This window comes from Roseovarius sp. B-10 (assembly GCF_056859295.1).
Genome location: NZ_JBSXOE010000022.1, coordinates 1 through 56725, shown reverse-complemented (window position 1 = coordinate 56725; position 56725 = coordinate 1). Strand labels below are relative to the sequence as shown.

Genomic DNA, 56725 nt, shown 5'->3' with positions numbered 1-56725 from the left:
GGCGATCGTGTTCAGCTTTCTGGTCCCGATCTTCGGTCTTACAATCGGCGCGCTGTTCTTCGGGGAACGTCTGTCCGGCATTCAGTTTTCCGGTATTGCGCTGGTCGTTCTGGGGATCGTGTTCGTCAATCTCAAGGGCAGACCACAAGGGTAGTCGTACCGCGCCGAAGGGAAACTTGAAGCCAGAAGGATGCAGTGCGACATCCTGGCCATCCCGTCATCGCCGGAATCCACCTTGTCGCAGACGGACAGGAAACCCATGTCTTTCAGAGCGGCGGGACGGGCTACAACGCACTTGATCCATGTCAACGCCGGCCCGCATTGAAACTGCAAGATGCAACAGTCACACCATTGTTGCTTGAGAGCGTAAGATGCGCGGAAAGGGCAGGGACATCATGGCATCGCAAGACAGTCGCAAGCGGGAGGTGTCCGACACTTCGCCGGAACGCGCGCTGTTGGACGGGCGCGGCGCGTTCATGGGGTTCCTAGTCAAACGGCTCGGCAATCGTGCGGATGCAGAGGATGTGTTGCAGGAGTTCTGCATCCGGGTGCTGACGCGCAAGGATCAACTCCGCGACGTGGAACGGATGGATGCGTGGCTCTACACGATCCTGCGCTCCACCCTGAACGACCACTACCGCAAGGGAACCCGGCGCAGCCGTCTGGCGGCAGCGGCGGCGCGCGAACCCGAAGAATGGATCGCAGATGCGCCCTCCCAGATGGCGCGGCTATGCACCTGCCATAACGGGCTGATTTCCGAACTGCGCCCGGCGGAGTCCGAGCTGATCCGGCGCATAGATTTCGGCGAAGAGGATCGCGAAAACGTGGCGGCCGATCTCGGACTGACGCGCAACGCCCTCGGTGTCCGGCTTCACAGGGCGCGCAGCGCTTTGCGCGAGGCGCTAACGGCGCATTGCGGCTCATGCTGCCGGGAGGACCGCGACGATTGTTCCTGTCTGCCCAAAGGCTGCGAGAACGTCGAACACGAAACCGATTGCGAAGACGTGGGACAGGAACACTGAACGCCCTGTCGGCGGTTCTGTAACGATCTCCATCTTCCGGCGTCTTCTTCTGTGACCAAGCCCGAAGGCTCAACCACAGGAGTCGTCCAACCATGCCACGCAAGACGATGGATCGGAAATCAGGGGGAACCCGTCACCCATCATCCGACGACGATGAACTTCGCATCTTGTTCTCCCGGATAACCTGTGCCTGTGCCGAGACCGCAGAGCACGCGGACGCCCCGATGGCGCGCGCGTTGTTCAACCGGGTCGAAATGATGAAACAGCCTCCTCCACTCGCGGCGCGCGCATTGGGCATCGAGCCTGGCGATGCGTCCTATCTCCTGACCGGTCTGCGCGAGGATGTCGCGGAGGATCTGGTGCTTGTGATGCTCGCTGGACGGTCATCCACCACAAACCCTCAGTCAAAAGGAAAACGAACATGAACAAGAGCCTGCGCCTTGCGGTGGAGACGCCCGAACACGCCGCCGGACCTGTCTTGGATGCCGCGAAAACGGGCGGCCAGATGCCCTATGCCCAGGACGCCCTTGAACGCTGGATTCTGTTCCTCGATACCTTGCGCGAACGCGCCAACAACATGATCGCGCATGAACGGCAGGGCATGCCGCCGCTGCTGGATTTCGATTACGAGCTTTTGCTGGACGGGCGCAATTTCGACCGGTCGGCCAACTATGCGCTGCTCAGGATCACGCGGGTCGGCGACGATTGCTGGGACGATTGCGTGGACGATTCGAAGCCGCCCGTAATCATCATAGATCCGCGCGCAGGGCACGGGCCTGGCATCGGCGGGTTCAAGCGCGACAGCGAGGTCGGCATGGCGATGCACGAGGGCCATCCGGTCTATTTCGTGATCTTCTACCCCGAGCCCATGCCAGATCAGACGCTGTCGGATGTGCATTATGCCTTGCGCGACTTCGTCTCCGAGGTCGCTCGCCGTCACCCGGACACAGCCCCCGTGCTCTACGGCAATTGCCAGGCCGGTTGGGCAGCCACGCTGCTGGCGGCGGATTGCGACGGTCTGACCGGTCCGATTGTACTGAACGGCTCGCCGCTCAGCTACTGGTCGGGCGAGGCGGCAAGCAGCCCGATGCGGATGATGGGCGCACTGTCGGGCGGGGCATGGGCCGCCCATATGATCTCCGATCTAGGTGATGGCCGCTTCGATGGTGTTTGGCTGGCGCAGAACTTCGAGACGCTGCAGCCAGAGAAGGCGATCTGGGATAAGTACGCCAACCTCTTTTCCCATGCCGACACTGAACGCGAGCGGTTCCTTGAGTTCGAACGCTGGTGGAATGGCTACTATACGCTCAGCCGCGAGGAAATCCTTGGGATCACGCAGAACCTGTTCATCGGCAACAAGCTGGAGCAGGGCGAGATGCAGCTGGACGCGCATTGCACCATCGACCTCAAGCGGATCAGCAATCCGCTCATCATCTTTGCTTCGGAGGGTGACAACATCACGCCGCCCGAACAGGCAATGGGGTGGATCGCCAAGCTTTATCCCGACACCGATGCGCTGAAGGCGGCTGGGCAACGCATCGTCTACATGACGCACCCGCATGTCGGCCACCTTGGCATCTTTGTCTCGGGGTCCATCGCGAAGCTTCAGCATCGGGCGATCCTGGAAAGCCTGGACGAGGTCGAGGCGCTGGCGCCGGGGCTCTACGAGATGGTGATCGACAACCCCACGGGCGACCCGGACTGCAAGAGCGGCGATTTCAAGGTGCGGTTCGAGACGCGCGAGGTCGATGATCTCGGTATCGCCTCCGACGATGCGGCACTGGCGCAGGTTGCCCAGATGTCGCGGATCAACGAAACGGCCTATTCGGCTTTCGTCAGCCCGTGGCTTCGGGCCGCGACCACCCCGGGCAGCGCCGAGGCCCTGCGTGTCCTGCATCCCATGCGGTGGACCAGAACGATGTTTTCCGAACGGGCGAACCCGTGGATGTCGTTGGTCAAATTCACTGCCGACACACTGCGCGAGACGCGCGACCCCTTGCCGGAAAGCCACCCCGCGATTGTCACCGAACGCGCGCTTTCGGCGCGCACCGGCGAGGTTCTGGGCGCATGGCGCAAGGGGCGCGATGCGTGGATCACCCATGTCTTCGGCGCAATGTTCGGAAACCCTTTTGGCACCCTGAAATCCCCACAGGCGGACAATCTGACCGCCTCATCAAACAAGGAGTGAACGATCATGGAATGGCTGGTTGAAAACTGGTTCCTGGTTCTCGTGTTCAGCGGAATGGCTGCAACGCACCTTTTTGGGCACGCTCACGCAAGAATGCCCATGGCCACGCGGAAACCCATCGTAATCCTGAGGGCGAGACCCCGGAGGCATCTTTTGAATCAGGTAAGGGGACAAGAGCCGTCCCACGAGGCGTAGCTCACCCGCAGCGCCCTCGAATTATTCATTACCGCTTCTCACGGAAGGGAATGATACGTGCCTGACTTCGACGACTGCTGCGATCCTGCGGAACTGCTCGATCTGTCCGGCCGCAAGGGTCTGGTCGTCGGCATCGCCAATGATCGCAGCCTTGCCTGGCCCGCCGCCCTGCATTTCCGGCAGGCGGGGGCCGAGTTGGCCATCACCTATGTCGACGAACGCACCAAACCCTTTGTCGCGCCACTTGCCGCACGGCTGGAGGCACCGATCCTGCTGCCCTGCAATGTGAATACCCCGCACGAACTTGACGTTGTATTCGATGCCATTGCGGACCGCTGGGGAAAGCTAGACTTCATCCTTCATGCCGTGGGCAGCGTTCCGCCTGCCGACCTTCATGGTCGCCTGACCGATTGCTCGGCGGAAGGGTTCGCCCAAGCGATGAACGTCTCGGTCCATTCCCTTATCCGGATGGCGCATCTGGCCGAACCCTTGATGAGCGGTGGAGGCAGCCTGATCACGCTGAGTTATCTCGGCGGGGAACGCGTCGTGGAGAGTTACAATGTGATGGGGCCGGTCAAGGCCGCGCTCGAAGCCACGGTGCGCTATCTGGCGCATGAACTCGGGCCAACCAACATCCGCGTCAACGCAGTTTCGGCGGGGCCGGTGCTGACCCGCGCGGCGTCGGGATTGACCTGCTTTACGGGGCTTCTGGATGCGACCGCGCGTGCCGCCCCCCTGCGGCGCAATATCGAGGCCGACGAGGTGGGTCGAGCCGCTTTGCTTTTCGCCAGCGACTATACCAGCGCCATCACCGGCGAGGTGCTGCATGTCGATGCGGGCGTTCACGTCGAAAGCCCGGTCTTTTCAGCCGAGACTAACGCCAAACCGGAGGAGTCATGATGAGCCATACCAGCAACGAGACCAAACAATTGCCCTCGACCGAGCGCCGCGATTTCCTGTATTATGCAACCGCCTCTACCGGCGCGGTTGCCGCAGGGGCGGCGGTCTGGCCCTTGATCGACTCGATGAATCCTTCAGCCGACGTGACCGCCTCCGGTACCGTCAGAGTCGATCTTTCGGGCGTCGAACCGGGCCAACGTATTACCGTGAAGTGGCAGGGGCGCCCGGTATTCGTCTGGCGCAGGTCTCCAGCCGCGATCGAGGCTGCACGTGCCGTCGATCTCGACGACCTTCCCGATCCTGTTGATGAGGCGAGCGAGAATCCGAACGTAAGTAGCGAAGAGCCGGCACTGGATGAAAATCGCGCGGCGGGCGAGGATGATGAATGGCTGGTCGTCATCGGGGTCTGTACGCATCTGGGCTGTATTCCCCTGGGCCAGGATGGGTCGGCGGTGGGTGAGTTCGGCGGTTGGTTCTGCCCGTGCCACGGATCGCATTACGACACGTCCGGCCGAATCCGAAGAGGACCGGCACCACGCAACCTCGACATCCCGCCTTATGCTCTGGGTGACGATCTGCAACTTGTCATCGACACCTGACCGGCGAATCGTCCAGTAGTCCAAGAAGGAGACCATGACATGCAAGCCAAGGATATCATGACAACATCCGTGATCTCGGTCCCGCTGGAGGGACAAATCGAAGACGCGGTGCGCCTGATGCTGGACCACCACATTAGCGCGCTGCCCGTCGTTGACGCACAGGACGGCCTCAAGGGACTTGTCAGTGAGGGTGACTTGATGCGACGCGTGCGCGAGTCCGAGAGCCCGCGCCGGCCATGGTGGCTCGAAGTGCTGGGCGGATCGAGCGGTTCCGCCAGGGATTTCGTGAAACTCAAAAGCCGCCGCGTTGAGGATGTGATGACGCGGGATATCGTTTCGGTCGAGGAAGACACGACTGTCGCCGAGATCGCGCGTCTCTTGGAAAAGCACCGGATCAAGCGTGTGCCGGTGCTGCGATCCGGTCAAGTGGTCGGCATTGTCAGCCGGGCGAACCTGCTCCACGCCTTGTCGGCACTTAAGGACAGGGTGCTGCCGGAGCCTTCGGAAGATGACCGCGTGCTTCGTGCGAAGATTGAAGAGGCCCTGAAAGACGTGCCCGGTGCAGCGGTCAACCTGATCAACTACACGGTGGAAGACGGGAAGGTCGCGGTCTGGGGTGTCGCCGACAGCGATTTCCAGGAGAACGCAATTCGTGTCGCCGTCGAAAACGTGCCCGGTGTCGGGAAGGTGGATGTCAACATGGGCCGGCTGCCGGCTTGGTCCTACGGGATCTGACGCCAACGCGGACCTGATCCCGACCCGTCAATACGTCAAGCCCGCCCAAGAGTAAAAGCATGGATGCAACTGTGCCGATCCGTCCCGAAGCCAAGCAAGGAACGATTGAAATCGTCGGCGCCGGCCCGGCGGGGCTGGTCTGTGCAATCGTTTTGGCAAAGGCCAATCGTCGTGTCGTAGTGCGAGAATGGCACCAAGATGTTGGCCATCGGTTCCACGGCGACTTTCAGGGTCTGGAAAACTGGAGCGACGCGCAGAACGTTCTGGACGAACTGGCCGATGCCGGTGTTGCCGCCGATTTCGATCATCGCAGTGTAACCGAAGGCATCGTCTTCGACAGCCATGCCAAGGCGCACCGGGTGCATGGATCGAAACCCATGTTCTACCTGGTGCGGCGCGGCAATGCAGCGGGAACGCTCGACCGGGCCTTGCTGGATCAGGCGCGTACGGTCGGGGTAGAGGTGCGATTCAATGATCGCGTGAAAAGAACCGCGGGCAATATGATCCTGGCGGGCGGGCCGCGGCGGGCCAATATCATCACCGTGGGCTACGTCTTTGACACGACCATGGCCGATGGCGCGTGGCTGGCGTTCGGGGCGGAGATTGCCCCGAAGGGCTACGCCTATCTGCTCGTGCGTCAGGGGCGCGGCACGGTGGCCAGTTGCATGTTCTCGGGCTTTCGCGATCAGGCAAAATATCTTGCCGCGACGGTGGCATATTTCGAACGTCACGCCGGGTTGCAAATGCAAAGACCGAGAGGCTTCGGGGGTTTCGGGAATGTCCGATTGCCGCGCACCGCGATGCAGGGCGGAAACCCGGTGATCGACGAACACGCGGGTTTTCAGGACGCGCTGGCGGGATTTGGGCTCCGCTACGCGATGCGATCTGGGCGGCTGGCGGCACAAAGCGTGATCAGCGGTATCGATTACACGAAAGCCTGGCGTCAGGCGTTGCAACCCGACCTGCATGGTGGCGTGGTCAATCGATTCTTGCTCAACCAGACGGGGCCTCGCGGGATCGACTACCTGGTCGGAAAGCTGGGATCGACCGACACGGGCGACGCCTTGGGCCACGCCTACCGGCTGTCATTGCCTAAGCGCCTGCTGCTGCCGCTCGCCCGATTTCACTATCGCAACCCTTTGCAGGATCGCAGTTGCAGCCACAACAACTGCGATTATGTCTGGTGCCAGCACGGCGCGCATGAAGTAGCGGACACCTGACGGATGTGTGTCCTTGTGAATTCGCGTTGCAAGCATGGCGCCGGCGTCGTGACGCCGATGTTGCGACTGGACCGGTGGGGCGGTAAGCCGCGATCATGAGCAACTCGCGCGCACCTCGTGAAAACCCCCTGACGATGCCGCAGGCGCGGGCAGCGATCTGTGTGCCAAATCTGGGCGAAGGGTCCAGCTGTTTGCCGAGGGAGATGCTCTCTTCGATGCGATGATCGCGGCGATCGAGGGCGCGACCGAAGCGATATGGATGGAATCCTACATCTTTGTCGCCGACGAAGTCGGGGCGCGTTTTGTCGCCGCGCTCGCAGCCAAGGCGCGAACCGGGCTTGATGTCCGGTTGCATCTCGACGCTTTCGCTGCCGGCCATTGGGATTTCGACAAGTTTCGGCGGGAACTGGAACGAAGCGGCGTGCGGTTTCGCTGGTTTCGTCCCTTTGATCTCCGACACCCGCTGCGATATTTTCAACACAACCACCGCAAGCTTCTCGTCGTGGATGGCCGGGACGCGTTCCTGGGCGGTTTCAACATCCGCCAGTTGAACTCGCGTCGGCTTCACGGTTCGAGCCGCCAGCGCGATACCCATGTGCGCGTCCAGGGGTCGTTGGCGACGCTTGCCGCAAGTCACTTCGACCGGCTCTGGCGGGACGCCCGCCCGCTTCCCGCAAACGCCATCCCCGAAGAGGCCGGCGGGATCGAAGGACTGCTGGTGCCAAGCTACTCGCGCAAGTGTCAGAAGAGGCTTGCCTGTCTGCACGCGGGACTGATCGGAATGGCACAGACCCGCATCTATCTGACGTCGCCATATTTCAGTCCGGGCACCGTGGTCCACCTGGCGCTTCAGGATGCCGTGCATCGCGGCGTGGACGTCCGTCTGCTGGTGCCTCGCAGGAGCGATCCTTTGGTCGCTGGCTGGGCGACGCGGGCGGCATATGCGCAGCTTCTTTCGGCGGGCGTGAGGGTCTACGAGTATCTGCCCCGTCAACTGCATGCCAAGACTTCGGTCGTCGATGCCGGCTGGTCGATCGTCGGGTCGGCAAACTTCGACTACCGAAGCCTGTTCATCAATCAGGAGCTGGTCCTGTTCGCGCCTGACCGCGTCCTGGCAGGGCAGTTACAGGCGCAACATCTGCAAGATTTTCGGATGCCCGCGAAGTCACTCTTCGGACCTGGCATTCCCGCGGCTGGCACGCGCGTGGTTTCGAGTTGATCGGATGGGCCGCGCGACGGCTGCTGTAACCGGCAGAACCGGTCAGCCGACAGCCTGCCGGGTTGCGGTGGCTCTGTCGGCAATATCGACGCCTTCCTACGGTCGACCGATACAGTTGTTCCTTTACCAACGAAGCCCGACAGGTTGCCAATCCTTGTAATGTTTTTCTTCAAGCCGCGTCTTTAGATCGAAGCCAAACAAAAGGAGGTCCGGATGGACGACCGTTCAACTTCTCAGACACAATACACGACCAAGCAGAAACAGGGCGGATGTTGCGGTGGCAAGACCGACGCGCAGCCGAAAGCAAATGTCGAACCGCAGGTCGCGGAACCCGCAAAGGCGAAACCGGTCAAATCCGGCTGCTGCTGCGGCCAGAACTGATGCCACGCTTCGCAGGATGGGCGTCTTGCACCGGCCAGGCACTCATCCTGAAGCGGGGACGTCCGGCGCAGGCGTTCGCGCTCGGGCCTGATCATCGGCAAGAAAGGAACAAGCCATGATGCCGCTCATCTATTTCACCGCAGTCGCGGCGATCGTTTTCCTGGCTCTGCGCCTGACGTGCGGGGCCTGCGTCATGGGCGGGAATGACGGGGCAGGGCATGCGCATCTGCCCATCGTGTCGCTGGGTTGGGCGCTGAGCCTGTTTCTGGCTCTGACATACGTGGTTTGCGTAGTATTCGATCTGATCTTTCCCGGCTACGCGATGTACGAGGTCTGGTCTGGCCTGCTGCCCGGTTTTGTCTGGCTGACCCCAGCGGGCTTCATCATCGGTCTGGTCGAAAGCTTTCTTTACGGATGGTACGCCGCGTTGATCTTCGGGGGGCTGTTCAACGCCATCGCGGGCAGGCGGGCAGGGGCATGATCCCGACCGCACGTCCGAAACTGCGCTTTCTCGGTGCCGCCGTAACGGTGACAGGATCGCGCTACCTGATCGAGGCCATGGGAAGGCGCATCCTCGTCGATTGCGGTCTGTTCCAGGGCTTCAAGCAACTCCGTGCGCGCAATCGCAAGCCGTTCCCGGTTCGGGTCAACACCATCAATACTGTGTTGTTGACACATGCCCATCTGGACCATTCGGGATATCTGCCAGCACTGATCCGGGCGGGCTTTCGCGGGCGGGTCCTTTGCACCGAGGCAACAGCAGATCTTTGCGGACTTATCCTCCCCGACAGCGGGCATATTCAGGAAGAGGAGGCGCGCTATGCCGCCAGAAAGGGATATTCGAAGCACAAGAACCCAAAACCACTCTACACGCTCAAGGATGCAAAGGCTGCGCTGGATCGCTTTGATTCCCACCCCTTCGATCAGAGGATCGAGCTGGGCGACGGCATCGCGGCTAGTTTCATTCCGGCTGGGCATCTTCTTGGGGCGGCGCAGATCCGGCTAGAGATCGGCGGCAGGGTTGTTCATTTCAGCGGCGATCTGGGTCATGATCCCGATCCGCTGATGCGACCGCCAATATCATTCGGTGGGTCCGATGTGCTGGTCTGCGAATCCACCTACGGCAACCGGTCCCATCCCGACACCGACCCCGAGGCCGAACTGGCTCCGATCCTGAAACGCACCTTTGCCCGCGGCGGCACGGTACTGATCCCGTCCTTCGCGGTTGGACGGGCTCAGGGCCTGATGCTGCATATCGCGCGATTGATGGAGCGAGGCGACATCCCTCATGTTCCGGTGTTTCTCAACAGCCCGATGGCTGTGGATGCGACCGAGATTTATCACCGCCACCACGACGAACATCACGTCAGCCGCGAAGACTGCGTCTCGATGTTCGAGATCGCCAAGCGCGTGAACACGGTCGAACAATCGAAGGCGTTGAACACGCGCCGGGGCCCGATGATCATCGTCTCCGCCAGCGGAATGTTGACCGGCGGGCGTATCCTGCACCATCTGGCCAGCTTCGGCGGTGATCGGCGCAACACGATCCTGCTGTCGGGCTTCCAGGCCGGCGGAACGCGCGGCGCGTCGCTGGCCGGGGGGACGCGGAGTTTGCGCATGTTCGGGCGCGAGTTCCCGATCGAGGCCGAGGTGGTTCCGCTCCAGTCCTTTTCCGGGCACGCCGATGCCGACGAAATCCTGCGCTGGATGTCCGCCGGTCCCGCCCCGGCGATGACGTACCTGACCCATGGAGAGCCGGTCGCGGCGGACACCCTGCGATTTCGCGTCGAACATGAGCTTGGGCGACCCGTGCGCGTCCCGGAACACCTCGAGTCCGTTTATCTGGACCGGCCGCGATGACCGAAACCCTCACTCTTGTCCCTTCCGGCATCGACACCTACCGGCAACCGGTCGTCTACATGCATGAAGATTGCCATGTCTGCCGCTCCGAAGGGTTCGCCGCGCAGACCCGCGTACGGATCGACCTGAAGGACCGTTGGATCGTTGCCACCTTGAATGTGGTCGGCCACGGGGCATGGCTTGCCGTGGACCAGGCGGCATTGTCCGCTTCCGCCTGGGCGGCGCTTGGCGCGCAGGCCGGGGAAAAGGCCGTGTTCTCCCACCCTGAACCGCCCGCTTCGGCGTCCAGTATCCGGGCGAAGGCCTACGGCGAGAGGCTGGATCAGGCCGGGTTCGCGGCGATCATTGGCGACACGCTCGACGATCGGCTTTCGGATCTCGACCTTGCCGCCTTCATCACGGCCTGTGCGGGCGACAGGCTGGACGAGGCGGAGACCGTGGCGCTGACCCGAGCCATGCAGGATGCCGGGCAGACGCTCGACTGGGGAGACCGGGCCGTCCTCGACAAACATTGCGTCGGCGGATTGCCCGGCAACCGGACGACGCCGATCGTTGTCGCCATCGTCGCGGCGGCGGGGCATCTGATCCCCAAGACATCCAGCAGGGCGATCACCTCGCCGGCGGGGACGGCCGATACGATGGAGGTCATGGCTCCAGTTGCTCTTGACGGTGATGCGCTGCGCCGAGTGGTCGAAGCAGAAGGCGGCTGCCTCGTCTGGGGCGGCGGGCTCGCGCTCAGCCCCGCCGACGATCATTTCATCCGCATCGAACGCCCGCTCGATTTCGACTCCACCGGTCAACTTGTGGCGAGCGTGCTGTCTAAAAAGGCCGCGGCCGGTGCCACGCATGTCCTGATCGACATGCCGGTCGGACTCACGGCCAAGGTGCGGTCGGCCGGGGCCGCCGAAGCCCTCGGTGCCCGGCTGTCATCAGTAAGCGAGGCGTTGGGTCTGAAACTGGCGCTGCACATCAGCGACGGCGTGGCCCCTGTGGGACGCGGCATCGGTCCGGCGCTGGAAGCCATGGACGTGCTTGCGGTTCTGCGGCGCACACCGGAGGCTCCCGGCGACCTCGGCGCGCGAGCGCTGGATCTGGCCGGGCATCTTCTGGGCCTCGCGCCGGACGCCGTGGCGGGGCAGGGACGGGACCGTGCGCAGGCGCTTCTCGACAGTGGTGCGGCGGAAGCGAAGTTCATGGCAATTTGCGCGGCACAGGGCGGTTTCCGGGAGCCCGGGAGCGCGGCACAGCGCATCGACATACGCGCCCCGTACACGGGCGAATTGACTGCCGTGGACAACCGCCGGATCGCACGCATTGCAAAGCTGGCCGGTGCGCCGCGTCAGCAACGCGCCGGCATTCGATTGCTGGTGCGGATCGGTGATCGGGTGGAGAAGGGTCAGCCGCTCTATGAACTCCATGCCGAAACACCGGGTGAGCTGGCCTATGCCCTGGCCTATGCCGAGTCCCAAACCGGAGTGCTCACGCTATCCGAGGAAGTGACATGATCCTTGCTTCGTTTCCCGAGATGCGGCCGCTGGCCAAGGCCCTTGCCCCCACGCTAGAGGCGGAATTGCGCCCGCTTGACTGGCACCGTTTCCCCGATGGCGAGAGCCTGATTTCCCTCTCGGGCGATTTGGAGGGGGCAGACGTTGCGCTGCTGGCGACATTGCGCGATCCCGACCGCCTTGCCCTGCCATTGCGCTTCGCCGCGGCGACGGCCCGCGAGATGGGCGCGCGCCGCGTCGGATTGATCGCCCCCTATCTCGGCTACATGCGGCAGGACCGCCGTTTCGAAGCCGGGCAGGCGGTCAGCGCGCCACTGTTCGCACAATTCCTGGGGGAGAGTTTCGACTGGCTGGTGACCGTCGATCCGCATCTGCACCGTATCGCGCGGCTGGTGGATGTCTTCCCGATGCCTGCCATTCGCGCCGCGTCCGCCCCACTGATTGCGGACTGGATCGGGACGAACCTGCCAGACGCCGTTCTCCTTGGTCCCGATAGCGAGAGCCAGCAATGGGTGGCCGAAGTGGCCCGACTGGCCGGACGGTCCCATGAAGTGCTGCGCAAGGTGAGGTCCGGCGACCGCCGGGTCGACATCAGCGTGCCCGAAAGCGCAGCGTTGCGGATTGGAACACCGGTGATCCTCGACGACATCGCATCTTCCGGCGTCACGATGGCACGTGCCGTCGAAAGGTTGCTTGCGGCTGGAACCACCGCGCCTGTCTGCCTGGCTATCCACGCGGTCTTTGCGCACGGCGCCCAGGACGCCATTCTGTCGGCCGGTGCGGCAAGGATCATCACCACCGACACCATACCCCATCCAACGAATGCGATCGGAATTGCCAGTCTATTGGCCGAAGAGATCCTTTCGGTCGTGACAGGCCTTGACCTTCCAGTTACTGGAACAATTAGGTTGAACCCGAATCCCGCTGAGAGGACATCCGAATGAACGACCAAGCAAGCTGTACCGCACATGAAACCGAAACCAACTTCTACGTCTGCCCGATGCACCCAGAGGTGCGGCAGAACGGTCCGGGCGATTGCCCGAAATGCGGGATGCATCTCGTGCCCGAAGAGGAAGTTGCCGCGCCCGATCACCAGGCGCATGACCACCACGCAAGCGCTGCCCCGGCGGACGGCAGATACGATACCGTCCCCGACGGCTATGATGGGGCAGTCTACACTTGTCCGATGCATCCGACCGTGCGCCAGACCGAGCCGGGATCCTGCCCGATCTGCGGCATGGGGCTGGAACTCGAGTCGGCGGCGATGGCGGAGGACGGTCCGAATCCAGAGCTTGTCGATTTTACCCGACGTTTCTGGGGCGGCACGGTCCTGACCATCCCGCTTCTGATCCTCACCATGGGTCCCTATCTCGGCTTTCCGGGAGTGCGCGAGATCTTCGGCGAGCGGGCAACCCTCTGGATAGAGCTGGTTCTCGGAACCCCGGTGGTCCTTTGGTGCGGCTGGCCGTTCCTGGTTCGGGGCTGGAATTCGTTCCGGACAATGAACCTCAACATGTTCTCCCTGATCGGCATGGGCGTGATGGCGGCCTGGCTCTTCAGTGTCGTCGCCGTTCTGGCGCCAGGTATATTCCCCGACGGATTTCGCGACGCCGAAGGGCATGTCGGCGTCTATTTCGAGGCGGCGGCGGTGATCGTCACGCTGGTGCTGCTCGGCCAAGTGATGGAGCTACGTGCTCGCGAGGGGACCGGCAAGGCGATCCGCGCACTTCTGGACATGGCAGCCAAGACCGCGCGGGTCATTCGGGACGACGGGTCTGAGGAGGAAATCCCACTGGAGAACGTGCAGGTCGGCGACCGGCTGCGCGTGCGGCCCGGCGACAAGGTGCCGGTAGATGGCGTGGTTCTGGAAGGCCGCTCCTCGGTCGACGAAAGCATGATCTCCGGTGAACCCGTGCCGGTCGAGAAGACCGAGGGCGACCCGCTGACCGGAGCCACGATCAACGGCACCGGCAGCCTGGTGATGGAGGCGACGCGGGTCGGGGCCGACACGATGCTGGCGCAGATCGTCGAGATGGTCTCCAACGCGCAACGGTCGCGCGCACCGATTCAGAAGTATGCCGACAAGGTGGCGGGATATTTCGTTCCGGCCGTGATCGGTGTTGCAATTCTGTCCTTCATCGCGTGGGGGCTCTGGGGCCCGGCGCCTGCGCTGTCCTATGCACTCGTCTCCGCCGTCGCGGTTCTGATCATCGCCTGTCCTTGTGCCCTTGGGCTTGCAACACCGATGTCGATCATGACGGCGACGGGGCGGGGGGCCCAAGCCGGGGTACTTATCAAGAACGCCGAGGCGCTGGAGCGGTTCGAGAAGGTCGATACCCTGATTGTCGATAAGACTGGGACGCTGACCGAAGGCAAACCGCGGCTTGTCGCCGTCCTGCCAGAGCGCGGTCACGATGAGGCGGAGGTCCTGCGTCTCGCCGCATCGCTTGAGCGCGGATCGGAGCACCCTCTTGCCGAAGCGATCGTCAGGGGTGCCGAGGAGCGGAGTGTGAAGATGGCTAATGCCGACGACTTCGAGGCGGTCACCGGCAAGGGCGTCAAGGGGGTCGTCGACGGCAAAGCGGTCGCGCTCGGCAATCTGGCGATGATCGGCGAATTGGGGCTCGAGGCGGGCGACCTGACCGCCAAGGCCAATGCCCGCCGCGACGAGGGTGAGACGGTGATGTTCGTGGTGCTGGATGGCGACATTGCGGGTCTTGTCGCTGTCGCCGACCCAGTGAAGGAGACCACACCCGCCGCCATCGAGGATCTGCATGAACTGGGGTTCCACGTCATCATGGCGACGGGCGACAACGAACGCACCGCCAAAGCCATTGGCGCGCGTCTCGGCATTGACGAGATCCGGGCCGATGTGCTGCCCGAGGACAAGGCGCGGATCATCCAGGAGTTGCAGCAGGAGGGCCGCAAGGTAGCCATGGCGGGAGATGGCGTCAACGACGCCCCTGCACTAGCGCAGGCCGATGTTGGTATCGCCATGGGAACGGGCGCTGATGTGGCCATCGAAAGTGCCGGCATCACGCTGGTCAAGGGCAACCTAGACGGAATCGTGCGCGCGCGGCGGCTGGCGCGGGCCACCATGCGCAACATCCGCCAGAACCTGTTCTTCGCGCTGATCTACAACGCCTCCGGCGTGCCGGTCGCGGCGGGAGTTCTGTTCCCCTTCTTCGGCATCCTCATCAGCCCGATGTTTGCTGCCTTCGCCATGAGCGCCTCATCGATCTCGGTGGTGCTCAATTCACTGCGCCTTCGCGGTGCAAAGATATAGGAACGGACAGAAAAAATGACACATCAACCTGATCCTCCACATGCCAATCAAGATCAAGTGGAGCATGCCCCCCGCCCGCCCTCGTTCTGGCGATCACGAGCCGGCATCTATTTGATTGTCGCCCTCGTCGGAGGTGGCCTGCTCTTGGGCTACGAGCATCGTGTGCACCTTCTGGGAAGCGGATTGCTGATATGGCTACCGTTGCTGCTCTGCGTAGGGATGCACTTTTTCATGCACGGGGGTCACGGCGGACATGGCTCCGGAAGCGATGAGACATGACCGAACCCGGAACGGCATATGGCCTTTGGTTGCTGGCATTCATCAACTCCGCAGTCTTCATCATCTTCGCCTTCAGCTTCTTCAAGCCGCAGACTTCGCGAGACTGGCGGAGTTTCGGGGCGTTCAGCGCCTTCATCGTGGCGCTTTTCACCGAGATGTACGGGTTTCCGTTGACGATCTTCCTCTTGTCCGGCTGGCTGCAATCGACCTGGCCGGATATCGACTGGCTTGCCCACGATAGCGGACATCTGCCTGAAATGATGTTCGGCTGGCAGTCAAACCCACATTTCGGCCCCTTCCATATCCTGAGTTTCGCCCTGATCGGAGGCGGCTTCTGGCTGATATCCGTGGCGTGGCACCATCTCTGGTCGGCGCAAAGGCAGGGGCGGCTGGCCACGACCGGCCCCTATACCCGCATTCGTCATCCTCAATACGTGGGTTTCGTTCTCATCATGCTAGGCTTTCTCGTGCAGTGGCCGACCATTCTGACGCTAGCGATGTTCCCGGTGCTGGTCTGGATGTACGCCCGGCTTGCGCGTGCCGAAGAGGCGGAGGGCCGCGAACGATTCGGCGAAAGTTGGGACAGCTATGCAAGCCATGTTCCCGCTTTCATCCCGAGTTATTGGACTGAAATGAGTAAGGGTTCCCGGAGCAACTAATGCACCAAGGAGGACACTACCATGAAAGCACATGTATTTTCACTTGCCACAATTGCCATGCTTTCGGCAACACCGGCAGCGTTGGCCGGGTCACACGGTGATCAGATGAGCATGATGAGCCCCGGACTGATGATTCCGTCCATGAATTCGTCCGAGGGCCGAAAGCTTTTTGCATCGAAGGGATGTGTCGTCTGCCATTCGATCAACGGTGTCGGCGGAGTGGATGCGCCGATGCTGGATGCGGAGTTCATGGACATGCCGATGAACCCCTTCGAGTTCGCCGCCCGCATGTGGCGTGGCGCCCCTGCGATGATCGAAGCGCAGGAGGACGAACTGGGATATCAGATCGAGTTCACGGGTGAGGAGCTCGCCGCGATCATTGCCTTTGTCCACGACCCAGGCGAACAGGCAAAGTTCTCCGAGTCGGACATCCCGGACGAGCTCAAGGAGATGATGAAGCATATGGAGAAAGAGGGAGGCCACGACTAGGCGGAAGTGTAGCCATCAGGCATTCGCCCTCATCCCCGTAACGAAGATTCGGGAGCTTCGCCAAATGACCCGGTCGAAAATGCCCGGTTGGGCAGGGGATAGGATTGTCGGAAGCGAGTTCATTCATCGAAAGGAAACGGGAAAAATGCTCAGGATGGCTGTAAAGAGGTTTACAATTGCGGTGCTTATTGTTGGCGGACTCGCGACAGGTCTTGCGGCCCAGTCAGATGAAGGGCGAGACCGGCCAAGGGTCAACACACAGATGCACGGCGCCGACGCCGGAAACCCCGCACCTGATCCCGAAACAATCAGCGTGCCCGAAACCCTGAGCGCGCCAGGCTATTTCGGTCAGATTGCTTTCGAACGCTCCTGCGCGTCTTGCCACGGCACCAACGCTGCTGGCGGAACCGGCAAGGGCCCGCCACTGATCCATCCGATCTACGAACCCGGTCATCACGGCGATACGGCTTTCCTTCGTGCGGCTACAGCCGGGGTGCGCTCGCACCACTGGGATTTCGGTGACATGCCCCCCGTCGAGGGCATCACGGATGAAACCGTCGCCTTGATCGTCACCTATATCCGCGAGCTGCAGCGCGCCAATGGAATCGAGTGATGGCACGGCACGCTGATCGGACATCGGAAATCTCGGGGATGATCGTGCTGATCGGCGGCACGGGCGACGTCGGCGAGCGATTGGTGTCTTTGCTGCTGGATCACACGGCGGCCAGTGTTCTGGTGGCCTCGCGCCGCAGCGGGGCGCGGGACGATCAGGTTAAAACGCTTCGGCTGGACATCGCAGCCGCCGATGCTGCCGTAGGGATTCCACTTGGCGCGACAGTGGTCAATCTGACCGAGGCCACTCCGCCATCGGTCGCAGCCGACGTCGTTCGCGCAGGCGGAAGCTTCCTGGAAACTTCGGCCTCGCCAGATTATGTGCAGGCGGTCAGCCGGGAGGTCGCCACCACCGGCGGCCCGGGCACGGGCGTCGTCTGCGTCGGGGCCGCGCCGGGCCTCAGCACGTTGATGGCCGCTGATGCCGCGCGAACCGAAGGATGCGCGAGCATCGACATCGGTTTGGAACTCGGTATGGGGCGGCATTACGGCAGCGCCGCGATGAAATGGTCGATCGGTGCCCTAGGCGACCAATACCAGGTTTCCGGTGTCACAAGCTCAACGGTGCGCCCCGGATATCTGCGCCGCCGCTTTACCTTCGAGCGGGGCCGGAGGTCGCGAAAGGCGCTCGGGCTCGGCTTCGCGCAGCAGGGTATCGTGGGACAATCTGGGAGGCGCTCGCCTGTCCGCGTCCGTACCTTTCTGGCGCTCCATCCGCCTTTTGCGACGCATCTGACCGGCCTGCTCCTGCGCTTAGGCCTAGGGCCCACCTTGGCGCGGCACAAGCGTGGACTGACGCGCATCTTGATGCGGCTACCACCGCCAGGGCGCGTCGGCACCCGGATCGCGGTGGAAGCGCAGGGGCCAGACGGCGGCGTTTTGGCCGCCCGGCATCTCGCGGCCGGCGACCAGGCAGAGGTTACGGCCGCGATGATCCTGGCGGCGATCCGCGCTGTCAACGCAGGCGAGAAGCCACTGCGCGGCTCCACAACCATCGTCGACCATATGACGCTGACCGAGGCATTCGACGCCTTGCGCCGGTTCCTTCCCGACATGCCGATCGAGACGTGGTCCAGCGGAGCCGCGGGAGATCGGGCATGAAGCCAGTCGGGAACCTGCTCCGGCTTGTCCGGATTCTCACCACCCTGTCGCCGGACATCTGGGCGCTTCGGCGCTACGACCCTGATGGCTGCGACATGCGCCCACCAGACCGCTTTGCGCAGGACCTAATCACGCTCGGCCCGGTCTTCGTGAAGCTAGGACAGATTCTCAGCACCCGCCCCGACATCCTTCCCGAAAGCTACATCGCACGGCTGGCGGAATTACAGGAGCGCGCGCCCGAGATGGATTTCGCGACGATCAGGCGGGTTGTCGAGGAAGAGCTCGGCAAGCCACTCGAAATGGCCTTTGACAGCTTCGAACACATGCCCGTCGCTGCCGCGTCGCTTGCCCAGGTGCACAAGGCAAGGCTGGCGGATGGCACAACCGTCGCCGTCAAGGTGCAGCGGCCAAGGCTGGAGGCCCTGTTCCGCCGCGATCTTGACGCGCTGGGGCTTGGACTGCGGCTGTTGGACCTGCTGGCACCTCGTCGGCTCCGCCGTACCAACCTGCGGGCATTCCTGGCGGAGTTCCGGCGCTACTCGATGGGCGAACTGGATTTCCGGGCCGAAGCCCGCGTCATGGACCGGTTCCGCGTAAACCTCGCCGGACAGGACGGCGTGCGTATCCCAATGACCTTTCCCGACCACACGTCGGCCCGCGTGTTGACGATGGATTGGGTCGAGGGCATGCGCCTGTCCGAGGCGGCGGCCAGTCTCTCGGGCCAAACCAGATCCGCGCTGGTCGAGAGGTTGATGTCCATGCTGCTCCGGATGTTCGTCTCGGACGGGCTGTTCCACGCCGACCTCCACCCCGGGAACATCGTCTTTCACGCCGATGGCACGTTCACGCTGCTCGACTTCGGCATGTATGGCGAGTTGAACGCGGCGGAGCGCGACCGCTTCGTGCTTTACTGGATGGCCGTGGCGCAGCGGCAGACCCGGCGCGCCTACCATCATTTCAGCCAGCAGACCAAGCCGCTGCAGGACGCGGATCACGCGCGCTTCCGGCAAAGTTTCGACGACCTGGCCGCGCGGTTCTATGCGGTGCCCTCTCTCGAGGCCAGCCTGGCGCGGACATACCTCGCGATGATGCGCGCGGGGTATCGCGCCAAGTTCGTCTTTCCCGCCTCGCTGATGCTTCACGCCAAGGCGCTGACGACGGCCGAGGCGCTTCTGTTCAAGCTGGCGCCGGATGCGCGCTTCGACGACCTCTCGCGGCCGTTCATCACGCGAGAGGTGGCTGCAAGGTTTGCGGCAAGCGACCCGGTAGGACGCATCACGCAGATATTGCCCGAATTTCTGCTGACAGGTGCCATTCCACCCGCCGAGGCGATGGACGATGCCTGGGACAGGTCAGCGACCCACGACATGTGGGAAAGCGTGATGGGCGCCTTCGGGCCGGCGGACAGGGGCCTTGGGAGGGCCGGGCTTATGGCGCTGTTTCACCATTTCGCGCAGCGCCACCTGGGGCAGGAGACGGAGCGAGTACTTTCGGAGACCTGGGCGACATACGATGTTCTGGAGGCGGATCTTCCGCTTCAGCCGAACAATGGCGCGACACTTACCACGCATCTCGCCGCGCTGACCCTGGCGCTGCACCGGACTCTTGTTTCGCACGACCGGTCGCAGGCACAAAGCCACGCGCTGATCCACGCGATTGGCTGGGACATCTATCGCCGCATGGCCGATCCCCCCTGGGAACTGGCTCGCACGATCACCGCAGATCCGGCAAAACGGCTGCGCATCGCAACCGACATGTTCCGCCGCTTCCCATTCGGGCCACCAGGTTATGGCTGGCGCGATGTCGACGCGGGAGAGGATGTCGTCGCGTTCGACTGCACGAAGTGCCCGGTGGCCGAGTTCTTCGCCCATCACGACGACGCGGAACTTTGCACCGCCACGTGGTGCGCGCTCGATTTCCCGGTAGCCGAGAAGTGGGGCGGAAGGCTCGTGCGGCCCAAGACCATTGCCGGCGGCCATGATCATTGTGACTTTCGCTGGCATTCCGAACCGGGTCTTGACGATGCGGAATCAACCAAGGCGAGGCCGAATGCAGAACGAAGATAGCAACGATACCTACCGCGAAGGCTCGATCACCCTGGGTGGGGCAGTCGCGATGGGAACCGGCGTGATGATCGGGGCAGGCATATTCGCGCTTACCGGGCAGATCGCACAGCTGGCCGGACCACTTTTTCCGCTTGCCTTCATCGCGGGCGCAATCGTCACCGGTTTCAGCGCCTACAGCTACATTCGGATGTCCAACAAGTGGCCGTCCTCCGGCGGAATCGCGATGATCCTGCAGAAATGCTATGGCCCCGGTGCGGTCGCGGCCGGGGCAGCTCTGCTGATGGCGCTCAGCATGGTGATCGCGGAGAGTCTCGTCGCCCGAACTTTCGCGACTTACGTCTTGCGACCCTTCGATATCGATGGTGGGCCACTGGTGCCAATCCTCGCCGTGGGTGTCATCGTATTTGCCTACGTTGTGAACATCGCGGGCAATCGGTCGGTCGGGCTGTTCTCGCTTGTTATGGCGGCGATCAAGATCGGCGGCATCGGGCTGTTCGGCATTGCCGCGATATGGTCCAGCGGCTTTCGGTTCGCAGCCGCGTCCGACCCGGCGCAAGCCTATGGCGTGACCGGGTTCATCGCCTCGATGGCCTTCGCGATCCTGGCCTTCAAAGGGTTCACCACCATCACCAATAGCGGATCCGAGATTACTGAGCCGAACCGCAACGTGGGCCGGGCGATCATGCTGTCCATCGCAATTTGCGTGGCTGTGTACCTATTGGTTGCCTTCGGCGTCGGGTCGAGCCTGACAATCGACGAGATCGTCGCGGCGCGCGACTACTCGCTGGCCGAGGGGGCAGAGCCCGCACTGGGGCAGACAGGCTTCTTTCTGACCGTCATTCTTGCAGCGGTCGCCACCGCGTCCGGGGTGCTGGCCAGCGTTTTCGCGGTGTCGCGGATGCTGGCGATGCTGACCGATATGAAGATGATCCCGCACAGCCATTTCGGAATGTCGGGTCCAATCCAGCGGCATACTCTGGTCTATACCGTCGTCATCGCTTCAACGCTCGCGGTGTTCTTCGATCTGGGTCGGATCGCCTCGCTCGGCGCCTTCTTCTATCTTGTCATGGATATGGTGGTGCACTGGGGCGTCTTCCGCTACCGGCGTGAAGAAATCGGAGCGTCCAGCCTCGTGCTGCTGACCGCCCTGACGCTCGACGCGGTGGTGCTCGTGGCCTTCACGGCGATGAAACTCCAGAGTGACCCAGTCATCGTGCTCTACGCAATCTCCGGAATCGCCGCAGTCTTCGCTCTCGAGCGATTGTACCTGTCTCGGTGGCTGGCACCGCAGGTTGCTCATGAACACTGAGGGTGTGGTGAGTAGGTCCAGACGCCATCGACGGGTCCCGGCAACAGAAGTTTTTCTTGAATCTACAAGAGTTTTAGGTGTTAGAACGACAGACAAAAAACGGCACTTTGGGGCACAGTCAATACCGTCTTTACCTATCCTGGACGAATGGAAATACGTACACGGCACGGCTTAGTCCGTTGTCCAACTCGGGAGAGGGCCGCGAAAGATGCTGACTAGACGCCATTTCATCCAAACAACCACAGCGCTGTTTTCGACCTCGATGTCCGGCCCGCTCCTGGCCGACTCATGGCCCACCGAGGCTCAGAAAACCGCCTAGGATGCACAGGTCACACCGGCGGGCTACAACCCGGCCACATCGAATCCCTGGGGCCTGCACCCTCGTTTCCTGCCGCAACGGGTGGTCGCCAAAGATGGGCTCATTCCCGGCGACATCCACGTGGACGCCGTCGCACGCTATCTGTACCATATCGAGGGTGGTGGCACTGCGATGCGCTACGGCGTAGCGATCGCTCGTGGCAGACTTTATGAGCCGGGCGTCTACACGATCAAGCACAAGGTCAGGTGGCCGCATTGGCAGCCAACACAGAACATGATTGACCGCGACCCGGAGCTCTACGCCGACATCGCTGACGGTATGGAACCCGGACCTGAGAACGCGCTCGGGTCACGGGCGCTTTATCTCTATGTCGGGGACCGGGACACTTATTTACGGATCCATGGCACTCCGCAGCCGCGAAGCATCGGCGGCCGAGCAAGTTCCGGTTGCGTCCGGATGGTCATGGCGCACATAAACGATCTTTACCCGAATGTGGAGATTGGCTCGACTGCGTTCCTGTATTCGGCCGAAGACAGCGTGACCCCGCAGAGTTGATCCAAGCCTCGTCGTCAGTCTGACGCTCGAACGAGCCAATCAGGTTTGGCGCGCGACGCAGATGGGGCTGCCCCCTGTCGATCGCAACGGCACCAAGGTCGTTTCCACCGGGCCACTGTGCTCATACCAATAGCAGTCATCCTCGGAACGAAGCCGGGCCGTCGCAAGGTTCTGACCGGGCGCCGCGAGGCTGAGTACGGCTTCCGGCAGGTTTCCAACTTCGTTCAAGGAGCCGCGCTTCTCCATCTCTGGTGACGCGCACCCGGCGGCGAACAGCAGGACTGCCCCGATAGTGAAATTTCGTGTCCGCATCCAAGCCTCTGATGTTACAAATTTTCGTTTGGTGCCAACAATCTGGCAGACCGACTTTACGATCACAATCTGCATACAGGGGGCTGGTATGGGCGCCCCCCCACATGCAATCAATAACCAGCCATGCGGACGGCCAAGAGGATTTCTGTCAGGGACCAGGGACCGACGGTGGGCAGATCAAGCATAGTTTGCCCTGTAGCCATCTGCGAATCTTATCAGGTAGTCCGACGAAGATGAAGGCCGGTTTCAGCGCGGCAGTTCCCGAAAGAGTTCTACAGAGAATTCACCCAGAGCGTCGCCGTCGTAGGGCTGCAAGGCTCGAATTCATGTCGAACGTCCCTACCTTGGCTCGACGGACCATCTCGCGCATCAATCCACCCGGGTTGCGGACGGGATTTGAGGGATGATCTCGCCCGGCATCGACGAGAAGAAGGCAGAGCACCAATCCGTGGTCGCCCAAGGTGCTCTGGCCCTCAAACCAGGCTGACGGATGGATATCGAGCATGGGCAATAACTGCCAGGCGGCTTCGATGATGTCGCGCTCCCTGAGGGGCCGGTTCTGTTGCCGGCGGGCGTCAAGCATCATACGCAGTCCGTCACCTGCAATATCGTAAAGGTTTTCAGCCGTCAGAGTGGGTGGCGCGGTGCAGGGAGGTGATGGCGGCGCCTCACTGTCTGCAAATTCCTCGCGCCCTTTAGAGTTATCCACAGCAGAACACTCCTCCACATTTTGAGAGTCTTCCTTGGTGTTCTGTGTAAAGGGTCGGAAGTTTTCCGCTGGTTCTCCGGAAGAAACCCCTTTCTTTTCAAGCCAGTCATCGATGCGGGCGCACAACTCTGAAGTTGCCTGTAAATGAGCTGAAAGCCTGTCCAGACCCAAACGTGACAGGGCATCGCTGCGTGGCCAGCCCGCGAACCTAGTGAGGATATCGGCAACCTCGGGGTCCTCAGTGGCCCAGAAGGGCAGGGCGGAGATGGCCCGCTTCATGTGCCGCAGCCGCAAGGACCGAAGATCCTTCAAGGCGCGCAAATGCGTCCGTTCCGCCCGGAGCCGGTCACGTAGGGCAATGAACTCCTCCAGTCTCGCAATCAGCGGCGTGAGGATCAGGCCGAGGCCAGCGCGACCATAGCGTGCCCCGTTCGCCGCGACGCGTTTCACGATCAGGCCGAGCTTGGCCAGCGCGGCTTCATCCGTTCGTAACTGGCGTGACGTCTTACCAAGTTCGACCGCTGCGAGGTCTTGCGCCCCAAAGAACACCGGTTCCCGATGCGGGGAGGTCCAGTCGGATGCGCGGGTGCGCCCGATGATGTAGTTCAGCACTGCGAGGCGCGCCGGGCGCAAACCGATATGCGGGGCAACCTCTGAAAGTAACGCCATGACAGCGCCTTTGGTCCAGCCTTCCGGCAGGGCGGGGTGGGTTTGGGTCAGGTTCAATATCTTGTCCTTGTCAGCGTGGGACAAGGCCGCAACAGGGCGTTCGCATCCCATCAAGAGATACGTTTTTTCGTTGCCTTGACTGTCGGGACTGCTAGAACACGATCACAGTTTGAGTTGACCTATCGGAGCGCCAATTCCGTTGTTCTTTGAGCCCTCGCATGGTTGCCGCCTTGCGGGGGTTTCTCTTTTTCGGGTGTCGAGTCCTTCTGTCAGGTTCGGACGGTCAGTAATTGACCTGCTCAAATCCGTAGGTGCCCACGTGATCTTCCCAATCGACAAAGACGGCACGGGTCCGGATACTCGGGCAGGTGGCTCCGAAACCTTCGTCGCCCTGAAATGCCGATGGTAGCTCCCCCGGCGATGCGATACGCCACCGAAACTGCCCCGTGCTGTCGTATGAGCCATGCCGGATCAGGGCCATGCGGCGGCAATGCTCGCCTTCGCCGACCACTCTTTGGGACAAGTAAGCGTCAAACACATCGATGGAGCGGATGAACGCAAAGGCGGGCCCGCTGACATCGATATCAGCGCCACGCCCGACCGCTTGCGCCAGATGGAGCGTTTCCATCTGGGGGGCCGGGGAGACTGCTGGCACGGGATCGAACCCCGCCAACCTGTAAAGGCGCACGACCGGGTCCGGAGTTTCAAGCGCCGCGCGCATCGGACAGCGCCAGATCTGCAGCGGTGGCTCTACCGGCCAGGGCGTGATGCGGCGGATGAACTCCGCGCGCGCCCGCGCACACGGAACCGACGCGGGCCAACCACCTGCGAGGCACAAGAGGATCGCACAATCGATCTGGTAGCCTTGTGCAGCAGCGGGTTTGGGCGCAAGCGGCACAAGGCCAATCGCGATGATCGCGGCAGTTGAGAGGAGCCGCCTCATGACAGACCTCCGCCACTAACTCGTTGGCGTATAATTGGATTTATGTTAATTACGCCGGAATGATCTTTGATATACCACGCGTTGCAATAGTATACTTACGTATGTATATTGGCCGTGTTTTCTGGAGATCCCCTACCATGCATTTCCCGGTCAAGAAACATGCCCTTCTCTTTGTGGCGGCTCTGGCTTTTGCGCATATTTCGCTGCCCAAAAGCAGCCGAGCACAGAGCTATCCCATCGACTGCGCAATACTCCTCTGTTTGTCCGGCGGTTGGCCAGCATCGCTCCCATGCGCTCGTGCACGTGCCGAATTCATCCGGCGGATCACGCCCTGGCCGGTCGAGCCACCGCTGCAGATCTGGCGCTGTCCGATGGGCGCATCACATGAATTAGACCGTTCGTCCAATGACACAGAGCGGCTCTTTGAGGTTCTGTTCGAACGTCGTGACATCCGACCGCGCCAGTCCTTAACAGTGATCGGCGACGCATTCGACACTGCATCGGAAAATACCTTCTGGCGCTCTGACAATGACATAGGCGATCTCGTCCCAGTGGACTTTGCCATGCGCCTCGTCCAAGATCGGGCGGACATCGATATCAGCGGACCCGAGTTCAATTTCGTCCGGTCTATTCGGGTTTTTGACGTTCGTTTCGCGTCACAGAGAGTAGCCGGAGAAAACGATCAGTGCCAACGCCGTGCGCTGGTATACCTCGGCACATACGGCACGCAGGGCGAATTTTCATGGGCCGTATCTGCACCGACGGCTCTACCCGAGGCTCATGTGGGGCTCGAAGGATGGGGATCGGATTGCCCAAGCCTTTATCATCGTTCGGTATTCGTGGATTGGCACGACTATGAGGGTAACTATGGGTTTGAGCAGGTGAATTACTGACTTGCTGCCGCCAGCCGCAACGCCGCGGCATTGGCATGCGGGACCAGTCAATACCAACTGGATCAGACACAGAGCATCAGACTTGCGCCACAAGACCAATAGGACGGCTGCGCCCGGGTTGCTCGCAGTCAATTCACTCGTTCACCTTGCAGATCATCAAGGCTACTCTCGTCCACTGCCCTTCGTCTCGATACGGGCCAAAGCTTGGAAGTCGATTTCACGCTTCTCAGCGTCACTGAGATCAGGCCGACACTTTGCAACCTGCTGGGGGCCATTGACGGCCCACATCACCGCCAGCACCCCCGTATTCCAGCGATACACCCACCCGACAACACTACGCTCATCCGTCCCGATCAGATTGGCGATCGCGACGCCTTCGACCTCATCTTCGTTCACTGTTTACTGACTTCCTGCACTGTGGCGCTGCGAATTCAGACGTGGGGTTGCAGAGCATCCACTACGACCCCGCGCCGGGTTTCGTTGATTTCGGTTAGTTGGATTTCCTTGCGGGAGCGACGATCACACCGAGAAGAATGGGGTCAGGTGTTTTCGAAAGATCATTTTGGTTCAAATCCTGTGGTCGGGCTCCGTGGCGGCTTCGACGATCGCCAAAACCTCGAACGGGTCAAAACCGATGACGCGGGCCAGGACGACCAGTTCGACGACGTCGACACGGCGCTGTCCGCTTTCGAGGCGGGCAATAAGGGACTGGTGGCATCTGAGCCTGTCCGCCAAGTCTTTCTGACCGAGGCCCGCCTTAATGCGAGCGTCGACCAACGCCTGGCAGAGTGCCACCTGTCCCATGCTTCTGATTGTTTTCGCCACGCGTCACATACCTTTTGTGACGTCGCTAGCGGATGAAATCTGTTATCTAAAAACTGGATATTTGAGAATGTTATCGGCGTCGTGTTTCGATGGGTGGCAAGTCTGATGCACCCAATGTGACCCATCAATCCCCCACCAGTTGCAGAAACCGGCCGTAGTCCTCGCTGACTTCGCGCGCTTCCTCGAAGGCGCGGGCCCGTTCGCCGTCGAGGCAACGAAAGTGGCTCTGGATATCCTGGATGTAGTCTTCGAAATCGCCACGGATGATGTCCGCATAATCCCGCGCTGCCTGCGAATCGCTTGGCAGGAAAGGACGGGCCGGGGCGAAGCAGGATTCCGCCAAAACCTGCCCGGCAACGCAGATCGAAAGGACCATAGCTTGCAATGGAAGCAGGCCTGTCAACCTTGGGTTTCTCAAACCTGCTATCTCCTTGATCGTGGACACTGGCCGTGCCTAGTGTTTGCGAGACCAAACTACAGCCAAAGCACGATATTACATCTTGCGGTTGTTAATATGCTATCGTAACTCTGGGCTTCAAGTAAGAATACCCGCGGTTGCGTCTTTGGAGAAAGCGTGAACCGGGCCATGAACTGGGACATCGAAGCACCAAATGTGGTTACGGAAGCCAGGTTCCGCGAACTCGTGGAAGGCGGCTATAGCGCTGAAATCCTGTGCCAGGAATCGGCACACAAGAAGGGCCCCAGCTATTACGGGGTCTGGATCATGCGTGCCGTGTCTGACGAAGGCGTCGAAAAGCTCCTGGTCACGGCCCGTACACGGACGACCTATAACGACATCAAGATCCGCGAGTTCAAGACGATCACTGGCGTGGTCTCCTTCCTCATTGGAATCGGCTTCTCGCATGCCGATGTGCCGCTCGAAGAAGGCCAGCGGACTGCACATAAACTCGCGGCCACCGACAAGGGCGGTAGCGACTAGCCTTCTCCTTCTCGGCCTTCTGGCCGCGCCCGTATCTGCACAGATGGTGCTGGTCATGGAGAGCGACGGCTCGCTGACCCCGTCCCGCTCCCAGAGCAGCTTTGCCCGGAACTACCATGACGGCGTTGGTCAGGGATCGGCGTCCGATGCCCTGGCGATCTTTGGTGAAACGGAAGCTGTACAGGAAAACGTTGAAGTCGCTTCACTTGCGCGCTCGGCTCCGCAACCACGCGCCGACGTGCTCTCAGCCATAGCGGCAACAGCTCTGCGCTATGCGGGTCACCCTGGCCTGCGTCGCGCGGGACTGTCCGTCAGGGATTGGCTGACCCTTTACCGCGCCAATATCGAGGTGGAGAGCGCCTATCGGCAGGATGCGATCTCCAGCGCGGGGGCCATCGGTCTGGGCCAGCTGATGCCGGCCACCGCGCGTGATCTCGACGTCGATCCGCAGGACCCGCTGCAGAACCTCGACGGCTCCGCCCGCTACCTCGCGATGATGCTGGAAAGCTTCGGCGATCCGCATCTGGCGCTGGCTGCCTACAACGCCGGACCCGACGCCGTGCGCCAATACGGCGGCATTCCCCCCTACCGAGAAACCCAGAACCATGTGGCCCGCGTCATGGCCGTTGTGGCCCGATTGGAAGGATCAAATTCATGAGACACATATCAAACCTATTCATTGCCGGCCTGGCCATCTTTCTGGTCATTGCCGAACCGGCCCTGGCTCAAAGCATCGATCTTTCCCCGATCCAGAGCCTTTTGCAGGGCATTGTCGATGCGCTCACCGGGCCGCTTGGGGTCGTCATCGCGACGCTGGCCGTTCTGGGCGTCTTCCTCAGCTGGTTTTTCAACATCATCGATCTGCGCCAGGCGCTGTGGGTGCTTGTCGGCATCGCTGGTGTCGCGGCCGCCCCCACCATCGTTGCCGCGGTCTTTGCCGGTGGCTGAGCGCTCGCCCCTCTTCCTGGGTCTCGTGCGCCCGCCCAAGCTTTTGGGCCTGCCCATCATGTATGCGATGGTCTGGCTCTTTGGCTCGGTGCTTTTGTTCGTCTGGATCCAGCACATCGCGGTGCTGGGTGTCGCCGCCCTTCTCTATCCGGTGCTGTGGAAGGCCGCGGATTGGGACCCGCGTTTCATCGACGTGATGATGACCGCGCTTCAAGAGACTCCGCCCACGCGGAACCGCAGCATCCATGGCGGGGACGGCTATGCCCCGTGACGACACGCTCGATCCTCGCACAATGACTCCGGACTGGTATGCGCGCGAGACCCGCCTCGCGCATATGCTGCCCTATGTGAGCCTTGTCGATGACCAGACCGTGCGGACCCGGGTGAACGAGATCTTCCGTTGCATCCGGCTCGAGGGGATCAACAGCTACACGACGGACGATGCCTATCTCGACAAGGTGACGGCGCTCTTTGCCCGGATCATCGCGCAGCTCGGGCCGGAGTTCAGCTACTACGTGCACAAGGTCTCCAAGGCGATCGCACCAGATTTGGAGCCGGTGCGCGAGGACACATTCGAAGGCGAGGTGGACCGGCTCTGGCGCGACAAGCTCACGACCAGCGGGCTCAGAGACAAGACATTGACCCTGACGGTGATCCACCGCCCGCCGCCAAAAAGCTTCCTTCCCTTCCTCAACCGCAGCGCACCGGACCGTTTCAAGGAAGAGACGCAGAAACGCCTGCGCCGCCTGGGTGAGGCCGTGAATGTCTTCCTCTCGGGCCTGACGGAGCTGAACCCGCGTGTTCTTTCGGCCAAGTCCGGCGAGCTCATTGGCTTTCTCGGGGCACTGAACACCGGCCAGGAACTGCCGCTCTATCCCGCCAATACCTACGGTTTCCTGTCCTTCAACGTGGCCAATACCCGCGTGACGTTTCAGGGCGATCATTTCGAGCTTTCGGAAGGCGTGGTGGGGCATCGCTACGGCAAGAGTTTCACCATCGGGGAATACTCCGAGGCCACGTCCTGCACCATGTTTGACATGCTGAACCTGCCGGTCGACATGATCGTCACCCATTCCTTCACGCCGATCAACTCAAACGTGATGGCGGGCCGCATCAAGCGGCAAAAGCGCCAGATGCAGGCCAGCCAGGACGCGGCCCTCTCGCTCATGGAAGCTCTCGACATCGCCGCCGACGATCTCGAAGCCAAGCGCCAGAGCTTTGGCGAGCACCACATGGTCGTGACGCTCTTCTGTGACACGCTGGATGAGCTGCAGACGCTCAGCGCCGAGATCGTGAACGCCGCCGCGACGGAAGGCGTAAAGATGATCGGCGAGCGGGTCGCGGCCAAGGCGCATTACCTCAGCCAGCATCCCGGCAACCAGCCCAAGCGCGTCCGCGCCAGCGCCGTCACCAATCGCAACTTCGCGGATTTCGCGGCCTTTCACCGGACGCAGCTTGGCAAACCCGCCGCGAAAACGCCCTGGGGCCGGGTCGTCACATATTTGCCCACGCCGGAGCAGAGCGCCTACCGGTTTTCCTATCACGAACAAGGCAGCCCGGAGAAAGAACCAACCAGCGGGCATACCCTGATCATGGGGCGGCCCGGGTCCGGCAAATCGGTGCTTTCGGCCTTCCTGATGACCCAGGCCCGTCGCGCAGGCGCACGGATCTTCGTCTTCGACTACCGCCTCGGCATGGAGATGGCCGTCCGCGCCAATGGTGGTCGCTACGCGTCCCTGAACGCCGGTCAGCCCACGGGCCTCAACCCGCTCTGGACAGAGGTCGACGCTCGCGGCACCGCATGGCTTTCGGATTGGCTCGCAACTCTGCTCCATCGCGCCGACAAGCCGCTGACACCCGCGCAAACCAACCGCATCCAGGAAGTCGTGCGCCAGAACGCGCAGGCAACAAACCCGGCCTTGCGGAACTGGCGGGACTTCGCATCGCTCTTCGTCTCCACAGATGATGGAGGCGATCTGCACCAGCGCCTGCTCGAGTGGACCGAAGACGGCCGCTATGGCTGGATCTTCGGGCAGAGCCTCGAGGACACGTTCTCGCTGGAAGGCGATGTGGTAGGCTTCGATCTGACCGGCATTCTCGACAGCGAGGCCGACAAGGAGCGGATGGCGGTCCTCTCCTATCTCTTCCGCCGGGTCGAGCGCGAGATCGAGGATCGCCGCCCCACCATCATCGTGATCGACGAGGCCTGGAAGGCGCTCGACAACGCATACTTCGCCGAGCGGCTCTCGAACTGGCTGGTCACCGCGCGCAAGCAAAACACCGTCGCTGTGATGATGACGCAATATGCAAGCCAGCTCGAGCGTACCCGGACCGGCAAGACCATCGTCGAGGCCGTGCCGACGCAGATCCTGCTGCCCAATATCCGCGCGCAGCCTGCGGATTACGCCATGCTGAACCTCACGGAGAAGGAGCTCGACGTCCTTCTCAACACGGGCAGCAACAGCCGCTTGGCGCTGATCCGCGACGATCAGGGCTCGATCGTGGTCGATGCCGATCTGAGCGCCCTCGGGCCCAATCTCACCATCCTGGGTGGCATGGAAAAAGGCGAGGCCCTTATGGGCGCCGATTACCGCGACCGCCCGGAATTCTGGAGGCTTTCATGATCCGTATTCTCTTGTCGCTGGCCGCACTCGGCCTGCTGGCTTCCTGTGCGCAGTATCGCGAACCGCAGGCCAACTGCTTTTCCTTTCTCGCCTCGACGGCAGCGACAGCCCAGGATTGCCACTTCGCACCGCTCGGCACGCCGGAGGGCGACATTGAAGTCTAGCCTGCCTCATATCCTGGCGTTTTGCCTGCTGCCCGGTCTGGCCGCCGCACAAGGCGTACCGACCAATGACAGTGGGCTGACCGCGCGCGATATCATCGAGACCGGCGACCGCGAAGCAGACTTGGCTCTTCAGGCGGACAAGCTTGCCGTGCGCGAACTCATTGCCGAGATCGAGAGCGAACAGCTGGAAACCCTGCAACGCATCCTCGATGCCCAGGCCAGCTTCGGGGGTGAGGGCCTGCCAGCCATGGTCTCGGGGCTGGAAAGCGGCAGTGGCGATCCCAACCGCGCCGTGGCGGCGGTCTATGGCACGGGCGAGATCGATCCCAATCCCGGGGGTGCGCAGATGTTCGGCGACGCGTCTGAGACCATCGAGCAGCTCATCATCCGCGTCGCCCAGGAGACCAGCGGGTTTGCAGGCGTAGGCCGCGCGGGGCTCTCCCCCGTCCAATGGCGCGCGTTGCTGCAAGCGCTGATCTGGCAGGAAAGCCGGTTTACGATTGGGGCACGGTCTCCCGTCGGCGCCTATGGTCTCACCCAGATCATGCCTGGCACGGCCAGCGATCTCGGCATCAACCCGGAATACTATGACAGCCCCTACCTGCAGGTGCATGGCGGCGCGCGGTATCTGGCCGCCCAGTTGGGCACCTTTGATGGCAACATCATCAACGCGCTGGCGGCCTATAACGCCGGGCCGGGTCGCGTCTTCGAGTATGGCGGCGTCCCGCCCTTTGCCGAGACCCGGCACTACGTTCAGGTCATCCCAGAGCGCTACAATCTGTATCTCAGCCGCATCGGTGGCATCGAGGCTTTGGGCACGATCGACCCGGCGCTTCTCGCCAATGCCAACCTCTCGATCACCGGGCACGGCGCCGCCTTCTATGGCAACAACTCGCCCGCCGCGATCCGCCAGACCGCGCTGCGCATTTCCGACATCGTCACGCGGAATTCCGAGACCGAAGACGTGCAGGAGAGCGTCGCGCTCAACACCTATGCCCGCGCCGAACTGGTGCGCCTCGTGGCCGCCCGCATCCGGCTTCAGGCCGCCCGCACCCGGCTGCTCTCCGCCGAAGAGCTGGCCCAGGCCAGCGCCCGCATGGCGGAAAGCACCTTCATGGATTTTACGATTAGGGAGATTGAGTGATGAGACCTGTCCTCTTGAAGACAGCCTTGGTGACAGTGCTCGGGCTTGGACTGCACATCGCGCCCATGGCCCCTGCCCTCGCACAGGGCGTGCCGGTCGTCGACACCCAGAACATCGCGCAAAACATCCAGCAGCTCCGGCAGATGATCGAAGACGAGATCCTGCAGAACGAGCAGCTGACGCAGCTCCGCGAACAGCTCGGCCTTCTCACGGATCAACTCGCGGAGCTGCAGCGCACCTACGAGGCGCTGACCCGCCTTGCCGAGCTTCCAGAAATCATCCGCACCGAGATGGAAGACGAGTTGAACGGTCTGCTCGACCAGGAGTTCGGGGACATCCTCGCCACGATTGAGGCGATCAAGACTGGGGATTTCTCGGGCCTCTCCGGCTCTGGCGCGGGCGAAATCGAAACCCAGATGGACCGGGTGCTGGCCGACCTCGGCTTTGACGAGGACACCCTCTCGGACATGGCCACGAGCGGCAATCCCGGGGCCAACCGCGTGGCGACGCAGGCCACCACCGGTGCTCTTGTCTCGGCGGCGGCCCAGAACAGCTATGAGGATGCCGGCCAATCGCTCGAGCGGGTAGACCGCCTCGTCGGGCTCATCGACGACATGGACGAACTCAAGGAAAGCATCGATCTCAACACGCGCGTGACCGCGGAGCTCGCCATTGCGCTGGTCGCCATGTGGCAGCTCGAAGCTGTGCAAACCGTGGGCGATGGCACCGGCGGCGTGATCAATGCCGCCACCATCGCCGAAGAACAGCGCTTCATGGATTTCACCTTGCCGGACCTGCGGGCCGAGTGATCGCGGGGGCATGACGGGTGGCGACTGAACAAGAAATCATCGAGGAAGAACTGGTCTACGGTGCCCTGCGCCGCGAACGGCTCTGGCAACGCCTTGGCCTGATGGGCCTTGTCTTCGGTATCATCGGCTGTCTGAGTGCCGCGGCTGTCTCGATCCTCGATGTCGACCCGCCCCCCGTCGTTGTCCCCTATGATCCCGCCACTGGTTTTGCCCTGCCCGAGGCGTCCGTTGGGGCCACATCCGTCACCGTCAACCAGGCGATCATCGAGGCGGAGGTCTTCCGCTACGTGACCGACCGGGAGGTCTACAATCAGCTCGATAACGATCTGCGCATCCGCAGCGTCCTGCGCCGCTCGGACGGGGCTGCCGAGAGCGGGCTGCGCCAGATCTGGAACAGCGCAAATGAAAACTATCCGCCGACCGTCTATGGCCCCAATGCCCGGCTCGACGTGGAAATCCTCAGCATCAACCGGATCGGTACCAATCGCGCCACCGTGCGCCTGCGCAAGCGTCTGACATCATTGGGCGGCACCCAGACCGGACTCTTCACCGCCACGGTTCTCTTCGAGTTCCGTCCCGAGACCCGCCGGTCCATTGATGAGGTCTGGACCAACCCGTTTGGGTTCACCGTGCGCGAATATTCCATCCGCTCCGACAGATTGGAGAATTAGTTTGATCAATAAGTTCTTTGTTGCTGCCATATTTGTTTTGCTGCCTGCCCTTGCCTTTGCCGAAGCGATCCCGCGCGGTGGTCCAAATGACAGCCGCGTGCGGCTGGCAACATATCAAGAAGGTCAGGTCTACCGCCTCAGCGTCTCGCTTACCCATGTCACCACGGTCGAATTCGGTGAGGGTGAAAGCATCCGCTCGATCATCGCTGGTGACACGGAAGGCTTCGAGATTGATGGCGTGCCGGGCGGTCAGGCCTTTGCGATCAAGCCCGTCGCGCGCGGCGTCCATACCAATGTGACCGTCTACACGAACAGGCGCAGCTACTATTTCAACGTCCAGGAGGTCCGCAGCCCAACCTTCTATGTGGTGCAGTTCCGCTATCCTGATGACGCTGCGCGCCCGACCCGGGCCATCGCCACCCAAGCACCAAACTACAATTACGGTGCCAGCGCGCGGACCGAGTTCACGCCAACCCGCATCTGGGATGACGGGACGTTCACGTATTTCGCCTTTCCAAGAAACGCGCCTGTGCCCGCGATCTTCCGCTACGCGGGCGGCCGTGAACGCACGGTCAACACGCAAACCCCTGAGGACGGCGTGATCCGCGTCAGCGGCGTGAACCGCCAATGGGTCCTGCGACTTGGCGAAGAGGTGGTCTGCATCGAGGCGGTCCCGCCCGCGGAGGCCGCCTCATGAGCGATACCGAGAACACCGAGCTGGAAAAACGCCTCGCCGCCCTTGAGAAAGGCAGTGCCCGCGCGCCCACAGCCTCGCAGCGCCGGTCGCCCCTTCTCGCCCTGGTCGTGGTCCTCGTCATCGGCGCAGGTGGTCCCCTGCTTTATCTCCTCTCACAGCCCGACGAAGAGGAAGCCTTGCCGACGGCCACCCCGGACGTCTTCCAAAACGAGGGGGACGGCTTTGGCGCCATCGAGACCTTGCCCCCACCCGAGCCCGAGGTTGTGTTCGTCGGACCCGATCCAGTCGAGCCCAACGCGGAGCTTCTGGCCCAGATCACCGCCCTGCAGGCTCAGATCGAGGAGTTGCGCAACGCCCCTGAACCGGTCGTCGAACAAGACACCGCCGCCGCAGAGGCGATCGACGCGCTGACCGCTCAGATCGCAGCGCTGCAAGCCGCCTCGGAAGCCGCACAGCAACGATTCCAGGACGAACTGACGGCGCGGGATCGAAGTCTTGAGCAATTACGCATGGATCTGGAACTGGCCCAACTCGAGGCCAGCCGACCGCAACCCGCCCCAACGGGCCCCACGGAAGATGAGCTGCGCGCACGCGAGCAAGAGCGACTGCGCCGTGAGGAAGAAGCTCGGCGTATGGCCGAGCTGGAGCGCCGCGCGGCGGAAGAACGCGCCTTCCAGGAGCGGCGCATCGCCTCGCCCACCATCGCTTTTGGCGGTGCCTCTGGAGCGAATGAAACGGCTCTGACCGAACGCACCTTCGGCGAGGTGACGGATTTCGTGCTGAACGGCGCGGTGCCCTCGACGGTGACGCAGGCTAAGGTGATCGCCAATCCCTCCAACACCATCATCCAGGGCACCATGATCCAGGCCGTCATGGAAACCGCCCTCGACAGCTCCCTGCCCGGCCAGACCCGTGCCGTGGTGTCCGAGGATGTCTACAGCGTCGATGGCGCACGCCTTTTGATCCCCCGCGGATCCCGTCTCATCGGGCGCTACCGCGCTGGCGTCGATATCGCGCAGCGTCGCGTCACGATCGCCTGGGACCGGATCATCCTGCCCGCGGGCCAGACCGTCCAGATCAGCTCATTCGGGGGCGATGAACTGGGACGTTCCGGTGTCACGGGTTTCGTGGACACGCGCTTTGCCGAGCGTTTCGGGTCGGCCGCCCTGATCTCACTGATTTCCGCTGCGCCAAGTGCCGCCGCCTCCGAGGTCCAGGATGAAACTGCCGCCGACGTTCTCGAAGACGTTGGCGATGATCTGGCAGATGCGACGGACAGCGTCATTGGCGATTACCTCTCCATCGGCCCCGTCATCTATGTCGACCAGGGCGCGCGCGTCACTGTCATGGTCGACCGCGATCTGGAGATATTCTGAGCCCATGACGCTGAGCTATCTCGAAACATCGCTCGACCGGATCGACGCCGCGGCCCGCGACGATGTCATCGAGATCTGCATCAACCCCGACGGGACCTGTTGGGGCGAATTCCAGGGCGATCACTTCATGCGCGCGCTTGATCAAAGGCTGACGGGCGTTCAGGTCAGGGATCTCGGCAACCAGATCGCCTCCTCGGCCAATACCACGATGAGCAAGGACCGCCCCATCGTCTCGGTCTCGATCACCTACAAGGGTCGCCCGATCCGCGCACAGGTCATCACCCCGCCCGCCGTACTCTCGGCCATGTCGATCAGCCTGCGGTTCTTCTCAAGCCTGCCACTCGAGGGCATTGCGCTCGATTTCCTCTACGGAAAGGAGCGCAAGCTCGAAGACCTGCGCGTCGAAAAGAAGCGCGCCTTACGCGCCGTGGTGGCCGCCGGATTGATCGATGATGCGCTTGCCTTCTGCGTCGAGAACAAACTCAACATGATCGTCTCGGGCGGCACCTCCACCGGCAAGACCGTGGCCGCGCGCAAGATCCTCTCTCACGTACCGGCCGAGGAACGCATCGTCACCATCGAAGAAGCCGCCGAGCTTCTGCCGACCCAGCCAAATGCCGTGACCCTCATCGCCAATCGCGACGCGGAATTCCAGACCGCCGATGTGCTTCTCACCGCCACGCTGCGCATGCGCCCCGACCGGATCATCCTGGGCGAGGTGCGCGGCAAGGAGGCCATGACCTTTCTGGAAGCCATCAACACCGGCCATGGCGGGTCCATGACCACGCTGCATGCCGAAACTCCGCAATTGGCCGTGCAGCGCCTCGCGATCGCAGCACTGAAGACCGAGATCCCGATGACCTATGCCGACATGATCCAGTACATCGAGAACTCCATCGACGTGATCATCCAGGCCGGTCGCCATGACGGCAAACGCGGCATCACGGAATTCCACCTCCCCGGCGCAACCGAGATTGGAACTTCCCCATGAAGACCTTTGAATACGATATCCTGTCCTTTCCCATGACCCGCAAGACCAGCCTTGCCGACATGCAGGCCAGCCTGAATGCCAAAGGTGCGGAAGGCTGGGAGGTGGTGTCGATCAGTTCCTCGGAATTCGCCAATGTGGGACATACGGTCTTCCTGAAGCGTGAAACCACTCCCGCTGGAGCCACGGCATGAGGCGGGCGCGGTGTCCCCTTGCGCTGACAGCGCTGGTCCTGGGCCTTACGGCCACCCCCGCCTTCGCCGAGCGCAATCTTGTGCCGACCCTCGAGCGTAGTTTCACCGTCTGTCCAGACCGGCCCGCCGAACCCGTTTGGATGCAGGAGATCTCCCTGCGCCAAGCCTATCAGCGCGTGTTGGTTCGAGACATCTACCGGGTCCAGAATCTCGAGGGCATCGTCGAGACCGGCAGCTGCGACTGCGAAATCCGGTTCCCGTCCTGGGACGCTGCCGAAGCGGTGTTTCGGGAGAGGTACGCAAGCGACGAACGATGGGAAATGCTGCAAGCCTCGAACCGCTACAACCGCCGCGCCAACGCCGCCCGCCCTGCCGCCCAGGCCATCTGCGACGCCGCAGGCAATTGGTAAGGCAGTCCCGCCATGAGCGTCGTCACCTACTTCGTTGAAACCTCCCAAGCCTATCTCGACACCGCTGCCGAAACCCAGTTTGGCTCTGTTGCGACAACGGTTGGCACGCTCCTGGTTGTGGGAACAACGCTCGTGGTGCTGCTCGTCTGCATCAACATGATCTATCAATACCGGGCCATGGATGGGCACACGGCCTTCTGGCTCGCGGTCAAGATCGGGCTCATCGGGATATTCGCGACCAATTGGATGCAGTTCAACGCGTTCTCGTCTGCCATTCTCTATGGGATCGACAGTATCGCGGGCGCGCTGGTGGCCTCGGTCGGCGGCGGCAGTCCGGGGCCCTCTGGAACTTTCGCCGAAGAATTCGACCGGCTGATCGCGGAACTGGGCGACTATCTGAACGCTGCCGGGTCCGAGCTGAACTGGATGGCCGGTGCCATGCTCGACATCGTCGGTGTGCTTCTGCTCTCGATCCTCGGCGGGTTGGCCGCCTTCATCCTCGTGGCCTCCCGACTGATGATCGCGCTTCTGATCGGGATCGCGCCAGTGATGATCTTCCTGACCCTGTTCGAGGTCACCAAGGATTACTTTGCGCGGTGGCTATCCGCGCTCATATCGTTCGCAATCTACCCTATCGTGATCGCAGGGGTCTTCGCGACCATCACCGGGGTGGCCTCGGCTCTCATCGGCGAGTTGGGTGATCCGGAAGGGGCTTCGAACATTGGTGCCCTCCTCCCCTTCTTCATGATGGTCCTCATGGCCAAGGGGTTCATAATCGCAACACCCTTTATCGTCCGCGCGATCTCCGGAAACATCATGATGCCTGCCCTCTCCGGCGGCCTCGGTGGCGGATACAGCTTCGCTCGCGCCGCCATGGGAAGCCAGCAAGCCTACAACCGCTACCTGATCGGTGGCGCGAGTGGTGCGGAATATGCAGCCCTCAGGGCGCGACAGTCCTTCGGGGTACAGCAGATGCCGGTCAGGCAAGGGATGGGGCAGACGGGTTCAGCAGGCGGCGCAGGGTCCGCAGACTCGGGGTCAAAAATGCTAGCGCAGCTGGCGAGACTGGGACGGCTTGGACGACGGTGACGGCCCAAACCGGACCTTGAACATGATCCATTACGCAGCAGTGCAGCATCGCCAAACAGGTCGTTCGTGGCACGTGCGAGTTCTGACGGTTGTTTTTTAGTTCTTCGCGTAAAAAAATCACGCCGATATCGACTCGTGGGTCAAGTTTGTGGAAGATTACAAGCGCTTGAGCTTCGGCGCCGCCGCGCATGCGCGACCCGCGGTCGACTACCTTTGTCAGCTTCAGGATGTCGATCGGGTTGCCGCTTGATCGAGCGGGAACAGGTTCTCGACAAACGACCGGTGGCCGTTTTCGATGGCCGCCGGTTCAATGCCGAGCTTCCCGGCATAACGTGCGTTCATGCCCTCGATGATTGTCATGACATCATCGCCGAGCAGTTCAGCCTTGGTCGGGAGTGTCATAGTGTAAGCATAGGAAGCGATCGGGCCGAGATGCTTGGTAATCCGGGTCTTCTCGATTTCCCGGATCGAGGCCTGCATGCAGGCTTGGAAGCACCAATAGCAAGTCGCCCAGCACTCGACGATGTCGTCTGGTATCTGGTCATGCTCGTTGCTTAGATAAAGCTGTCGGATGGCCGGAACGTTGCCGCCGAACACGGTGAACAGCAGCCGGCCCATGACAAAGGGCCAGCTGTCCTTGTCGCCTTCGGCGGGCAGGACCTGGATCGAGGAGCGCGATGGTTGTTTGCCCTTCTTTGCCTCCGATCCCTTCCACGACGCAGCCGCGATAATCATCAGCAGTGCACGCAGGCGCAGGATATCGTGATTGTCCAGCTTTCCGGATTCTTGTCGGTCCTTGATGCGTTGACCGAATTTGAGTGCTGCGCTGACAAGCTGGTCTTTGGTGGCTTTCCGTTGTGCCGCCTTACGTTTGCGCGCCGCTTCCCCCCGCTCTTCCTTTTCCGGCGTCTTTTTCTCTTTCCCGAAGTCTGCTCCTGCCGCGATCGCGGCTTCGGCGTTGTCAGTCTCATCGCCGAGATTGAACGCATCGCGCATCAAGTCATCATCACGGGCCTCGTCAATCTCGTCGCGCTGTCCGTTCATGCCGAGGATGCGGTTCAGGAATCCGCGCACCAGCGTGACCTCACTACCCGCGAGGCTGTTATGTGTCAGGCTCGCTTGGGCAGTGCGCGGTCGCCGTCCTGCAATAAATTGTTCGTAGTTCAGCACTTCATATTGTGTCGCTGACTCGTCATCGTTACCGCGGCCTGCCTTCGGGATCGAGATCGGCGCTTTGTCCTTGCCTTCGTCTGGTTCGAGCCGTTCGAGAACATTGAGCACTTCCATCAGCATCAGACCGGCTTCGGTTTCTTCATCGAGACCGCGCAGGGCATTCTCCGTCTTGCGTGAGCGCGTCTCCCTGATGGCAGAGCTTAGGCGGTCGATCAGCGTGACAATGGCGGGTGCCGAGCGATGCCCGTCGCTGAAGACCAGGCGGGCGAAGGACGGCCTGACGTCCGTCCCGGAAATCTGGAATCGCGGACAGCGCTCGCTGTGGAGTGGCGACACCGTGCAGGGGATCACCGATCCGTTCTGGTCGAGCAGCTCGACAGTGCAACCGGCGGGATCGATTGAAGATGCAGGTCGCCAGACCAACACATCGACCCTGACCTCGAATTGGCCGGGGGCTTGCTCTGCCAACTCTTCCAGCGGCAGTTCGTCATCGAGCTCCGGTTCGTCGATGTCTGCGGGTTCGATCGTGTGCTCCTCATCGAGGATACCAGCGAGATCGAGCGCCTGTATGATGGTGTCCGGCGGCAGCTTTCGGTAGAGGCAGGCCTCTTCGTTCTCACCAACATATTTTTCTCGACCGATTGCCGCGAGCGTGCAGTTGGCGCTGCCGAGCAGAACGTGATCGGCAGTTTGGGTTTGTGCGATGATGGTTTTTGCGTGGATGAAGCGTCCTTCCCGAAACCCGTTGCGGCGGTAGAGCTTCATGTTGGGTAGTGCGCTTGCAGCGTCCTTCGGGAACTGGACGACCGCAGGGTCGATCACCACAGAAACCTCTTCCGGTAATAGCCTCTCGTTCAGATAGGACAGTGCCGCAAGGCCCATGTCCCAATACGGACTCACGACAATCAGCCGCGTGACCGGCCCGTCGATCAGATCGGCAAAGCGCTGGCCAAGGCCGGTCTCTTGTCCCGTTGTCAGAAATGCGGCTTCGGTCTGGTCTGCGAGGTTCATCTTCTCGGTCGAGGCGACCGCCTGCCGAAGCCACGGCGCCCTTGCCAGCATCCAGTCTTTTTGGCCGCGCAGTGCTTCCTGATCATGACCGACAAAGCGTGTCAGATACTGCCATGCCGCCGCGACCATGCGCTGTTCTGCGGAATCTTCTTCACCGCAGCTGATCGTGCCGACCAGTTCGAGATTGCCCGCAAGGCCGGACGAAGTGATGTTCGCGGAGCCGACGATGATGCGACCGCCCTTGCGTCCAATTTGCAGGAACAGCTTCGGGTGAAACACATGGCGGGCGGTCGCCCCCATGACCGTGTAGAGCTTGCCCGCATGGTCCGGCAGCGTCGATGCGCCGGTGAGGGCATGTGTCAGCATCCTTGCGTCGGGAATGACGGTGTTGTTGCGGCAGCCCGCACCGCGAAGGCGGGGCAGAACGATATTCTCATAAGCGTCGAAATCGATCCCGAAGGTCGCCAGAATACTGGTGTGATAGCCCTTATCGGCAAAGCGCTCATACAGCTTCATGCGGCACCCGCCGCTTCCGCACCGAGGTCTGTCAGACCCTGACCGCCGACCAGATGGATGTCTTTGAGAAAGGTGATCGCGGGGCCGAGACGCGGGTTCGTGAAGACTGGCCCGTCCTTTTCACGTAGTCTGATGCGTCCCTCGTCCATCTCGATAAGGAAGGTATAGTCCCGCTGGTAGCGGAACTTGCGCAGCGCTACCCACATATGGCGGCGTATGACCCGTTCCTCGATAACGTTCGCGATGATATCGGCAAATGGTGCCTTCAAGTTACGGTCGAGGAAGCGCGTCTCACTCAAGAGCGAGCGGAAGGCATCGGGATTGAAGTGTCCGAGCTCGGCAGCGATATCGCGCTCGCCTTCCTGACTGCGCTTGTGGATGATCGCTAGCAATTTGACTGCCTTCCAGGCAAGCTCGGGCGGGCAGAATTTTTCCTTGCGTCCGGCACCCCGCACGATGTCGCGTGAGATAGACCATTCGGCTTCGGGGTTGTCCGCAGAGCAGGCGTTGGCGGCGGGGGTCAGGTTTTCGAGGAACGTGTCCCAGTCATCAGGCCACGCTTCGGCAGCATCACGGATTTCATCGACGCATAGGGCGATGAGACGCTCCAAGGTAATGCCGACCGGAAAAGTGCCCAACTGATCGAGCGCGAATTTGAGCAATGTCTCCATCGCGATGTGGCTAAGATCGTTGGCATGATAGACCCACCAGCGCTGACGTTGCGCTTCCAAGGCAGACGATGCCAGATCGAGTGCGCGGCCTTCCCGGTCGTAGCCCGCATAGAGAACCCAGCGGATTTCATCAGGCTTGGGTTCGCGGCCCAGAAGTCCGGCGACCTTTAGAATGAGCAGCACACTAAGGCGTCGCGATAGCGCGGACGCATCTTCTATTTCCGGTATCTTAAGCAGGATGTCCTGATAGCGTGCGCGTTCCTCGCTCGCCGAATCGATCTCGGATGGTGCGAGTCTCGCAAATTCGTCGAGTTCGGTTATGCTGACTGACCCGCGCTGGATCACTTCGAAGAAGCGGTTGGCAAGCGGTCCCATCGCTTCATCAAAGACAGCTGCAAGCGGCTCGCCGATTTCTTCGGTCAGTACGGGAATGGGATGTCCGACAGTTGTGAGAATGCCGATCTCGGAAACCTGACTGCCATAGGCAGCGCCATAGGCACCCCACGCTTGCTGGAGATAATGTGTCTCGCTGCCGGGTTCGGCGTCCTGCGCGAATTCGATGGTATCGCCGATAGCGTTGTTCAGTTTCTTTGTGGCCCAGTCGATTCCGGCAACGCCGGCTTCGCCGCCATGCCGATAGGCGACCAAGGCATAGAGCGCTTCGGTGCGGCGGATATAGCGTTTCCAGGTCTCGGGATTGGTATCGCCAATATTCTGGCCGTATGCGCGATTGAGCCATGCATAAAGGCCGTAATAGCGCATGCGCAGCGTCACGTTGCTGATGCCGGGCAGAAACGTCTGGTAGAGATTGACGCTGCTATTCTGCATGCCAAGCGGATCGAGCCCGTTCTTGTTCTGGCACTCTGTCCACTCGGGGAAATTCACCTGCTCGTTTTCTGCACCATCCATAGACCTGTACTCTTAGTAATCGGCTGACGAGAAATCATACTCGGTGAGTTCGACACTAAGTTCAAACAGCTTTTGCGCAACCCGCAAAACCCGAAGGCCCTCTGGAAGGTCTACGTATCAATGCCATTGCCTGGGTTAACCGCAGCTTTCCAGATGTTTTGCGGCATTTCGGTTCCCCATTGAAGTATGCGCGGCTCAGACAAATTCTGCACACCGCGCCTATAAGAACGCAAGGCAAGACTATCTGTTTGTTGGCTATCGTTTCTTCGGCCCATAGCGGCTACTCACAGTGACGCAACGCTGCGATGCGGCGCACGATACCGGACATTGCTCAGCTGCGCAGGAAGACTCATACTGAAAATTGGTGTAGACCGTAAAGCGGTAGTAAAATCGATTGCGGAGTTGTTTTGAATGGCGCGGAAACTCACCGGTTCGAATGGACGATCAATCAACATTCCTGATGGCTGGCGAGGCCTCCAAGGGGCGGACGGCCATATGGTTGCCATTCGCCCAGGCGCAAGAGGTCTCCAAGGAGCTGATGGTAGGATGATAGAGGTTCGGCCCGGCTGGCGTGGACTGCAGGGCTCCGATGGCCGGATGGTAGCTATCCCTCCTAATGGCCGCGGCCTTCAGGGTGCAGATGGCAGAATGGTTGCGATACCTCCGGGCGCGCATGGACTTCAGGGTTCGGATGGGCGGATGGTCGCAATACAAAGCGGACATCGAGGCCTCGAGGGACCAGATGGCCGCATGGTAAGCATCGGCCCGGGGAAACATGGAGTTCCAGACAAAAATGGACGGATGAGGAATAAGCCATGAAACCCCCGGACGAACATCGTAGCCCAAACTCTCGGGGCCCCGGGTTCTGACGGCCCAGCCATCCACCGCCAGTCCACGATGCTGCAGTCGCAGATCGCTTTGCCGCCTTTCGCTGCAAAAAATGATGGCCCCTTAAGCTAGGGGTGAGGGGATGAGCGGCCTTGCCTTCGTTTATGTGAATGACCACATGTACGTTGATCGCCCGAGGACGTCCCGATTCAGACAAAGAAAAAGGCGAGCCAGATGAGCAGCGAACTTCCACTTCCTGAGAAGCTCGGTGGAACCCGAGACCACGATGAGGAGCACCCTTGGGTCGGGCTTGTCGGGCGTGGTAACGGTGGATGGAGTTACGCTACTTGGAGAAAAGGTAGTTTCAGTACAACAGGAAATCCGGGTTTGGCTTATACCTTTTCAACTGAAGCGGCTGCTTTAGCATTTGTGAGTAGCTTTCCTTTCGGCGGAAAGAAATCCGCCAAGCGCTTGACAGTTTTAAGTAACCCAACGTCCCAAGGCGACCGATACTGGCGGCGTTGAAACGGGACACTGCCATCTGATACATCGCGTTCAAAGCGTTCGGCCCAATTCAGACATTTGTCGTGACGACCAGTGCCGCATTGCAGCTTCCTCAAAGCTGACCTTGGTGACTGCTAAATGTTCTATGTCTCAGTCAGTCCTTGCCAACCAAACTCTTCGGCAATTTGAGTTCTGTACGCAGTGGCAATCTGGGTTGGTGCTTTGCGAACATACTCTTCGGCCTTACTGGCAGACTGTCCCGTGAGACCGCTAAGGTGCGATATGACATCCTCGATAGAGGGATGATCATTGTTCTGATCCGTAACCGGTGATTTTGGTGGAAGACCAGTCCAAACGACGCCCGCGAAACCACGTCTTTTCGCCCAAGCGCCGACGAGTTCGGCACCATGGTGATCAGATGCTCCAGAGCCGGACCAGAATGCAGCATTCCTGATGGTTGGGAGGCCCTCACGCATGGCAAGTGTTTGGCGCGCTTCCTCCAACGAAGTAGATGATAGAGTGTTCCAAAGTGTCGGACACACAGTTCCCTGCTCACACACAACAAGTGTCATGCAGCCATTGAGTGATTTTCGCGCGAATTCAAGCGGCATGCTTGGCCCGTCTTCGCGCCATTCATGCAAAATAGGCAAGTCTTCGGGCTTCCAAATCAGCGACCCCCAACCAAGGCAAGCAAACCTCCCCCAATTCTCATTTCCATTCATTTTCATTCCCGGCCCATTGTGGTCTTTTGAGCGAAACGCATTCGATTTGTGGTTTGGCGCAACTGTTTAAAATAAAACACTACTTCATCTTCAAATTTACATTAACGGTCAGGCAACTGCACCGAAGCTGCTCGGATGAGCCTTTTCGCGGCTCAAGGTAGGGATAGCCGCCGCATTTCGGGTTCGAACAACGGATGTGTTCGAGCAATGCCTTGAAAGCGTCAGCTACCTCCCTGAATTCAGAGACGGTGAAGTTTTCCCACTCATTAAAGTGCACAGATTTATTTATGGCCCACTGCTCGGCATTTGTCTTCTTGATAAGCTCTTCTGCCTCCGTGGACCGCTTTTCAAGCTCATCCTCCACGGTATCATGCCCCCAATGCGCGGCAGTTTTTACGCCTTGCTTGAGACGGTCGCGCCATCGGTTGGTCACGGGCGGCCAGAGGTCACCCAGATCGTAGTTAGCATTACCCCGGTACTCGACCTTCGCCCGCAGGTTATCGGCAAGCACCGTTGCGATGTATTCAAGATAGCGGCGTAGAAGTGTCGCCGCACGCGGCACATCATTCTTGGTGAGCGCTGAATTGATCTCTGTCCAGATATCGGTATCGTCCCAGATACGCGGGCCGGTATCGACGTTCCAGCCGCCGAAGAACTGGCCTTTCCTTATGAGACCTTCGGTCCGCATATACTGGAGCCAGACCTTGTCGTGGGTTGTCAGGATGAACTGCGTGTTCGGAAACTTCGTTTTCAGGAGACGGCAAACCTCGCGGCGATGGCCGGTATCAACGGACATCAACACATCATCGAGTACCGCGAACGTGAATTTGTCGCCGAGCGTGTGCTTCATCAGCGCGAGGTAGAGGCAAAGCCCCATGCCGTCCTGATGGCCTTCACTGTGATACGCACCCGGCGGGAAGCTTCCGCGCCCGTAAAAATCCACATTGAAACTGAGCTTGGTAGGCTCTGCCTTGAGTTCGCCGACAAACTTGCCCTCGTCGTCATTGATCGCCTTGTAAAAGCCAGTGAACTCCTTGGCGACGGCATCATAGATGCCCTCTAACACCGCATTCGAAACCGTGTCGTAATGACCGCGGACTTTCTGTGCGATCTTGTTTCTGGCAGCCTTGGCCTTGGCTTGTTTAGTTGCTCTCAGAAGTTGGCCGTAGCGCACCTGCAACTCGGTTAGAAAAGAGATGGCCTTGTCGTGCGCAGAATGGTCAGGAAGAGCCTCTAGCCCTTTTTGTACGTCGTCAACGCGCAAATTTTCTTCGGCTTTTGGTGCCCACCAGTCCGCCTTGACTACTGATAGCGCGTCATCGATTCTGGCGGTATCATCGCTGAAAGCCTTCAACGCGTCGAGAAGTGCCTGAAGTGTCTGAATCGCAGCATCGAGATCAGCGCGGGCAACCTTCGGCTCCAGCTTATCGGCGTAGTCGGCGGCCTTTTTTAGCGCTGCAATCCGCCCTTCGATTTCGGCGCTGATAGCGTCAAGATTGCCGGAGAGGGTTTCCAGGATTTCGCCCATAGCCTTGGCGCTCAAGAGCTTTTCTTTAAGATGTGCCCGAAGCTCTTCGGCATCCCAGGGCTTATCACAAAGCGGGCAGGCATCGGTCTCTACGAGTTCAAGCCCTGCTGATATCAAGCCGTGCTGCCGCGCATGTAGCAGCGCCTTTTCATCTTCTTTGAGCCTTTCGAGCGCCGCCAGAGCGTCTTGCCGAGGCTGCTTCTGGCTTTCCGGTTCTCCGACCGCAATCGCCTCGGTAAGAGCTGTCAGATCAGCAAGTGCAACTTCCTTGGCAATGCCAAGCTTTTTGTCTTTGTCGTCATCATCCTCGTCCAGACCATCCTTGAGATTCGTATCCGGCTTGAGCTCAGATATCTCGGCCAAGCCCAGAATCTTTCGCTGTTCATTGGCCTTCTTGAGTAGTTCCTTACGATCTAGCGTGGGGAGGCCAAGCGCTGTCATTAGATCGTCTTCTGCCCTCTTTCGCGTGCGCTCCGCCTCATCGGCATCGCCTTTGCATTTGTTGGCGTAGGTGACAAAGCTGCTACGCAGTTTGCCGACATGATCAAGGCGCAGAAGGTTTTGAACATCGTCAGAGCGACGGGATGGCGGCGTTACGATGTATTTCGCTATCTCTCTACGGGAGAGTGCAAATTCCGGATGCATCCGCAGTTCTTCCACCACCGCCTTAATTGCCGGATCAGCGGGTGTAATCGAAACAGACCGCGGAGACTTCACGCTTCGCTTGATTGTCACGTCTTTGCCAAGCGCCGGGATTGATGCCGTGATGGTCACCCTGGCCTTATCGGGATTGGCCCGCTGATCAACGTGCGGCGCGTGGCCCTTGACGTTGAGCTCTCCCGCGCCCTGTCCCGAGAGGCGCGTTATGTTTCCGGTCAGGCAAAACTCGATGGCATCAACAACGCCACTCTTTCCGGTGCCGTTGGGTCCGCAAAGTCCGAAACTGTGCCCTTCCAGATCGAGCGAAAGCTCCCTGATACCGCGAAATTCTTCGATCTTGATGGTCTTGATTCGGATCACGACGCAGCCTCGTCACTATCCGCAGAAAACAGCGCGGCATCAATATCCCCAGGCTTCGGAACTTTCCCCTGTCGCAGCAGATCAACAAGCCGTCCGGCGGCGACATCATCGATATCACTATCTCCCTTGAGCGTTTCGAGATACGCATCAAGGACCTTCGTCACGGTTGGCGAGAGAGGTTCATCTTTCGCTTCGGTCACAACAGTCCTTCCACTGAATATGATGCAGCACCAAAGGCGAGAGTATTACAATTTTTGCGGCTAAAACAGATCAGCTTCGGGCTGCATGATCCCTAAATGTGACTCCATGCAGCGAATGGCGGCAATCTAGACCGGACGGCCGACCGGTTCGTGTGCGAAGCGAAGGACTGCTTTCCGACCTGCCCGACCCACATACCATCCCCGCCACCCTATCGAGCAACAAGCTTTTCGCCATCCCCCTCTCGCAACATCGCTTCCATCTCGTCCAAGCCATCGAGAGCGGAGCGCATCTGCACTTCATCAACGACGCTCTCAGCTTCAGCATCCGCAACCTGGCTCCCAAAATCCATCTCCATTTGCCGCTGTTCCTCGGCGATAACGGCTTGAACGACAGGCGCGGTCTTTTTTGGGGCGACGTCGGTTTGCCCTGACGTTTGACTGCCAGCATCTTGGCGTGTGGTCTCCACAACGGCGTCAGACCCAACTGGTCCGTTCGAAGGCGGAGCCATCGGCATGGCGCGCACACTCAGCGGCAGCGTGCCCTGCGACCCACCTCCTCCCGGCTCCGGAAACGGCAACTCCCCCGTCTGCGCATCATGGATCGCCTTGAACAGCCGATCGTCAAAATATTGGATCCGCTTTGCGCGGACCGGCATTTGCGCATCGATCACCATGACGATCTCGTCGAGCGGCAGGCGGCGCGCTTCATCTTCAGGCAACAACGAGCTTTCTTCAGTCCGCGTGGATTGGCTGCGGCCTTCAAAGGGGTTTTTGCCAATGGACTGAGAGCGCGTGATGACCGTCTTCGTGGTCTTGCCGACCGCCTTGCTCAGCTCCTCGACGGTTTTTTCATCAGAGGGCGTCAGGTAGAGCTTCACGCCGGCGTTGCCCTGCAGCGCGCGGCGGGTGTTTTCGCCATAGATTTCATCGAGGGCGGGGATGGTCTGGGTGACCACCGCCAGATGACCGCGATAGGTGCGCAGGGTCTCGATGCTCTCGATCACGATGGGCATTTTGCCCAACCGATTGAACTCGTCGAGCATGATCATCACGGGCCACGGCTCATCCGGTCCTGGGTCCTTCTCCTGCATGGCGGAGAGCAGATCGGAAAAGAACAGACGGATCAGCGGCGCGAGCGGCTTCACCATCAGCGGCTGGACGACGAGATAGACCGAGAAGGGCTTCTTGCGGATCGTGCGGAAATCAAAGTCCGACACCGCCGTCGCCTCGTCGATGGCCGGGTTCTGCCATTGATCGAGCCCGGAGGTCATCAGGAGCGAGACGTAAGAGGTCAGCGTATCGTTGTTGGTCGAGGCCAGCCGCGTGAAGATCAACTTGGCGGCCCTGTTGTCCACCTCATGGCCGCGCGCGAAGTATTCCTTCTGCTTGTTCCCGCCCGAGGCCGCGATGCGGTAGATCTCGCCCAAGGTCGGGCGCTTGCGCTGGAAGGCCAGCAGGCCTGCCGCCACGAAGAGATCGATCCCGCCTTTGAGGAGGCCCTGCACCCGGTCGTTGTCGCTCTGCAGGAAGAGCGTCGCCAGGAGCTGCAATTCCATCTGCTGGCGCGCGGGATCTTTCAGCTCGAAGATGCGCAGGAGCGGATTATAGCGATGCGTGCGCTTGCCCTCCCAATCTGTGGGGGCAAAGCGATAGACCTTGTCGCCTTGGGCTGCACGGTGCCGGGCCGTTGCCTCGAAACACTCGCCCTTCACATCGAGCGTCACGGCGGAGCCTTGCCAGGTTAGCAGGTTCGGAATGACAAAGCCCGTGGTTTTGCCACGGCCCGTGGGGGCCACGATCAGCGCGTGAGGGAAAACCTTGGAGCAGATGTAGTTGGCGCGGGAGCCCGGCGGCCCCAGCTTGCCGAGGATGAACCCGGTCCCGGGCGCCCCGAAAAACCCATTGGCCTTCATCTCGCGCGCGGTCTGCCAATGGGTCTGGCCAAAGCGTGTGAGGGCGGACCCCGAGAGGGCGAGGCTCAGCATCAGGCCGGCGGCGGCGAAGCTGCCGATGATCAGATGGATGAGTTGGGCGTCCTCCGGGCGGCGATCGAGGATCGCCGGATAGTTCTGCGCGATATAGGCAAAGTCGATCTCGGCCCCAAACCCAAGATCCTGGTAGGTCAGCACCGCCGAGGCGATGGTATAGCCCATGGCCCCGGTCACCAGCGTTACCAGAAAGACCCCTGTTGCGATCCGCACTTTTCCCATGGAGGCGCTCAATGGACCTGACCCCGTTCGGTCTCGCCATCCACGTCTGTGGTGCGGTGTTTTTCGTATTCGGTATCGGCAAGATCATCGACCACCTGGCGCAAGGCCTCCGTGTTGGCCGTCGCGGCATCGGATTGCAGGTAGACCTTGGCGACATAGAGCCGGTCGAGGCGGTCCTCGAGAACCTTTTCCAGCGCATCGGCATCGCCGGATGTGAGCCGGGCGAGTTGGCGGTCATCCAGCACCCGCGCGATCTCGCCGCGGAAAGCGTCCCGCTCCGCCTCGGTCTCGAAGGGCGCGGACAACTCCCCCGCCCGTTCATGGTCCAGGACACGCGCAATCTCCTCTGCGAGGCGGTCGGTACGGTCAGACTGCGGCGCGGTTTCATCGCGGGTTGCAAGGATGTCGTCGCGCGTGCCAACCCCAAGCCCCTCGCGCAACTCGTTTTCGCGGCGGATCTGATTGATGGCCTCCGTGTCCCGTATCTCGACGACGGCCGCATAGGTCGCGCCGAGCCCACGGGCAAGGTGGGACGGCATGTCCGGATAGCGCGTGCTGAATTCATCCGTGACAGCATCTGCAACAGGCGTGCGGACGTCGCGTCCCTCCATGACCCGGTCGACCTCGCGGACGATCTCGCTGGCGCGGGCCGCATCGGTGATGGTCTCCCTGTAGGGCTCAGACCGGTCGATCACATCGCCTGGGCGTGCGAGCAGGTCCGGGTGTGCCTCGAGATACGCGCGCTGCTCCGTCTCGATCCGGCGCTCCGTCCGTGAGACAACCTCCCAGTCCCGGTCCTCGATCTGCTGCGCTGTCAGGCCGTCCGCGCGCATCTCCTGACGGATTGTCCCTTCCATCGCCCGGACCGCGTCCCGGTGATAATGGAACCGCTCGCTGACCGGTTCCGCTTCCATGACGCCATCCCGGCGCAGCACGTTCTCCCGTTCCAAGAGCGTGCCAAGCGCGACATGCACATCGTTGAGAATGTCGCGCGCCTGTTCCAGATCAGCGCGGCGTTCGAGGTTCAGATCGCGCGCCTCGGCCACCTTGGAGAGATCATCTGCGATCCATTGATGCTCAAGCGCTGCATTTGAGGCGCCCGTCTCGATCCGGGCCACCACTTCCGATGTGCTGATCCCGGTGCCCCGTAGTGCTACGTCAATGCGCGATCTCAGGTCAGGCGCGGCCAGACGTTCGAGCTGATTGGTGTCGATATTAGCCTCGGAATAGATCCCACCCTCCGAGGGCGCATCTGACAAAGAGCCCGAGCGCAGCCCCAAGGGTTGCATGTGCTGGACCTGCGTCTGGATCTCGATGAGGCGTTTTTCCAGCACGGGACGTTCCGCGTCAGACTTCTCGGCGATCATGCCCTGCACCCGCGCGAGCTTTTCCGCATAGAGGCTTCTCAGATCCTCGAAACTTTGATCCTCGGCCATATACACATCTCCTGTTCGGTCCACCTGCCCGCCATGCGCCAGCACCTCGCCCGCGCGGAAGAGTGCCGCGGCGATGTCTTCCCGGGCCTCCCGGGAGGCCTCCGCGGCAAGCGAATGGTAGACGGTTCTGGTGTTGGCGATCTCCGCCAGCGTCCGGGTCAGGTCGGCCCCCACACGTTCCCGCTCGCGGGGTGCGCGCCCCTCTTCTTTCGCCGCATAAACCTCGCTGGTTCGGGCTGGGTAATGCACAACCCCGCGATCCACCCGGCGCGTGGCCTCCAGCCGCACGCCATACTTTTCAGCCTCTTCGACCATGGCGAGACGGAAGTCGTCATAGTTGAAGCGATGGTTGCGCCCGAGGAAGAAGAACTCGCCTTCTTGCGAGCGGCGGTTCAGAACCAGATGCGCATGCGGGTGATCACGGTCCTCATGCACCGCGATGATGTAGTCGAAATGCCCCGCATCGGTCTGGAAGAACCGCTCGGCCACGTCCGTCGCGATGTCGCGCACATCTTCCCCGCGCGTGCCGATGGGGAAGGACATGAGCATATGGGTCGTCTGGCCCAGCTTGGGCTTGAAGCCCGCATCCCACCGTTTGGCAAAGCGCTCGGTCAGATCCTTGATGTCGCCCCCCTCGAGCTTTGCCTTGCCATCGAGGAACCCGCTCGAGTCGACGATATGGGTGGACTTGGTGGTGAGGTAATCGAGCTGGTTTGCGAGCTGCGATTTGGTATGCGTGCCCCCGCCCCGGATCGCCTTGAAGACCGCTGGCCGATGCCCTGCTGCCGCGCGCATGAGCTGGGTCTGCTTGGCCACGTGCAGCCCCTGCATCGAGCCCCGGATCCGGCTCCAGCCATCCCGGAAGACCTCACCCGTGACAGCATCTACGGCATCATTCAGCCGCATGGGCAAACTCCCTCAGCGCGGCCGTGGCCTGCAGCTGCATCCCATCGCGACGGCGGCGCAAGAGCAGGTCGATCTCGTCAGCAGAATCCAGAATGAACCGCGCCAGCCCGCGCATCTGCGCGAGGCGCAATTCAGTGAACTCGGCACTCGTGCCCCCCACGGCCCCCTGCCCCCGTCGGTTAGCATGCGTCATCTGCTTGGCGATCTGCGCGACCCCATTGCCGACCTCATGCAGAGAGGCGCGGTAGCGCGCCATCTCTGCTGCCATCTGCGCGTCCGGAACGAACACCCCGCCTGCCGCCTGAATGAGCCGCCTGAGCCCCTCGGCCCGGCTCTCGATCCCCGCCTTCGCCAGCACCGCGTCGAGCGCCGCAAGCTCCGCGGTGGTCACCTTCACACTGACCGCGGAGACCGGGATCGCGGCATCTGCCTGTCGCTCGGCATCTGTCTTGAGCGTGTACTGAATCGCCCGCACCGACACGCCAAACCGTTCCGCCAGTACTGAAGTGGAAACGCCTTCCGCAGCTTCGCGAACGATCTCCATGCGCTCCGCATCGATGAGGCGTTTTGAGCGCGACATGCGAAGAAAGACCCCCTATTTCCTGCCACCTTCCACCAAGGCTGCCCCTACCTTACGATACTATACCCATCTGTCAATTATATACTTATGTTGCATTCAGTCTCAGGCAGCCTTGGTGTCCGCTTCACGCCGCGGCCCGCAGGGACGCGGCTCTGCCGCCCTCACCACCGGGGCGACCCACCTGTCCTAGGGGTCCCCTTCTCCAGCACCGCCCGAGGGTCTGGACGAACACGCATGTGTTCGAACGGAACCGTGGGCGGGCGCAAACCCCACCGACAGGGCGGACAGGCAGGGTCAAGGAGGGCCAGATTTGGCTTGCCAAATCTCTGCCGCAAAAACCGGGAGGCCCTGGCCGATAGGTTTTTGTGGATGGCCCCCTTGAGGCTGACTGGCCGGTCTGTCGCGGCCAGACTATTCCGAGCGGCGATCGTCCTTTGAGCGCGCGGTGACCGGCACCAAGGGGAGGTCGCTGTCGGCGATCACCCGCGCCAGTGACGGCATCCCTGGAACAGGGATCGGGCCGCCCGGGGGCGGCCCATCCTCGTCAGAGGATTTAGTCCTGAGGGTCCTTTGCGCTCGGCGGGAACATCACCAGCTCCGAGACCGCGACCGGGAAGTCGAGCTTGAGGCTGAAGAACTCCGAGCCGTCCCCGTTGCGGGTGTTGCGGAACATCGCGCCCACGCGCTGAAAACGGGTGCGCTCCTGGCCATCGGTATCGGTGAACTTGACGGGGACGGTGGCGACGTAGTGGTTGGTCATTTGAGTTACTCCTTGTTGCGATGGGGATCTCACAGCACGGGGGCAAGAGGCCCGGTCGCAAGCGCAAATGCGGAGGGTCCGCGGCTCCGCCGTGGAAGCCGTATTTGTGCTTGCCGAAGCGTGAGCTGAGGGCACGATTGGGCCGACCCCGTGCGATCCACATCTATGAGCAAAAAGGAGAGACCCGAATGACCCTTGCCATCACGCAGCCGCCACCATCCGCGTCCGCGTCCCGCCGAGCCTGGCCGGGATGCTGACGGAGCCCGCCCACGTGGATGCGATGTTCCGAAACACCACCCGAGGGACTCGCAAGGCTTCAGCCTCAAGCGCGACGCCTCGACCCCTCGCGTCTTGCGCTGCTGACGATGTGCGAGGTGCGCACCATCCCCAGCCCGTATCGATGCGGATGGGCCGAACTCTGACGGGCTGGGTAGAGGGATGACGGTGCTGAACGCCGTGAGCTGCCGATCAAGTGTGACCGATCGTACGCACCATGACACATGACGAAAGGGCCGCGCCAAGCGCGACCCCCTCTCTTCAATCTTGCGCAGTCTTCTTCGCCGGGTCCGCTACCCGCATGACCGTCAAGCCTTTCGCTTCCGCCTTCTGCCCGAGGTTCAGCGCGACCCCGTTGCGGCAATCACACTCCCAACCCGTCGAGGATTAGTTTCGTCTCAGGCATCCGCTTCAGCGAGTTGCCGATGTGCTCGCGCCAGCGCGGACCGACCTCCAGAGCAGCGGCATAGGCGCCGGCCAGATCATCAGGGCGGTCCTCGGCCATCGCTTCGATCAGGAAGGCCGCCTGCTCTCGATCCTTGGCCGACTTGAGGCTGCCGGCCCCGTCCCGCCGCCGATCAGCGATGATCAGTTTGTGGATCGCATAGCGCTCTGGACGCGGGACCTGCACGAGTATGCCGGATCGATAGATCGCCGCCGCATGGATCGGCTCGGCAATCAGGAAGTTAAGATAGTTCAATCCTTGGGCGTTCACGCCTAATGCTGGCAAATCACGGATGCTCTCATCTCCGAAGGCCGGCGTGAGAAACTCGACCAACTGGCCGCTGCCGCCTTGCGCCCATCGCCAGGTCCGGCCTTGGTCTAGAGCCGGTAAGGGATCAAACTTGAGCGCCGAAAAGGTCTCGGCCAGACCCGGGTCGACCTGATCCTTCAGGGCCACGCTGAGCTTTTCGAACTGGGCGATGTCGATGTCGCCGGTATTGGCCATGCCCCCTAAGGGCAAACGAACACCAAGCTCGCCCTCATAGAGCCGGAACGCGTTCGTCCCGACAATGGTGCCGCCCAACCGGAAGGTTCCGGCTGCGGCCATGGCCGACAGGATGGAACCCGTTGCCCGGTCGGTCGGTGTCATGCCTTCGGCCCGCAGAAGTCGAACGAGCCGCGACCGCTCTGCCTGCCGCTCCTTGGCAGTCGCGCGCAGCTCTTCGATCCGGTCTATGCGCGCGCGCGTCTCGTCACTGTCTTCGCCGATATAGATGAACCGCATCTCGGTTCCGACACGGCGGGCAGCGTACCAATAGGCTTTGTCGCCGCGCTCTTTGAGCGTTGGTTTGCCCTCGACACCGGACAGGGCGTCGTCCTTCAGGAGCCGCACCAGATCGGTATAGGCGCTCATCGCGATGCTGCTGAGTGGGGTCATGCCAATCATTTCCAAGTTTTGCTTGGCACGCATATACCTATCAAAACATAAAATTGCTAGGCATAAGGTTTTTGTGGCACCGTTACGCCGATGAGAAAAGGAAAAAGGGCCGCCCAAAGGCGACCCTCTCAATTCATGTCTCCGCAGTCTTCTTCGCCGGGTCCGCAACCCGCATGACCGTCAGACCTTTTGCCTCTGCCTTCTGCCCGAGGTTCAGCGCCACACCGTTGCCGCCGAAGAGTACAACCCCCGTCGCCGCGAACTTGTCGTCCAGCATCTCATCGTTGCACTTGAACGGTGCCGCCCGCCCATGCGCGGACCAGCGCGGATCGAAGCGCGCTTGTGCTATCCCGCGTGCCCGGGCCCACCGAGCCGCAATCATCTCCGCCCCATGCTTGCCACCTTTGTGGCAGAGGAAGATCTCCTGGTTGCGGTTCTGCTTGATCCGTTCGCGAACCTTGTCGAGCGTGTTGAAGATCACATCGACATCGGTCCAGTCGGTGGCGCCTGAGACGATCAGGGGCACCCCCTCGACTTTCGACTTCTCGGCGGTTTCGCGGTCGTGCTGTTCGAGGAGCTGCCGTGCCTCGAAGACCGCCCCGGTCTCTTGCGCCCGGACGCTTGCGCGCGACCCGGCTGCCGGGATGAAGGCGTGACCGGTCTCGATCTCGTAGCATTCCGCCGCTGCCTCGCTCATCACCTCGATGGCGCCGACAATCTCGCGCAACTTCAGAAAGCGCGCCTGCGCCTCTTCGAGCGCGGTCTCGGCGATCTCCGATCCGTCGTGGGATTTTGCCAGCGCGCCGATCTTGTCGGCGGTGCGGTCGACCTCCTTGCCAAGCGCCACCTTGCGGCGCTGCAGGATCGTCGCGAGCCCATGGGCCAGCGGTTCGATCTCTGCTTCAAGCCCGGTCCCGCGCAGCTGCCCGAGCAAAGCCTCGAAGCTCTCGCGGATGATGTGGTCGGTCAGGACGTGATCCTCCGGGATCGGGAGCTGAGCGTCCTTTTCCGTCAGCCCGAAAAGCTCGATGGTCTCGTAGGTGTTCGCGTTGTCGTAAGCCATGTCTGGTCTCCAGTGTTCGGTTCCAAGGCCACCACGTGAGTGTGGGGGCATGGCCGAATGCCTGGTTTCCGAATCTGCCCGGGTCAGGGACGGCGCAGCCGCCGGCTTGCCGGGCGCAAAAGTTTTC

The 56725-nt window shown here is 61.3% G+C and carries 56 protein-coding genes and 2 pseudogenes; 40 read left to right on the top strand and 18 right to left on the bottom strand.

Annotated features, from left to right (window positions below; all coding sequences use genetic code 11):
* Positions 1–7: 7 nt before the first annotated feature.
* The 23 genes and pseudogenes from AC13D8_RS04170 (at position 8) to AC13D8_RS04060 (ending at position 22499) form a co-directional block, all read left to right on the top strand.
* On the top strand, positions 8–154 hold the full coding sequence (locus AC13D8_RS04170; protein ID WP_482967312.1) for an EamA family transporter: 147 nt from the start codon (positions 8–10) through the stop codon (positions 152–154).
* A gap of 241 nt (positions 155–395) precedes the next feature.
* A complete protein-coding gene (locus AC13D8_RS04165; protein WP_482967761.1) occupies positions 396–1022 on the top strand; it encodes an RNA polymerase sigma factor in 627 nt (208 codons plus the stop codon).
* Between the two features lie 92 nt (positions 1023–1114).
* Positions 1115–1447, top strand: a complete 333-nt coding sequence (locus AC13D8_RS04160) for a hypothetical protein (RefSeq protein WP_482967760.1) — start codon at positions 1115–1117, stop codon at positions 1445–1447.
* The gene (locus AC13D8_RS04155) at positions 1444–3210 is read left to right on the top strand and encodes a DUF3141 domain-containing protein (RefSeq protein WP_482967759.1); all 1767 of its coding nucleotides are present in this window, start codon (positions 1444–1446) and stop codon (positions 3208–3210) included. Before AC13D8_RS04160 ends, AC13D8_RS04155 begins: the two co-directional genes overlap by 4 nt.
* A 252-nt stretch (positions 3211–3462) precedes the next feature.
* Positions 3463–4305 (top strand): enoyl-ACP reductase FabI, encoded by an 843-nt coding sequence (gene fabI / locus AC13D8_RS04150; protein WP_482967758.1) that lies wholly within the window; start codon positions 3463–3465, stop codon positions 4303–4305.
* Positions 4302–4904, top strand: coding sequence for a ubiquinol-cytochrome c reductase iron-sulfur subunit (petA, locus tag AC13D8_RS04145; RefSeq protein WP_482967757.1), 603 nt, complete (start codon positions 4302–4304; stop codon positions 4902–4904). Before fabI ends, petA begins: the two co-directional genes overlap by 4 nt.
* Before the next feature lie 39 nt (positions 4905–4943).
* On the top strand, positions 4944–5639 hold the full coding sequence (locus AC13D8_RS04140; RefSeq protein WP_482967756.1) for a CBS domain-containing protein: 696 nt from the start codon (positions 4944–4946) through the stop codon (positions 5637–5639).
* Between the two features lie 59 nt (positions 5640–5698).
* On the top strand, positions 5699–6859 hold the full coding sequence (locus tag AC13D8_RS04135) for an NAD(P)/FAD-dependent oxidoreductase (RefSeq protein ID WP_482967755.1): 1161 nt from the start codon (positions 5699–5701) through the stop codon (positions 6857–6859).
* Between the two features lie 220 nt (positions 6860–7079).
* Positions 7080–8078, top strand: coding sequence for a phospholipase D-like domain-containing protein (locus tag AC13D8_RS04130; protein WP_482967754.1), 999 nt, complete (start codon positions 7080–7082; stop codon positions 8076–8078).
* 213 nt (positions 8079–8291) lie between these two features.
* Positions 8292–8459, top strand: a complete 168-nt coding sequence (locus tag AC13D8_RS04125; RefSeq protein ID WP_482967753.1) for a hypothetical protein — start codon at positions 8292–8294, stop codon at positions 8457–8459.
* Between the two features lie 115 nt (positions 8460–8574).
* The gene (locus AC13D8_RS04120; RefSeq protein WP_482967752.1) at positions 8575–8940 is read left to right on the top strand and encodes a DUF5676 family membrane protein; all 366 of its coding nucleotides are present in this window, start codon (positions 8575–8577) and stop codon (positions 8938–8940) included.
* Positions 8937–10319, top strand: coding sequence for an MBL fold metallo-hydrolase (locus AC13D8_RS04115; RefSeq protein WP_482967751.1), 1383 nt, complete (start codon positions 8937–8939; stop codon positions 10317–10319). The genes AC13D8_RS04120 and AC13D8_RS04115 overlap by 4 nt, the downstream gene beginning before the upstream one ends.
* Entirely contained in the window at positions 10316–11824 is a 1509-nt protein-coding gene (locus tag AC13D8_RS04110; RefSeq protein ID WP_482967750.1) for a thymidine phosphorylase family protein, read from the top strand. The genes AC13D8_RS04115 and AC13D8_RS04110 overlap by 4 nt, the downstream gene beginning before the upstream one ends.
* Positions 11821–12768 carry a ribose-phosphate diphosphokinase gene (locus AC13D8_RS04105; RefSeq protein WP_482967749.1) on the top strand — a complete coding sequence of 316 codons (948 nt, stop codon included), beginning with the start codon at positions 11821–11823 and terminating at the stop codon, positions 12766–12768. The genes AC13D8_RS04110 and AC13D8_RS04105 overlap by 4 nt, the downstream gene beginning before the upstream one ends.
* A 56-nt stretch (positions 12769–12824) precedes the next feature.
* A complete protein-coding gene (locus AC13D8_RS04100; RefSeq protein ID WP_482967762.1) occupies positions 12825–15110 on the top strand; it encodes a copper-transporting P-type ATPase in 2286 nt (761 codons plus the stop codon).
* A 15-nt stretch (positions 15111–15125) separates the two neighbouring features.
* Positions 15126–15389: a DUF2933 domain-containing protein gene (locus tag AC13D8_RS04095; RefSeq protein ID WP_482967748.1), complete on the top strand. Its 264-nt coding sequence runs from the start codon at positions 15126–15128 to the stop codon at positions 15387–15389.
* On the top strand, positions 15386–16048 hold the full coding sequence (locus tag AC13D8_RS04090; protein WP_482967747.1) for a methyltransferase family protein: 663 nt from the start codon (positions 15386–15388) through the stop codon (positions 16046–16048). The genes AC13D8_RS04095 and AC13D8_RS04090 overlap by 4 nt, the downstream gene beginning before the upstream one ends.
* A gap of 21 nt (positions 16049–16069) precedes the next feature.
* On the top strand, positions 16070–16537 hold the full coding sequence (locus tag AC13D8_RS04085; protein WP_482967746.1) for a c-type cytochrome: 468 nt from the start codon (positions 16070–16072) through the stop codon (positions 16535–16537).
* Between the two features lie 145 nt (positions 16538–16682).
* On the top strand, positions 16683–17150 hold the full coding sequence (locus tag AC13D8_RS04080; RefSeq protein ID WP_482967745.1) for a c-type cytochrome: 468 nt from the start codon (positions 16683–16685) through the stop codon (positions 17148–17150).
* A 38-nt stretch (positions 17151–17188) separates the two neighbouring features.
* Complete coding sequence (locus tag AC13D8_RS04075) at positions 17189–18250, top strand: hypothetical protein (protein WP_482967744.1); 1062 nt, start codon at positions 17189–17191, stop codon at positions 18248–18250.
* Positions 18247–20316, top strand: a complete 2070-nt coding sequence (locus AC13D8_RS04070) for an AarF/UbiB family protein (protein ID WP_482967743.1) — start codon at positions 18247–18249, stop codon at positions 20314–20316. Before AC13D8_RS04075 ends, AC13D8_RS04070 begins: the two co-directional genes overlap by 4 nt.
* Positions 20300–21625 (top strand): APC family permease, encoded by a 1326-nt coding sequence (locus tag AC13D8_RS04065; protein WP_482967742.1) that lies wholly within the window; start codon positions 20300–20302, stop codon positions 21623–21625. Before AC13D8_RS04070 ends, AC13D8_RS04065 begins: the two co-directional genes overlap by 17 nt.
* Before the next feature lie 208 nt (positions 21626–21833).
* Positions 21834–22499, top strand: a pseudogene (locus AC13D8_RS04060) (L,D-transpeptidase).
* 39 nt (positions 22500–22538) lie between these two features.
* Here the strand turns inward: AC13D8_RS04060 and AC13D8_RS04055 are convergent.
* The 3 genes from AC13D8_RS04055 to AC13D8_RS04045 all read right to left on the bottom strand — a co-directional run bounded on the left by AC13D8_RS04055 (position 22539) and on the right by AC13D8_RS04045 (position 25132).
* Entirely contained in the window at positions 22539–22886 is a 348-nt protein-coding gene (locus AC13D8_RS04055) for a hypothetical protein (protein ID WP_482967741.1), read from the bottom strand.
* A gap of 208 nt (positions 22887–23094) precedes the next feature.
* Entirely contained in the window at positions 23095–24246 is a 1152-nt protein-coding gene (gene repC / locus AC13D8_RS04050) for a replication initiation protein RepC (RefSeq protein ID WP_482967740.1), read from the bottom strand.
* A 226-nt stretch (positions 24247–24472) separates the two neighbouring features.
* Entirely contained in the window at positions 24473–25132 is a 660-nt protein-coding gene (locus AC13D8_RS04045) for a hypothetical protein (RefSeq protein WP_482967739.1), read from the bottom strand.
* A 137-nt stretch (positions 25133–25269) separates the two neighbouring features.
* Here AC13D8_RS04045 and AC13D8_RS04040 point away from each other — a divergent pair, with 137 nt between their 5' ends.
* Entirely contained in the window at positions 25270–26025 is a 756-nt protein-coding gene (locus AC13D8_RS04040) for a hypothetical protein (RefSeq protein ID WP_482967738.1), read from the top strand.
* 162 nt (positions 26026–26187) lie between these two features.
* Here AC13D8_RS04040 and AC13D8_RS04035 read toward each other — a convergent pair whose 3' ends face one another.
* The 3 genes from AC13D8_RS04035 to AC13D8_RS04025 all read right to left on the bottom strand — a co-directional run bounded on the left by AC13D8_RS04035 (position 26188) and on the right by AC13D8_RS04025 (position 27226).
* Positions 26188–26421 carry a hypothetical protein gene (locus AC13D8_RS04035; protein WP_482967737.1) on the bottom strand — a complete coding sequence of 78 codons (234 nt, stop codon included), beginning with the start codon at positions 26419–26421 and terminating at the stop codon, positions 26188–26190.
* A 171-nt stretch (positions 26422–26592) separates the two neighbouring features.
* Entirely contained in the window at positions 26593–26850 is a 258-nt protein-coding gene (locus tag AC13D8_RS04030; protein ID WP_482967736.1) for a helix-turn-helix domain-containing protein, read from the bottom strand.
* Between the two features lie 124 nt (positions 26851–26974).
* Positions 26975–27226, bottom strand: coding sequence for a hypothetical protein (locus AC13D8_RS04025; protein ID WP_482967735.1), 252 nt, complete (start codon positions 27224–27226; stop codon positions 26975–26977).
* A gap of 210 nt (positions 27227–27436) precedes the next feature.
* Here AC13D8_RS04025 and AC13D8_RS04020 point away from each other — a divergent pair, with 210 nt between their 5' ends.
* The 15 genes from AC13D8_RS04020 (at position 27437) to AC13D8_RS03950 (ending at position 38904) form a co-directional block, all read left to right on the top strand.
* Positions 27437–27790 (top strand): hypothetical protein, encoded by a 354-nt coding sequence (locus tag AC13D8_RS04020; protein WP_482967734.1) that lies wholly within the window; start codon positions 27437–27439, stop codon positions 27788–27790.
* 43 nt (positions 27791–27833) lie between these two features.
* A complete protein-coding gene (locus AC13D8_RS04015; RefSeq protein ID WP_482967733.1) occupies positions 27834–28448 on the top strand; it encodes a lytic transglycosylase domain-containing protein in 615 nt (204 codons plus the stop codon).
* Positions 28445–28738, top strand: a complete 294-nt coding sequence (locus AC13D8_RS04010) for a TrbC/VirB2 family protein (protein ID WP_482967732.1) — start codon at positions 28445–28447, stop codon at positions 28736–28738. The genes AC13D8_RS04015 and AC13D8_RS04010 overlap by 4 nt, the downstream gene beginning before the upstream one ends.
* Positions 28731–29009: a VirB3 family type IV secretion system protein gene (locus AC13D8_RS04005; RefSeq protein ID WP_482967731.1), complete on the top strand. Its 279-nt coding sequence runs from the start codon at positions 28731–28733 to the stop codon at positions 29007–29009. The genes AC13D8_RS04010 and AC13D8_RS04005 overlap by 8 nt, the downstream gene beginning before the upstream one ends.
* On the top strand, positions 28999–31362 hold the full coding sequence (locus tag AC13D8_RS04000; protein ID WP_482967730.1) for a VirB4 family type IV secretion/conjugal transfer ATPase: 2364 nt from the start codon (positions 28999–29001) through the stop codon (positions 31360–31362). Before AC13D8_RS04005 ends, AC13D8_RS04000 begins: the two co-directional genes overlap by 11 nt.
* On the top strand, positions 31359–31526 hold the full coding sequence (locus AC13D8_RS03995; RefSeq protein WP_482967729.1) for a hypothetical protein: 168 nt from the start codon (positions 31359–31361) through the stop codon (positions 31524–31526). The genes AC13D8_RS04000 and AC13D8_RS03995 overlap by 4 nt, the downstream gene beginning before the upstream one ends.
* Entirely contained in the window at positions 31516–32670 is a 1155-nt protein-coding gene (locus AC13D8_RS03990; protein WP_482967728.1) for a lytic transglycosylase domain-containing protein, read from the top strand. The genes AC13D8_RS03995 and AC13D8_RS03990 overlap by 11 nt, the downstream gene beginning before the upstream one ends.
* A complete protein-coding gene (locus AC13D8_RS03985; protein WP_482967727.1) occupies positions 32670–33479 on the top strand; it encodes a type IV secretion system protein in 810 nt (269 codons plus the stop codon). Before AC13D8_RS03990 ends, AC13D8_RS03985 begins: the two co-directional genes overlap by 1 nt.
* A gap of 17 nt (positions 33480–33496) precedes the next feature.
* Positions 33497–34150: a VirB8 family type IV secretion system protein gene (locus tag AC13D8_RS03980; RefSeq protein ID WP_482967726.1), complete on the top strand. Its 654-nt coding sequence runs from the start codon at positions 33497–33499 to the stop codon at positions 34148–34150.
* Position 34151: 1 nt separating this feature from the next.
* Complete coding sequence (locus tag AC13D8_RS03975; RefSeq protein ID WP_482967725.1) at positions 34152–34847, top strand: TrbG/VirB9 family P-type conjugative transfer protein; 696 nt, start codon at positions 34152–34154, stop codon at positions 34845–34847.
* Positions 34844–36223 carry a TraB/TrbI/VirB10 family type IV secretion system protein gene (locus tag AC13D8_RS03970; protein WP_482967724.1) on the top strand — a complete coding sequence of 460 codons (1380 nt, stop codon included), beginning with the start codon at positions 34844–34846 and terminating at the stop codon, positions 36221–36223. The genes AC13D8_RS03975 and AC13D8_RS03970 overlap by 4 nt, the downstream gene beginning before the upstream one ends.
* 4 nt (positions 36224–36227) lie before the next feature.
* Positions 36228–37214, top strand: a complete 987-nt coding sequence (locus AC13D8_RS03965) for an ATPase, T2SS/T4P/T4SS family (protein WP_482967723.1) — start codon at positions 36228–36230, stop codon at positions 37212–37214.
* On the top strand, positions 37211–37405 hold the full coding sequence (locus AC13D8_RS03960; RefSeq protein ID WP_040182603.1) for a DUF4177 domain-containing protein: 195 nt from the start codon (positions 37211–37213) through the stop codon (positions 37403–37405). The genes AC13D8_RS03965 and AC13D8_RS03960 overlap by 4 nt, the downstream gene beginning before the upstream one ends.
* Positions 37406–37545: 140 nt before the next feature.
* On the top strand, positions 37546–37815 hold the full coding sequence (locus tag AC13D8_RS03955; protein ID WP_482967722.1) for a hypothetical protein: 270 nt from the start codon (positions 37546–37548) through the stop codon (positions 37813–37815).
* A gap of 12 nt (positions 37816–37827) precedes the next feature.
* Complete coding sequence (locus tag AC13D8_RS03950; protein WP_482967721.1) at positions 37828–38904, top strand: TrbL/VirB6 family protein; 1077 nt, start codon at positions 37828–37830, stop codon at positions 38902–38904.
* 222 nt (positions 38905–39126) lie between these two features.
* On the opposite strand, the gene AC13D8_RS03945 is transcribed toward AC13D8_RS03950, so the two are convergent.
* Complete coding sequence (locus AC13D8_RS03945) at positions 39127–41604, bottom strand: hypothetical protein (RefSeq protein ID WP_482967720.1); 2478 nt, start codon at positions 41602–41604, stop codon at positions 39127–39129.
* A complete protein-coding gene (locus AC13D8_RS03940) occupies positions 41601–43184 on the bottom strand; it encodes a hypothetical protein (RefSeq protein WP_482967719.1) in 1584 nt (527 codons plus the stop codon). The genes AC13D8_RS03945 and AC13D8_RS03940 overlap by 4 nt, the downstream gene beginning before the upstream one ends.
* A gap of 1062 nt (positions 43185–44246) precedes the next feature.
* On the opposite strand from AC13D8_RS03940, the gene AC13D8_RS03935 reads away from it, so the two are divergent.
* Positions 44247–44537, top strand: coding sequence for a hypothetical protein (locus AC13D8_RS03935; RefSeq protein WP_482967718.1), 291 nt, complete (start codon positions 44247–44249; stop codon positions 44535–44537).
* A gap of 122 nt (positions 44538–44659) precedes the next feature.
* Here the strand turns inward: AC13D8_RS03935 and AC13D8_RS03930 are convergent, their stop codons facing one another.
* From AC13D8_RS03930 to AC13D8_RS03885, 10 genes and pseudogenes are all read right to left on the bottom strand, one after another.
* The gene (locus AC13D8_RS03930; protein WP_482967717.1) at positions 44660–45244 is read right to left on the bottom strand and encodes a hypothetical protein; all 585 of its coding nucleotides are present in this window, start codon (positions 45242–45244) and stop codon (positions 44660–44662) included.
* Between the two features lie 73 nt (positions 45245–45317).
* Positions 45318–47786 carry an AAA family ATPase gene (locus AC13D8_RS03925; RefSeq protein ID WP_482967716.1) on the bottom strand — a complete coding sequence of 823 codons (2469 nt, stop codon included), beginning with the start codon at positions 47784–47786 and terminating at the stop codon, positions 45318–45320.
* Positions 47783–47986 carry a hypothetical protein gene (locus AC13D8_RS03920; protein ID WP_482967715.1) on the bottom strand — a complete coding sequence of 68 codons (204 nt, stop codon included), beginning with the start codon at positions 47984–47986 and terminating at the stop codon, positions 47783–47785. Before AC13D8_RS03920 ends, AC13D8_RS03925 begins: the two co-directional genes overlap by 4 nt.
* A 209-nt stretch (positions 47987–48195) precedes the next feature.
* Positions 48196–50196: a type IV secretory system conjugative DNA transfer family protein gene (locus AC13D8_RS03915; RefSeq protein ID WP_482967714.1), complete on the bottom strand. Its 2001-nt coding sequence runs from the start codon at positions 50194–50196 to the stop codon at positions 48196–48198.
* A gap of 8 nt (positions 50197–50204) precedes the next feature.
* Positions 50205–52538 (bottom strand): relaxase/mobilization nuclease domain-containing protein, encoded by a 2334-nt coding sequence (locus AC13D8_RS03910; protein WP_482967713.1) that lies wholly within the window; start codon positions 52536–52538, stop codon positions 50205–50207.
* A complete protein-coding gene (locus tag AC13D8_RS03905; RefSeq protein WP_482967712.1) occupies positions 52525–53118 on the bottom strand; it encodes a helix-turn-helix domain-containing protein in 594 nt (197 codons plus the stop codon). The genes AC13D8_RS03910 and AC13D8_RS03905 overlap by 14 nt, the downstream gene beginning before the upstream one ends.
* 553 nt (positions 53119–53671) lie before the next feature.
* Positions 53672–53878: a hypothetical protein gene (locus AC13D8_RS03900; RefSeq protein WP_007120662.1), complete on the bottom strand. Its 207-nt coding sequence runs from the start codon at positions 53876–53878 to the stop codon at positions 53672–53674.
* A gap of 537 nt (positions 53879–54415) precedes the next feature.
* Positions 54416–54511, bottom strand: a pseudogene (locus AC13D8_RS03895) (DUF2493 domain-containing protein); the annotation flags it as partial.
* 7 nt (positions 54512–54518) lie between these two features.
* Positions 54519–55568, bottom strand: a complete 1050-nt coding sequence (locus AC13D8_RS03890) for a nucleotidyltransferase family protein (RefSeq protein WP_482967711.1) — start codon at positions 55566–55568, stop codon at positions 54519–54521.
* Positions 55569–55668: 100 nt separating this feature from the next.
* Positions 55669–56598 carry a DUF2493 domain-containing protein gene (locus AC13D8_RS03885; RefSeq protein WP_482967710.1) on the bottom strand — a complete coding sequence of 310 codons (930 nt, stop codon included), beginning with the start codon at positions 56596–56598 and terminating at the stop codon, positions 55669–55671.
* Positions 56599–56725 lie beyond the last annotated feature (127 nt).

Excerpts from the sequence above, each read along its gene's own strand:
- AC13D8_RS04165 (WP_482967761.1), top strand. The coding sequence starts at position 396 with ATGGCATCGCAAGACAGTCGCAAGCGGGAGGTGTCCGACACTTCGCCG.
- AC13D8_RS04160 (WP_482967760.1), top strand. The coding sequence starts at position 1,115 with ATGCCACGCAAGACGATGGATCGGAAATCAGGGGGAACCCGTCACCCA.
- AC13D8_RS04155 (WP_482967759.1), top strand. The coding sequence starts at position 1,444 with ATGAACAAGAGCCTGCGCCTTGCGGTGGAGACGCCCGAACACGCCGCC.
- petA (WP_482967757.1), top strand. The coding sequence starts at position 4,302 with ATGATGAGCCATACCAGCAACGAGACCAAACAATTGCCCTCGACCGAG.
- AC13D8_RS04140 (WP_482967756.1), top strand. The coding sequence starts at position 4,944 with ATGCAAGCCAAGGATATCATGACAACATCCGTGATCTCGGTCCCGCTG.
- AC13D8_RS04135 (WP_482967755.1), top strand. The coding sequence starts at position 5,699 with ATGGATGCAACTGTGCCGATCCGTCCCGAAGCCAAGCAAGGAACGATT.
- AC13D8_RS04130 (WP_482967754.1), top strand. The coding sequence starts at position 7,080 with ATGATCGCGGCGATCGAGGGCGCGACCGAAGCGATATGGATGGAATCC.
- AC13D8_RS04125 (WP_482967753.1), top strand. The coding sequence starts at position 8,292 with ATGGACGACCGTTCAACTTCTCAGACACAATACACGACCAAGCAGAAA.
- AC13D8_RS04120 (WP_482967752.1), top strand. The coding sequence starts at position 8,575 with ATGATGCCGCTCATCTATTTCACCGCAGTCGCGGCGATCGTTTTCCTG.
- AC13D8_RS04115 (WP_482967751.1), top strand. The coding sequence starts at position 8,937 with ATGATCCCGACCGCACGTCCGAAACTGCGCTTTCTCGGTGCCGCCGTA.
- AC13D8_RS04110 (WP_482967750.1), top strand. The coding sequence starts at position 10,316 with ATGACCGAAACCCTCACTCTTGTCCCTTCCGGCATCGACACCTACCGG.
- AC13D8_RS04105 (WP_482967749.1), top strand. The coding sequence starts at position 11,821 with ATGATCCTTGCTTCGTTTCCCGAGATGCGGCCGCTGGCCAAGGCCCTT.
- AC13D8_RS04100 (WP_482967762.1), top strand. The coding sequence starts at position 12,825 with ATGCACCCAGAGGTGCGGCAGAACGGTCCGGGCGATTGCCCGAAATGC.
- AC13D8_RS04095 (WP_482967748.1), top strand. The coding sequence starts at position 15,126 with ATGACACATCAACCTGATCCTCCACATGCCAATCAAGATCAAGTGGAG.
- AC13D8_RS04090 (WP_482967747.1), top strand. The coding sequence starts at position 15,386 with ATGACCGAACCCGGAACGGCATATGGCCTTTGGTTGCTGGCATTCATC.
- AC13D8_RS04085 (WP_482967746.1), top strand. The coding sequence starts at position 16,070 with ATGAAAGCACATGTATTTTCACTTGCCACAATTGCCATGCTTTCGGCA.
- AC13D8_RS04080 (WP_482967745.1), top strand. The coding sequence starts at position 16,683 with ATGCTCAGGATGGCTGTAAAGAGGTTTACAATTGCGGTGCTTATTGTT.
- AC13D8_RS04075 (WP_482967744.1), top strand. The coding sequence starts at position 17,189 with ATGATCGTGCTGATCGGCGGCACGGGCGACGTCGGCGAGCGATTGGTG.
- AC13D8_RS04070 (WP_482967743.1), top strand. The coding sequence starts at position 18,247 with ATGAAGCCAGTCGGGAACCTGCTCCGGCTTGTCCGGATTCTCACCACC.
- AC13D8_RS04065 (WP_482967742.1), top strand. The coding sequence starts at position 20,300 with ATGCAGAACGAAGATAGCAACGATACCTACCGCGAAGGCTCGATCACC.
- AC13D8_RS04055 (WP_482967741.1), bottom strand. The coding sequence starts at position 22,886 with ATGCAGATTGTGATCGTAAAGTCGGTCTGCCAGATTGTTGGCACCAAA.
- AC13D8_RS04045 (WP_482967739.1), bottom strand. The coding sequence starts at position 25,132 with ATGAGGCGGCTCCTCTCAACTGCCGCGATCATCGCGATTGGCCTTGTG.
- AC13D8_RS04040 (WP_482967738.1), top strand. The coding sequence starts at position 25,270 with ATGCATTTCCCGGTCAAGAAACATGCCCTTCTCTTTGTGGCGGCTCTG.
- AC13D8_RS04025 (WP_482967735.1), bottom strand. The coding sequence starts at position 27,226 with ATGGTCCTTTCGATCTGCGTTGCCGGGCAGGTTTTGGCGGAATCCTGC.
- AC13D8_RS04020 (WP_482967734.1), top strand. The coding sequence starts at position 27,437 with ATGAACTGGGACATCGAAGCACCAAATGTGGTTACGGAAGCCAGGTTC.
- AC13D8_RS04015 (WP_482967733.1), top strand. The coding sequence starts at position 27,834 with ATGGTGCTGGTCATGGAGAGCGACGGCTCGCTGACCCCGTCCCGCTCC.
- AC13D8_RS04010 (WP_482967732.1), top strand. The coding sequence starts at position 28,445 with ATGAGACACATATCAAACCTATTCATTGCCGGCCTGGCCATCTTTCTG.
- AC13D8_RS04000 (WP_482967730.1), top strand. The coding sequence starts at position 28,999 with ATGCCCCGTGACGACACGCTCGATCCTCGCACAATGACTCCGGACTGG.
- AC13D8_RS03995 (WP_482967729.1), top strand. The coding sequence starts at position 31,359 with ATGATCCGTATTCTCTTGTCGCTGGCCGCACTCGGCCTGCTGGCTTCC.
- AC13D8_RS03985 (WP_482967727.1), top strand. The coding sequence starts at position 32,670 with ATGAGACCTGTCCTCTTGAAGACAGCCTTGGTGACAGTGCTCGGGCTT.
- AC13D8_RS03970 (WP_482967724.1), top strand. The coding sequence starts at position 34,844 with ATGAGCGATACCGAGAACACCGAGCTGGAAAAACGCCTCGCCGCCCTT.
- AC13D8_RS03965 (WP_482967723.1), top strand. The coding sequence starts at position 36,228 with ATGACGCTGAGCTATCTCGAAACATCGCTCGACCGGATCGACGCCGCG.
- AC13D8_RS03960 (WP_040182603.1), top strand. The coding sequence starts at position 37,211 with ATGAAGACCTTTGAATACGATATCCTGTCCTTTCCCATGACCCGCAAG.
- AC13D8_RS03955 (WP_482967722.1), top strand. The coding sequence starts at position 37,546 with ATGCAGGAGATCTCCCTGCGCCAAGCCTATCAGCGCGTGTTGGTTCGA.
- AC13D8_RS03950 (WP_482967721.1), top strand. The coding sequence starts at position 37,828 with ATGAGCGTCGTCACCTACTTCGTTGAAACCTCCCAAGCCTATCTCGAC.
- AC13D8_RS03945 (WP_482967720.1), bottom strand. The coding sequence starts at position 41,604 with ATGAAGCTGTATGAGCGCTTTGCCGATAAGGGCTATCACACCAGTATT.
- AC13D8_RS03940 (WP_482967719.1), bottom strand. The coding sequence starts at position 43,184 with ATGGATGGTGCAGAAAACGAGCAGGTGAATTTCCCCGAGTGGACAGAG.
- AC13D8_RS03935 (WP_482967718.1), top strand. The coding sequence starts at position 44,247 with ATGAGCAGCGAACTTCCACTTCCTGAGAAGCTCGGTGGAACCCGAGAC.
- AC13D8_RS03930 (WP_482967717.1), bottom strand. The coding sequence starts at position 45,244 with ATGAAAATGAATGGAAATGAGAATTGGGGGAGGTTTGCTTGCCTTGGT.
- AC13D8_RS03915 (WP_482967714.1), bottom strand. The coding sequence starts at position 50,196 with ATGGGAAAAGTGCGGATCGCAACAGGGGTCTTTCTGGTAACGCTGGTG.
- AC13D8_RS03910 (WP_482967713.1), bottom strand. The coding sequence starts at position 52,538 with ATGCGGCTGAATGATGCCGTAGATGCTGTCACGGGTGAGGTCTTCCGG.
- AC13D8_RS03905 (WP_482967712.1), bottom strand. The coding sequence starts at position 53,118 with ATGTCGCGCTCAAAACGCCTCATCGATGCGGAGCGCATGGAGATCGTT.
- AC13D8_RS03900 (WP_007120662.1), bottom strand. The coding sequence starts at position 53,878 with ATGACCAACCACTACGTCGCCACCGTCCCCGTCAAGTTCACCGATACC.
- AC13D8_RS03890 (WP_482967711.1), bottom strand. The coding sequence starts at position 55,568 with ATGCGTGCCAAGCAAAACTTGGAAATGATTGGCATGACCCCACTCAGC.
- AC13D8_RS03885 (WP_482967710.1), bottom strand. The coding sequence starts at position 56,598 with ATGGCTTACGACAACGCGAACACCTACGAGACCATCGAGCTTTTCGGG.